This window comes from Luteitalea sp. (genome assembly GCF_022842525.1).
Taxonomy (GTDB): Bacteria; Acidobacteriota; Vicinamibacteria; order Vicinamibacterales; family Vicinamibacteraceae; genus Luteitalea.
In genome coordinates this window covers 1-42,832 of the sequence record NZ_JALHPM010000038.1, presented here as the reverse complement: position 1 = coordinate 42,832, position 42,832 = coordinate 1, and the positions used below count along the sequence as shown (strand labels likewise).

Below are 42,832 nucleotides of genomic sequence, written 5' to 3'. Positions count from 1 at the left end.
CCCCATCGATCCTCGTCGAACCCGGCGCCGCGCCGGCGCCATCGGGGCTGACGGGCAGCCGCGAGCCCGGCCCGCCGCCCCCAGCGCCATCTGCGGCCGGCGGCGGCGCACCCTCGAGTCCTGCGCCAGGAGGGCCAGACGACGAGGCGCGGGTCCAGGCCACACTCGAGCGGTGGGCGAAGGCCTACGGCGCACGGGATGCCCGTGGCGTCGAGGACGTTCAACCGGGTCTGGGGGACACGCTGGAGAAGCAGTTCGCCGCGTTGCGGACGGTGGACGTGGCGCTGAGTGGATGCCGGGTCGCCGTGCAGGACACTCGAGCAACGGCCACCTGCCAGGAGCAGTTCTCGGCCGAGATGAAGGTGGGCGGTCAGCGCACCAGCGACACGCGGCGCCGGCAGTTCTCGCTCGAGAAAAGCGCGACAGGCGCCTGGCGCATCACCAGCGCCCGCATCGTCCGCTGACGGCCGGGGCGTCGGCCGGCTCGGCGAGCCGGCCCTCCCACGTGAGGTCTTGCGGCTGCCGATTCCCGGTGTCCGTTCTTCCGGTTTCCGGTTTCCGGTTTGAGGCTCAGAACGTGTAGTCGAACCCCACGGTGGCGGTGATCCGGCTGCGAAGGCCGGCGTCGGTGACCGGCAACAGGACGTGTGCCGAGAGCAGGGCACGCGACCCCAGGTTGATCTTGGCGCCGAAGGCCGCAAGGCCGAGAGTCAGCGAGCCCTGACGGGCCTGGAACTCGCGGAACGACGGCGACTCGAGGGCAGGGCTGACGACCGGCTGCCCCTGCGGTGTGTAGGTGAAGACGCGCTGCCCGACCTCCAGTCGACCGACGTTGCGGAGCGTGCGCCCCATGAACTCGCCGAGCAACGTCAGGCGATCGGTGGCGGCGTACTCGATGCCGCCGTTGAAGTGCATCTCGTCGGGTGGGGTGTCGCTCGGCAGCAGCGCGCTGGCCAGGTCCGCATCGTGGCCGATGTACGTGCTGATGTCCGTGCGGCCACTGAAGGTGTAGCCGACGTTGACGTGCTGGGCGAAGCGATCGGTGCCGGTCGAGACCACCAGGGCCAGACGACTCTGGATCGCGCCGGTGCCGAGCAGGTTCTCGGCATCCCCGGTCGGCAGGCGCAAGTCGAGCGTCGCCGCGAGGCCCTGCGCACCGCGCTGGCGGAGGTTGTACTTCGTGCGCAGCACCACGTCGCCGATGCCGCTGGCGCTGCGCGCCTCGGTGAAGGTCCGCCGCGACACGTCGGCGCCCGTCTGGAAGGTGTGCACGAGGGGCTGGAAGGCGGTGCCGAGGCGCACGATCTCGGCGTCCGCCGTCGCTTCGAGGTCCACGCGCATCACCGGGATGGCGATGCCGACATCCCAGCGGGACGTGACGCCGTAGGTGGCGAAGAACGCCGCCGTGTCGGTCGAGGCCCTGATCGAGGTCCTGACGGTGATGATGTCGGACTCGAAGCCGGGGTTGAGCAGGTTGCCGTCGCCGGTCGCCTGCAGGCCGACCTGCGCCGGGCAGCAGTCGTTGTGTGGCAGCAGGAACTGGATCGACCCGTTGTCGAGCGACTCGCCCTCGAACCGATCGAAGGACGTGTGCTGATACGAGGCCCCGGCCGAGAAGCGCCCGCGGCCGACGGTCAGCGACCGTTCGCCGAACGACGGGCCGAAGCTGCGCGTGCTGCGCGCCGGCAGCCCTGTGGTCTCGTCGGTCGTGAACGAGAACGCGCCGCTGGAGTTGCCGATCGGAAAGGTGGCGAACTGGGTCGCCAGCAGCCGGTTGAAGTTGAGCACGACCTCGGCGGCGTCGATCTGGAAGGCGCGTCCTGACCGGGGGTCGGTGCCCACATAGAGTTCATTGAGTGGCGTGAAGTGCGCATCGTGCGGCACGGGCGTGCCGGCGTCGAGGCGAATGCCATTCAGGATGAGATTCGGCAACAGCCCGGCGACGCCGCTGGGCGTCTGGGCGCGCGCCGGCAGACTGCCGGCCCAGACGCCGGCCACGACCAACGCCACCGCCATTCGCTTCGACATGGCACTCCCTCCGTTGCTGTCCACAACGATGGGCGCGCCCGGCACGAACGTCAGCTCGTCATTTGAACGCCTCTTCTGACGGGGCCTTCGGCACTCGGCTTCGCTGACGGGCCTTCGGCCTTCTGCCCTCGACATTCAGCATTCGGCATCTCGGCATTGCTGAACACACGAAAGGCGGGACCCTCGGTTCGAGAGTCCCGCCCGTGGTGCTGAATCGACGGCCGGCTGGGACAGCCGGCCCTACCCCTACTCGACGACCTCGCCGCGCTCGCGATCGAGGAGATCGTCGGCATCCGACAGGTAGTCGAGGTCGCGCTCCAGCTCCGCGTCCTCGGGGGACGGCGGCGGTGGCGGCGGCGGCGCATCCGACGGGATGTGCACGTTGGAGTACGCGTAGAAGCCCGTACCGGCCGGGATCAGGCGCCCCATCGTGACGTTCTCCTTCAGGCCGCGCAGCGTGTCGATGCGCCCGGAGATGGACGCCTCGGTGAGCACGCGCGTGGTCTCCTGGAAGGAGGCCGCCGAGATGAACGAGTCGGTCGAGAGCGACGCCTTGGTGATGCCGAGCAGCATCGGGCGGCCCTTCGCGGGGACGCCACCGGACGTCACCACGCGCTCGTTCTCCTCGATGAACCGGAACCGGTCCACCACGTCGTCGATCAGGAACTCGGTGTCGCCGACATCCTCGATCTTCACCCACCGCATCATCTGACGGACGATGGTCTCGATGTGCTTGTCGTTGATGTTGACGCCCTGCAGACGGTAGACCTCCTGGATCTCGTTGACCAGGTACCGCTGCAGTTCCTTCTCGCCGAGCACCGCCAGGATGTCGTGCGGGTTGCTCGGGCCATCCATCAGCTGCTCGCCGGCCCGGACGCGATCGCCGTCCTGGACGTTGACGTGCACGCCGCGCGGCAGGCTGTACTCGCGCGGCTCGCCACCCTCTTCCTCGGGCACGATCATGATCTTGCGCTGGCCCTTGACGATGCCGCCGATCTTGACGATGCCGTCGATCTCGCTGATGACGGCGGCCGCCTCGCGGGGCTTGCGGGCCTCGAACAGTTCGACCACGCGCGGCAGACCGCCCGTGATGTCCTTGGTCTTGGTCGTCTCGCGCGGAATCTTCGCGAGCACCGCGCCCGGGGTGACCGCATCTCCGTCCTCCACCATGAGGTGGGCGTGCGACGGGATGTGGTACTTCCGGAGCACCTTGCCCTCGAGGTTGCGAATCTCGACGAGCGGCTGCTTCTTCTCGTCGATGCCCTCGATGATGATCCGGCGCGACATGCCGGTGACCTCGTCCACCTCCTCGTGGACGGTGACGTCGGCGATGATGTCCTTGAACTTCACCGTGCCCGCCTCCTCCGTCAGGATGGAGAACGTGAACGGATCCCATTCGAGGAGAACCTGACCCGGCTCGACCTTCTGGCCATCGGTGACGCGCAGGCGCGCGCCGTAGATGACCTGGTAGTGCTCGACGTCGCGGCCCTTGGCGTCGCGGACGATCAGGTTGCCGTTGCGGTTCATCACGACCTGGTCGCGGATGCCGCCCTCGACGCCCGTCTCGACCGACGAGATGTTCTCGAACCGGACCGTGCCGGCGTGACGCGATTCCTGAGTCGACTGCTCGGAAATCCGTGACGCCGTGCCGCCGATGTGGAACGTGCGCATCGTGAGCTGAGTACCCGGCTCGCCGATGGACTGTGCCGCCACCACACCGACCGCCAGACCCATCTCCACCATGCGTCCGGTCGCGAGGTCGCGGCCGTAGCACTTGGCGCACACGCCACGCCGGCTGGCGCAGGTGAGCACGGAGCGGATCTTGACCATCTCGATGCCCGCCTCCTGGACGACCGTAGCGAGATCCTCGGTGATCTCCTCGCTGGCGCCCACGAGCACGTCGCGCGTGATGGGGTCGATGACGTCCTCGAGCGTGACGCGGCCGATGATGCGGTCGCGCAGCGGCTCGATGGTCTCGCCCGCCTCGACGATCGGCTTGGCCTCGATGCCGTCCATCGTGCCGCAATCGGGCTCGTGGATGATGACATCCTGCGCCACGTCGACCAGACGACGCGTCAGGTAGCCCGAGTCGGCGGTCTTGAGCGCCGTGTCGGCCAGGCCCTTGCGTGCGCCGTGCGTCGAGATGAAGTACTGCAGCACCGTCAGCCCTTCACGGAAGTTCGACGTGATGGGCGTCTCGATGATCTCGCCCGACGGCTTGGCCATCAGGCCACGCATGCCGGCGAGCTGGCGGATCTGCTGCTTCGAACCACGGGCGCCCGAGTCCGCCATGATGTAGACGGGGTTGAACGACTGGCCCGAGCGGTCGCGCTCTTCCATCTCGCCGAACATCTTGTCGGCGATCTTCTCGGTCGCTTCCGACCAGAGGGCGATGACCTTGTTGTAGCGCTCACCGTTGGTGATGGCGCCTTCCTGGTACTGCTGCTCGACCTTGATCACTTCCGTCTTGGCGTGGTCGACCAGCTCGGTCTTGACCGACGGGATGATCAGGTCGTTGATGCCGATCGACAGGCCCGACCGCGTGGCGTAGGTGAAGCCCAGCGTCTTGAGGCTGTCGAGCATCTGGACGGTCTTCTCGAGCCCGAAGTGCAGGTAGCAGTACTGCACCGCCTGCTGCAGCCCCTTCTTCTTGAGCAGGCCGTTGATGAACGGCATCTCCTCGGGCAGCGAGCTGTTCCAGATGACGCGACCGACGGTCGTGTTGATGATGCGGCGCTCGACGGCCTGCAGCGGCGTGTGCAGCACGGCCTGGTCGTCGCGGGCGACGGTCAGGTCGATCAGGTTGCCGGTCAGCCGCAGCCGGATCGGCGTCAGCGTCTCGAGTTCCCCGTTCTCCAGCGCCAGCACCACGTCGTCGAGGTTGGCAAACAGGCGGCCTTCGCCGATCGCCCCGGCCTTCGACTTCGTGAGGTAGTAGCAGCCGAGCACGATGTCCTGCGACGGCACGGCAATCGGTGCCCCGTTGGCCGGCGACAGGATGTTGTTGCTCGACAGCATCAGCACCGAGGCTTCGATCTGCGCCTCGGGCGACAGCGGGATGTGCACCGCCATCTGGTCGCCGTCGAAGTCGGCGTTGAACGCCGTGCAGACGAGCGGGTGGATGCGAATGGCCTTGCCTTCGACCAGCACCGGCTCGAAGGCCTGGATGCCGAGACGGTGCAGCGTCGGGGCGCGGTTCAGGAGCACCGGATGCTCCTTGATGCACTCCTCGAGCACGTCCCACACCTCGGAGCGCTGCTCCTCCACCATCTCCTTGGCCTGCTTGATGGTGGCGACCAGCCCGCGCTCTTCGAGCTTGTTGTAGATGAACGGCTTGAAGAGCTCGAGCGCCATCTTCTTCGGCAGGCCGCACTGGTGGAGCTTCAGCTCCGGCCCGACGACGATGACCGAACGGCCCGAGTAGTCGACGCGCTTGCCGAGCAGGTTCTGGCGGAACCGGCCCTGCTTGCCCTTGAGCGTGTCCGACAGCGACTTGAGCGGGCGGTTGTTGGCCCCGCGCAGCACGCGGCCGCGACGCCCGTTGTCGAACAGCGCATCGACCGCTTCCTGAAGCATGCGCTTCTCGTTGCGGATGATGACGTCGGGCGCCTTGAGCTCCATCAGCTTCTTCAACCGGTTGTTGCGGTTGATGACGCGGCGATAGAGGTCGTTGAGGTCGGAGGTCGCGAAGCGGCCACCGTCGAGCGGCACGAGCGGACGCAGCTCGGGCGGAATGACCGGGATGACGTCCAGGATCATCCACTCCGGCCGGTTGCTGCTCTTGCGGAAGGCGTCGACCACCTTGAGGCGCTTGGCGTACTTCTGGCGCTTCTGGATCGACTGCTCGACCTTCATCTTCTCGCGCAGCTCGACCGCGAGCGTGGCGATGTCGACGTTGCGGAGCAGGCTCTTGATCGCCTCGGCGCCCATCTGCGCCGTGAACGCCGTGAAGCCGTACTCCTCGCGGGCCTTGCGGTACTGGTCCTCGTTGAGCAGCTCGTTCTGCTTCATGTCCGTGTCGCCCGGCTCGATGACGACATAGGCCTCGAAGTACAGCACGCGCTCGAGGTCACGGAGCGAGATGTCGAGCAGGTGCCCGATGCGGCTCGGCAGGCCCTTGAAGAACCACACGTGGCTCACCGGCGTGGCGAGCTCGATGTGGCCCATGCGCTCGCGGCGCACCCGGGCCTGGGTCACTTCCACGCCGCACTTGTCGCAGATCACGCCGCGGTGCTTCATGCGCTTGTACTTGCCGCAGAGGCACTCCCAGTCGGTGACCGGGCCGAAGATGCGGGCACAGAACAGGCCATCACGCTCCGGCTTGAACGTCCGGTAGTTGATGGTCTCGGGCTTGGTGACCTCACCGTACGACCACTGGCGGATCTTGTCTGGCGACGCCAGGCTGATCCGGATCGAGTCGAAGTCCGCGGTGAGCGTCCCCTTGGTCGAGAAGTCTGGTCTCATGTTGCGTTAAACCCCCTGCCCCACGGGTTCGGCCGGCACCGGTTCGTCGGTGCCCAGCGGTGCGAGCCGCGGCGCCCGCAGCTTCACGAGTTCCACGTCGAGGCACAGTGCCTGGAGCTCTCGGATCAGCACGTTGAACGACTCGGGCAGGCCAGGCGTGAAGCTGGCATCGCCCTTGACGATGGCCTCGTAGATCTTGGCGCGGCCGGTCACGTCGTCGGACTTGGCCGTCAGCAGCTCCTGCAGGATGTGCGCGGCGCCATACGCCTCGAGCGCCCACACCTCCATCTCGCCGAAGCGCTGGCCGCCGAACTGCGCCTTGCCGCCCAGCGGCTGCTGGGTGATCAGCGAGTACGGTCCAATCGACCGCGCGTGGATCTTGTCGTCCACGAGGTGGGACAGCTTGAGCATGTAGATGTACCCGACGGTCACCTTCTGCTCGAACTTGACCCCGGTCATGCCGTCGAACAGGTCGGTCTTGCCCTGATCGGGCAGCCCGGCCAGGTTCAGGTACTGGCGGATCTCGTCTTCCTTGGCCCCGTCGAACACCGGCGTCGCGAAGTGGACGCCGTTCTTCAGCGTGGACGTGAACGCCGCGACCTCGGCCGGCGTGTCGAGCGCCTTGACGCGGTCCGACGTCGGGAACACGACGGCCAGACGCGCCTTGACGTCCTCGTTGCTGCGCTGGTCCTTGACCATCTGGTCGAGCTGCTCGCCGATGCCGTGCGCCGCCCAGCCCAGGTGCGTCTCGAGGATTTGCCCGACGTTCATGCGCGACGGCACGCCGAGCGGGTTCAGCACGATCTCCACCGGACGTCCGTCCGGCAGGTACGGCATGTCCTCTTCCGGCAGGATGCGCGCGATGACGCCCTTGTTGCCGTGACGACCGGCCATCTTGTCGCCCACCGACAGCTTGCGCTTCATGGCGACGTAGACCTTGACCAGCTTGATCACGCCCGGCGGCAGTTCGTCGCCGCGACGGATCTTCTCCTTCTTCTCCTCGAAGACCTCGCGCGTGACCTCGACCTGACGGTCGGTGCGCTCCTCGATCTCGCGCAGCGCGTCCTCGAGGCGGACGTCGTTGGCCTCGATGCGCGACCGCACCAGCGACAGGAACGGCACGTCGTGCATCAGCTCGCGCGTCAGCACCGTGCCCTTCTTCACCAGTCGCTGCTGGCCGTGCTGGTCGAACAGGTCGGTGCGGAGCGTCTGGCCGTCCAGCAACGCGATGACGCGCTTCTTCACCTCGTCGTGAAGAATGCGGATCTCGTCCTGGAGGTTCTTCTCCATCATCTCGAGCTCTTCGGCCTCGATGGCCTTGGCCCGATCGTCCTTCTCGATGCCCTTGCGCGAGAAGATCTTGACGCCGACGATGATGCCCTCGATGCCCGGCGGGCAGGTCAGCGAGGCATCCTTCACGTCGCCGGCCTTCTCGCCGAAGATCGCCCGCAGCAGCTTCTCTTCCGGCGTCAGCTGGGTCTCACCCTTCGGCGTCACCTTGCCGACGAGGATGTCGCCCGGCTTGACGTAGGCGCCGATGCGGATGATGCCGCTCTCGTCGAGGTCGCGCAGGTAGTTCTCGCCGACATTGGGGATGTCGCGCGTGATCTCCTCGGGCCCGAGCTTGGTGTCGCGGGCCTCGATCTCGAACTCCTCGATGTGGATGGAGGTGTAGTAGTCCTCCTTGACCAGCTTCTCGGAGACGAGGATGGCGTCCTCGAAGTTGTAGCCGCGCCACGGCATGAACGCGACCAGCACGTTGCGGCCGAGCGCCAGCTCGCCCATCTCCGTGCACGGTCCGTCGGCCAGCACCTGCCCCTTGAGCACCTTCTCGCCGACGCGGACGATCGGCCGCTGGTTGATGCAGGTGTTCTGGTTCGAGCGCTTGAACTTGATCAGGTTGTAGATGTCGGCGCCCATCTCGCTCGACACCTGGTCGCCATCGACACGGACGACGATGCGCTGGCTGTCGACGTAGTCGACGATGCCGGCACGACGCGCCAGCGTCACGGCGCCCGAATCGCGCGCCGTGATGTACTCCATGCCCGTGCCCACGTACGGGGCCTTGGCGCGGAGCAGCGGCACGGCCTGGCGCTGCATGTTGCTGCCCATCAGCGCCCGGTTGGCGTCGTCGTTCTCGAGGAACGGGATCAGCGAGGCCGCCACCGAGACGAGCTGCTTGGGCGAGACGTCGATGAAGTGCAGCGTCTCGCGCGGCGCCAGGATGAAGTTGCCGGCCTGGCGGGCGTTGACGCGCTCGTTGACGAACTGCGCATCCTCACCGACCTCGGCATTGGCCTGGGCGATGATGTACTGGTCTTCCTCCCACGCCGAGAGGTAGAACGGGTGCGGTTCGTACTCGACCTCCGGATGCGCCTGGCGGGCCGTCTCGGCCTCCTGGACGCGCACCACGGCCCCGGCCTCGAGCTTGCCCGCGCCGGTCGTGATCTTCACGTAATCGACGACGTACCCGTTCTCGACCTTGCGGTACGGCGACTCGATGAAGCCGAACTCGTTGATCCGCGCATACGACGACAGCGACGAGATCAGGCCGATGTTCGGGCCTTCCGGCGTCTCGATCGGGCAGATGCGCCCGTAGTGCGTCGGGTGGACGTCGCGGACCTCGAAGCCGGCACGCTCGCGCGACAGACCGCCTGGCCCGAGGGCCGAGAGACGCCGCTTGTGCGTGATCTCGGACAGCGGGTTGGTCTGGTCCATGAACTGCGACAGCTGCGAGCTGCCGAAGAACTCGCGGATCGCCGCCATGACCGGCTTGGCGTTGATCAGGTCGTGCGGCATGGCGGTGGCCATTTCCTGGTACACCGACATCTTTTCCTTGATCGCACGCTCCATCCGGACCAGGCCGATGCGGAACTGGTTCTCGAGCAGCTCGCCGACCGAGCGCACGCGCCGGTTGCCGAGGTGATCGATGTCGTCCACGTTGGCCGGGTTGCGGCGCAGCTTCAGCAGGTACTTGATGACCTCGTAGAAGTCCTGCGGGTGCAGCACCTTCTCGTCGAGCGGCGTCTGCAGCTTCAGCTTGGTGTTGAGCTTGAGGCGGCCGACCCGCGAGAAGTCGTACTTCTGCGGGTTGAAGAACATGCTCTCGAAGAGCGACCGCGAGCTCTCCAGCGTCGGGGGGTCTCCCGGACGCAGGCGGCGGTAGATCTCGATGAGCGCTTCCTCGTGGGTGCGGATCGGGTCCTTCTTCAGGGTCGCCGACAGCACCGGCCCGACTTCGTCCTTCTCCGGGAAGAAGATGTCGATGCGCTCGATGCCCTTCTCCTGGGCCATCGCCAGCACGCGAGCCGACAGCTCCTCGTTGGCCTCGAGCAGCACTTCGCCCGACGACGGATCGACGACGTCGGCGGCCGAGTACGGCATCTCGCCTTCGAGGTGGCTGTACTCCACCGGCACTTCGGTGATGCCGGCGTGCCGCAGCGCCTTGATCAGCGCCTTGGTGATGCGCTTGCCGCGCGTCATCGCCAGTTCGCTGCCCGGGATGGTCATGTCCTCGCCGGCGCGCCAGTCCACCGGACTGTCGTTGACGGTCCACAGGACGCGGTCACCCTTCAGGTGCAGCGAGTCGATGGTGTAGAAGGCGCGCAGCATCTCGTCGGCGTTGCGCAGGCCGAGGGCGCGCAGGAACACCGTGCCGAGGAACTTGCGCTTGCGGTCGATGCGCACGTACAGCAGGTTCTTGCTGTCGTACTCGAACTCGACCCACGAGCCGCGATACGGGATCAGCTGGCCGATGAACAGGGTCTTGTCTTCCGTGTGGAAGAACGCGCCCGGCGATCGGTGCAGCTGCGAGACGATGACCCGCTCGGTCCCGTTGATGATGAAGGTGCCGTGGTCGGTCATCAGCGGAATGTCGCCGAAGTAGACCTCCTGCTCCTTGATGTCGCGAATGGTCTTGGCGCCCGTCTCGGGGTCCTTGTTCCAGACCACCAGGCGGATCGTCACCTTGAGGGGGATGGCATAGGTCATCCCGCGCTCGAGACACTCGTTGATGTCGTACTTGAGGTTGAGCGCCATGCGGCGCCCGCCGATCTCGTGGACCAGACCACGAGCCTCGTCACCCCAGCCGCACTCGTCCCAGTTGCCGATCGAGTACTCGATGAACTCCAGCGAGGAGTTCTCGCGGAAGTCCGAGATCGGGAAGACCGACTTGAAGACGGCCTGCAGACCGACGTCCTCGCGCTCGGCCGGCAGCGTGTACATCTGCAGGAACCGATCGTAGGACTTCTTCTGAATCTCGATCAGGTTGGGAATCGGAACGGTCGTCCGAATCTTGGAAAAATCGATGCGCTCGCGGTAGACGTTCTTGGCCAGGCTGCTGCTCATACTTCTCGATTCCCCCGGGTCAGGTTCCGCCATGAACCACCCGTCGCACGAGGTCTTCGGAGCCGAAAATCACACAAACGGCGAAAGCCGCGCGGCCCTGACGGGCTCGACCTGGCGGGGTCGAGCCCATCCGATGGGCACACGCGGCTCGCGAACAAGCCGGACCGTGCTACTTGATCTCGACCTTCGCGCCGGCCTCTTCGAACTTCTTCTTGATGGCCGCGGCCTCGTCCTTCGTCGCGCCTTCCTTGATCGGCTTGGGCGCGCCCTCGACGAGGTCCTTGGCTTCCTTCAGACCGAGCGAGGTGACCTCGCGGACGGCCTTGATCACGTTGATCTTGTTGGCGCCCACGTCGGTGAGGATGACGTTGAACTCCGTCTGCTCCTCGGCCGGGGCTGCCGCCGCACCCGCCGCCGGGCCGGCCACGGCCACCGGGGCCGCTGCCGCTGCCGACACGCCGAGCTCGGCTTCCAGCGTCTTGACGAGCTTCGAGAGCTCCATCACCGAGATGTTCTTGATGTACTCGACAACCTGATCCTGCGTCACGTCTGCCATTGTCCGAATCTCCTTACCGTCGACTATCAGCGCTCTGCGTCCGGCTTTCAGCTACCACGGTCTCCATCGCTGCTCGTTCCACGTCATCCGGGACAGCAGGTGCCTGATAGCTGACAGCGACCTCGTGACCGACCCACCTACTCGGCGGTCGGCTGTTCTTCGCCCTTCTTCTTCTCCACCTGCACCAGGACGTTCATCAGGTCCCGCGGCGCGGCACTCAGCACGCTCACGATCTGGACCATCGGGGCCTGCAGCAGGTACAGCAGCTTGGCGTACAGTTCCGGCTTCCCGGGCATGTTCGCCAGCTCGTTCACGGCGGGGCCTTCCACCACGTCGCCCTGCACCACCGCCGCCTTCAACACCAGCGACGGCGCGGTCTTGGCAAACGTCGTGAGCACCTTCGCGAGCGCCACCGGGTCGTCGCCGCTGAAGGCGACCGCCGTCGTGCCCGTGAAGTGCGGCGCCAGCGCCTCGAAGGGCGTGCCGGCCATCGCGCGACGCGCGAGGGTGTTCTTCACGACCTTGTAGGAGCCCTGCACTGCGCGCACCTGGCGACGCAGCTCGGTGACCTCGGGAACCTTGAGGCCCTTGTACTCCAGCAGGATCAGGCTCTCGGACTTCCCGAAGGATTCCGTCAGCCGTCCGAGTTCCAGTTGCTTGTCAGCACGAGATACAGCCATGGTCTCTCCCCTTACTTGACGAGCGCCTCGACATGCGAGGTGTCGATCGCCACGCCTGGACCCATGGTCGAGCTGACCGTCAGGCTCTTCAGATACTTGCCCTTGGCCGCCGCCGGCTTCGCCTTCATCACACTGTCGAAGAGGGCGTGCGCATTGGCCAGGAGGTTTTCGGCCGGGAACGACACCTTGCCGATCGGCGCGTGCACGATGCCGGTCTTGTCCACACGGAACTCGACCTTGCCCGCCTTGATCTCCTGCACGGCCTTGGTGATGTCGGTCGTCACCGTTCCGGTCTTCGGATTCGGCATGAGGCCGCGCGGACCGAGCACCTTGCCCAGCTTGCCCACCGCACGCATCATGTCGGGCGTGGCCACGACGGCATCGAAATCCGTCCAGCCGCCCGCGATCTTCTCGACGAGTTCCTCGCCACCGATGGCATCCGCCCCGGCCGCCTCGGCCTCGCGCTGCTTCTCGGGGTTGGCGATCACCAGCACGCGCTTGGTCTTGCCCAGGCCGTGCGGCAGCACCACGGTGCCGCGCACCATCTGGTCGGCGTGCTTCGGATCGACACCGAGGCGGATGGCCACCTCGACGGTTTCGTCGAACTTGGTGTACTTGAGCTTCTGGACGAGGGGAATGGCCTCATCCAGCACGTACGGGCGCTCTTCGACCTGGGCGCGCGCCGCCGCAAACTTCTTCCCGGGAGTGGGCATGTGTCCTCCGTGGTGCAGTCGGCCGCGCTGCGGCCTCCCACGTTGCGTGTAGATCCCGTCAATTTGAAATTGGAAATTTCAAATCACCGGAACACCACCTTCTAGCCGACGACGTCGAGGCCCATCGAGCGGGCCGTACCGGCCACGCTGCGCATGGCCGCCTCGAGCGACTCGCAGTTGAGGTCGGGCAACTTGATGCGCGCGATCTCCTCGACCTGCGCCTTGGTCACCGTCCCCACCTTGTTCTTGTTCGGCTCGGCCGAGCCCTTCGGCACGTTGGCCGCCCGCTTGAGCAGGATCGGCGCCGGGGGCGTCTTCAGCACGAAGGTGTACGACCGGTCGGCAAACACCGTCACCACCACGGGGATGATGAGGCCGTCCTGCCCGGCAGTCTTCGCGTTGAAGTTCTTGCAGAAGTCCATGATGTTGACGCCCTGCGGACCGAGCGCGGTCCCGACGGGCGGCGCCGGCGTTGCCTTGCCGGCGGCGATCTGGAGCTTCACGAGTGCTTGAACTTTCTTGGCCATGTCTCTTCGAACCTGCTGTGCCTGAAACCCGCGTGCGACCGGCGCGGAACGCCGGCCCTCCCGAGGCGCTCTGCCTAGAGCTTCTCCACCTGAAGGAAGTCGAGCTCCACCGGCGTCGACCGCCCGAAGATCGTCACCATGACCTTCAGCGTGCTGCGCTCGGTATTGACCTCGTCCACCGTGCCGTTGAAGTTGGTGAACGGACCTTCGTTGATACGAACCTGGTCGCCCTTCTCGAAGGAGTACTTCGGCTTGGGCTTCTCCGCGCTCTCGCGCACCTGCAGGAGGATGTTCTCCACCTCTTCCCGGGTGAGCGGCGTGGGCTTGGCGCCCGCCCCGACGAACCCGGTGACCTTCGGCGTGTTCTTCACCACGTGCCACGCGTCGTCGGTCATCAGCATCTCGACGAACAGGTAGCCCGGGAAGATGCGCTTGGGCGCTTCGTACTTCTTCCCGTTGCGCATCTCGACGACGACTTCCTGGGGCACCAGCACTTCGCCGAACTTGTCCTCGAGCCCGTAGGCCTGGACCCGCTGCTCGAGCGACTCCTTGACCTTCTTCTCGAAGCCCGAGTAGGTGTGCACGATGTACCAGTTGAGCACCGGGCCCGCCGCCGCCCCTTCATGCATCCCGCTGATGCCCTCGCTCATGCCGCCCCCCCGAGTCGTCGGAAGATCCACTCGACGACCTTGTTGAAGGCGGCATCGATCGCAAACAGGTACAACCCCATGATCAGCGAGAAGGCGATCACGACGATGGTCGTGGCCTGCACCTCGCGCTGCGTCGGCCACGAGACCCGCCCGACCTCTTCACGCACCTTCGTCAGGAAGTCCTTGGCACGCGGCCACCAGCCGAGCGGGCCAGCGGGAGCCACCACGGGCGTCTCGGCCTCGCGACGGCCAACCTGAGCGTCCTTGACGTTATCCACCATCGCGGTCTTCACGGTGCGGTTTCCTTCAGTGCCGACGCCCGGACGCGTGTCGCGACTGTCGCGACCCGTGCCCCGGGCGCCCGCCGGCGGGTGTGGCAGGCCAGGAGGGAATCGAACCCCCAACCCCCGGTTTTGGAGACCGGTGCTCTGCCAATTGAGCTACTGGCCTGTACGGGTCCTGCCTCTGCCTACTTGCTTTCCTTGTGATCGGTGTGCGACTTGCAGAAGCGGCAGAACTTCTTCATGTTCAGGCGCTCGGTCGTCTTCTTCTTGTTGCGCGTCGTGCTGTAGTTCCGACGCTTGCACTCGCCGCACGCGAGCTGAACGATGTCTCTCATGACGAACTCTCGTGTCTCAGGGCTCAGGACTCAGGGCTCAAGCGCGAGACTTGAGACCTGCGACGTGAGACGTACCTGCTGTTAGGCCAGAATCTCGGTGATGGTGCCCGCACCCACCGTGCGCCCACCCTCACGGATGGCGAACCGCAGGCCCTTCTCCAGCGCCACCGGGCCGATGAGCTCGATCTCCATCGCCACGTTGTCGCCCGGCATCACCATCTCCACGCCCTCGGGCAGCTTGGCCACACCCGTGACGTCGGTCGTCCGGATGTAGAACTGCGGCCGATAGCCGTTGAAGAACGGCGTGTGCCGCCCGCCCTCTTCCTTGGTCAGGACGTACACTTCGCCCTTGAACTTGGTGTGCGGCAGAATCGACCCGCTCTTGGCCAGCACCTGGCCGCGCTCGACCGATTCCTTGTCGATGCCCCGCAGCAGCGCCCCGATGTTGTCGCCGGCCTGCCCTTCATCGAGCAGCTTCTTGAACATCTCGACGCCGGTCACCACCGTCTTGCGCGTCGGACCGAAGCCCACGATCTCGATTTCCTCGCCGACCTTGACCTTGCCACGCTCGACGCGGCCCGTCACCACCGTGCCGCGGCCCGAGATCGAGAACACGTCCTCGACCGGCATCAGGAACGGCTTGTCGATCTGGCGCTCCGGCATCGGGATGTACTGATCCACGGCCTCCATCAGCGCGTCGATCGTCTTCTCCCATTCCGGGTCGCCCTCGAGCGCCTTGAGCGCCGAGCCGCGCACAATCGGAATCTCGTCGCCCGGGAACCCGTAGCTCGAGAGCAGCTCCCGCACCTCGAGCTCGACCAGGTCCAGCAGCTCCGCGTCGTCGACCGCGTCCACCTTGTTCAGGAACACCACCAGGTACGGCACGCCCACCTGCCGTGCCAGCAGGATGTGCTCGCGCGTCTGCGGCATCGGGCCGTCGGTGGCCGCCACGACCAGGATGCCGCCGTCCATCTGCGCCGCACCCGTGATCATGTTCTTCACGTAGTCGGCGTGCCCCGGGCAGTCCACGTGCGCGTAGTGCCGGTTGGCCGTCTCGTACTCCACGTGCGCCGTCGCGATCGTGATGCCGCGCTCCCGCTCTTCCGGCGCGTTGTCGATCGAATCGAACGACCGGAACGACACCTTCGGGTTGTGCTTGTGCAACACCTTGGTGATCGCTGCCGTCGTCGTCGTCTTGCCGTGGTCGATGTGGCCGATCGTCCCGATGTTGACGTGCGGCTTCGAACGATCGAACTTTTCTTTACCCATAACCTTGTACGCTCTCTCCGCTACACCCGGCGCCACCGCCTGGTTGCGCGTGCTCCACCGTCTTCGCCCGGGCGTGCCATCCCGCCCGCCGCGGCTCGCTGCGCGAGCGCCGATGGGCATCCTTCGCCTCGAGGCCTGACATCCGACGCGCACCGCCTCGGCGGCTTGCCAGCCGAAGCTCACGCTCAGGATGCCCGGCGTGAGCGAAGGATGGAGCCGATGACCGGGATTGAACCGGTGACCTCGTCCTTACCAAGGACGCGCTCTGCCAACTGAGCTACATCGGCCTTCGCTACACGCTCACTTCGTTCGCAGCTTCGGCCGACCGGGTCGAAGCCACCGAACATTCCCTGCGCTCGCGGCTTCGGCCAGACAGGTCGGAGCCTCTGAACGCTCACTTCGTATGCAGGCCCGGCGAGCAACGCGAGCGGGGTGGGCGAAGGCTGGAGCGGGAGACGGGGATCGAACCCGCGACCAACAGCTTGGAAGGCTGTGACTCTACCACTGAGTTACTCCCGCCTTCGCACCACGCTCTTCACTGCCACGTCGACCCGATGCCTGCCACGCCCGCATCCTGCCTCACACCCGGGGTCACTCCCGGTCCCACGTGCCCAACCCGCGTCGTTCGCGTCACCACGCCTGCATGACCATCCGGAGACCCCCAGGCCGCCGGGCTCGCCAGCCGTGGTCCGCCGTCGCGCAAGGCGCTGGCGGACGAAGGCTGGTGGCGAGGGAAGGATTCGAACCTTCGAAGGCGCTTGGCCGACAGATTTACAGTCTGCTGCGTTTGACCGCTCCGCAACCTCGCCGAACGACTGATCGGGCCGGAGCCCGCGTGGGACTCGGCTTCGGACGCCGTCAGGCGCCCGCAGACACACCAGGTCCGACCGTTTCCCTGCGCTACTTCTGGAGCTGGCGAAGGGATTTGAACCCCCGACCGGCTGATTACAAATCAGCTGCTCTACCGGACTGAGCTACGCCAGCCGGACAAAGGAGGAAAGTGTAGCACACGCGTTCGAGACGCTACAAGCACGAGGCCTGTCCCCCGGCCACGGCACCTGCCCGCACGTCATGCGTGTGTCCTGCACACGACCGCCGCCTCCCGGCAACCCGTGAGTCTAGCCTGAATGCCCGCGACCAGGCAACTCCCCTGCCATGCGCTGCCGCAACGCCTCGTACAGCACCACGCCGGTCGCCACCGACACGTTCAGGCTGCTGACATGGCCCCGCATGGGCAACGCCGCGATGAAATCGCAGTGCTCCCGCACCAGCCGGCGCAGCCCCTCGCCCTCGGCCCCCACCACGAGCGCCGTCGGCGGCCGGAAGTCGATCCGGTCGTAGGGCTGCGCGCCCTCCGCGTCCAGGCCGACGACCCAGACGCCGAGCGACTTGAGCGTCTCGATGGCCCGGACCACGTTGACCACGTCCACGATCCGCACGTGCGCCAGCGCTCCCGCCGAGGCGCGGGCCGCAGCCGGCCCGAGCGCCGCTGCGTGCCGCTCCTGCCGAACCACGGCCGTGGCACCGACGGCGTCCGAGGTCCGGAGAATCGCGCCCACGTTGTGCGGGTCCTCGACCCCATCCAATACGACGATCAGCGGTGTGGCCTCGACCGACACCACCTGCTCGAGCGTCCAGCGCCTCGGCGCCTCGGCAAGCGTGGCCATCACCCCCTGGTGGCGCTCCCCGCCGGCGAGACGGTCGAGTTCCTGGGCGTCGACCCTCCGGACCGGCACGCCCTCCGACTCGGCCAGCCGCACGATCTCCTGCACCCGCGCGTCGGCCCGGGCCCCGACCCGGACCTCCCGCACCCCGCCTGCCCGCAGGGCCTCCCGCACCGGATGCACGCCGACGATCACGATGGGCGCCACGCTCACACTCCCAGGATCGCCGCAGCGCAGATGGCCGCGCGCTCGCGACAGCCGACGATGGGGGGCAGGCCGAGGTCGCGCGGGACGTCGGCGCCGGCCTCGATGGCCGGCACGAGCAGATCCAGTTCGGGGCCGCTGTCCGCGCCGGTGAGGGCGAGACGAATCGGATGGAACAGGGCTCGCCCCTTCTGGCCCGTCCGCTGCCGCACCTGCTGCGCCGCCTCCCGGAAGGACTCGCGCGTCAGCCGGGGACGCGCACTGAGCTCCTGGGCAAAGGCGATGACCACGGCACGCCCGGCCTCGGCCGCCTCGGCCGCCTCGCTCGCCAGATGCTCGACCACGGCCGCCGGTCGCGGGGCCTCGAACACGGGGCGCAACCGTTCGGGCGCATCGGCCAGCTGATCCACCGTGCCGGCGATCAGCGGGACGCACGTGCGCAGGAACGTCTGGACCGCCGGTGCCGCTCCGCTGCCCGCCGCAAGGTGGCCGGCCGCCACCAGATGTGGCTCCAGCAGCCCAGCGAGGCGCCCCGGGTCCGCCTCCTTGAGGTAGTGCCGGTTCATCCAGGCCAGCTTGTCCGGGTCGAAGACGCCGGCGCTGCGGGTCACGTCCTCGACGCGAAACCGGCGCGCGAGTTCGTCGAGCGGCACGATCTCCTCGTCGTGGCCCGGCGACCACCCGAGCAGGGCGAGGTAGTTGCGCAGCGCTTCGGGCAGGATGCCGCGCGCGCGGAAATCCCCCACGCTCGAGGCGCCGTGCCGCTTGGACAAGGGCGCGTGGTCGGGGCCGAGGACGAGCGACAGGTGCGCGAACTGCGGCGGGTCGACGCCGAGGGCGCGATACAGCAGACACTGTCTCGGCGTGTTCGGCACATGGTCCTCGCCACGCACCACCAGCGAGATCGCCATCGCCACATCGTCGACCACCACGGCGAAGTTGTAGGCGGGCAGCCCACTCTGCCGCAGCAGGACGAAGTCGCCGATCATCGCGATGTCGGTGGTGATGGGGCCACGCACGAGGTCGGTGAAGGTGACGGCCGCCTCGTCCGGCACGCGGAAGCGAATCGCCGCAGCCTCCCCGGCATCGACCCGGGCCTGGGCGGTGGCGGGATCGAGACCGCGACAGGTGCCGGCGTACTGCGGCGTGCGGCTCTCGCGCAGCGCGGCCTCGCGAGCCGCATCGAGGTCGGCCGGGGTGCAGAAGCAGTAGTACGCCTGCCCGGACGCGCGCAGCCGCTCGGCCTGGGTGCGATAGACCGTCAGGCGTTCGGTCTGGCGGTAGGGCCCGAAGGCGCCGCCCGTGTCTGGACCTTCGTCCCAGTCGAGCCCCAGCCAGCGGAGGTCCTCCAGAATGCCGTCGGCAGACGCCACCGTGGAGCGGGCCTCGTCGGTGTCCTCGAGCCGCAGCACGAACGTCCCGCCCTGTCCGCGGGCGAGCAGCCAGTTGAAGAGGGCCGTTCTGGCATTGCCGACATGGAGATGCCCCGTCGGACTCGGAGCGAAGCGGACGCGCATCAGGACATTATCGGGGATCGTCAGCGCTCCAGCAGCGCCACGGCGTGGACGATCATCGCGTCTTCGAGGGCCGCGGTGCCCTCGGGCGTCTTGCCCTTCACGCTGATGCGGTCCGGCGTGGTGTCGAGCGCGCCGGCGAGGGATGCGCGCAAGGCGTCCGCGATCCGGCCGATCTTCGGGCGGTGGCAGATGACGACCAGGTCGAGGTTGCCCAGGCGCCACCCGGCAGCGTGCACGCGTGCGAACGCGTCGCGCAGCAGGGCGAGGCTGTCGGCATCCTTCCAGGCCGGATCGGTATCGGGGAACAGCCCGCCGACATCGCCGAGGCCGGCGGCGCCGAGCACGGCGTCCGTGATCGCATGACACACCGCGTCGCCGTCCGAATGGCCGGCCAGCCCGGCCTGGTCGGGCACGTGGACGCCGCCGACGACGAGCCGTCGACCGTCGGCGAACCGGTGCGAGTCGTAGCCCAGCCCGATTCGCATGGTGGCGGCACCGTGAGCGCCGTCGTTCCCGAGGGCACGGCGCGCGCGCACGAGGTCGTCTTCGGTCGTGATCTTGACGTTGTCGGGATGCCCGTCCACGACCTCGACACGATGGCCGAGATGTTCGGCGAGCGAGGCCTCGTCGGTGACGTCCACCGCGGACGTCATCACGGGCAGCAGGGCGTCGAGCACGTCCCGCCGAAACCCCTGGGGCGTCTGCGCCAGCGCGAGTTCGTCACGCGGGATCGTGCCGTCGATCCATCGCTGGCCGTCTTCGCAGGCGATGTGCTTCACGGTGTCGTGCACGCGCGCCGCGGCGATGGCCGCGCCCCCGTGCGCCGCGGCGTCGATGACGCGGCCGATGATGCCGTCGGTGACGAACGGTCGTGCCGCGTCATGCACGAGGACTACGTGCGCGTCGTGCGGCACGGCACGCAATCCGGCCGCCACGGAATCCTGCCGTCGCTCGCCCCCCGCCACGACGGCGATCAGCTTGCTGCCAGCGGCCGCCGCGGCCAGTACGCGTGCCGCCTCGAGGTCTGCAGCGGGCACCACGGCCACCACGCCGCGAACGCGCGATGACGCCGCGCACGCCGCGACACTCCGCTCGAAGATGGTCCGGTCGCCCAGCGACAGCCACTGCTTGGCCACGGCTCCGCCGAGCCGACGCCCCTGCCCACCGGCGGCCACCACGACATCCACGATCACGAAGTCCGCCCCATGCGAGTGGTAAGGTACACCGCCATGCGGAGCGCAGCACGCCTGGGCCTGAACTTGCTGCTCTGGCTCGTGGTGTTCGGTGCGGCCCTCTCGACACTGCGCAGCCTGCGCGAGGTGGATCCCCGTGGCCGGGCCTCGTGGGGCGCGGCGGCCATCGCGTTCGACGCGACGCCACGTGATGCCACGCTCTTTCTGCCGGCCTGCGACATCGATGCGGTCGTCTTGCACCCGTCAGGCGCCGCTGACGGCCGCATCGACGCCGAGTTCTTCGTCGCCGCCCCCGACGGCTCCGCGCAACGCGTCGGCACCACGAGCGTCGTGGCGGTAACTGGCGCACCGATCGCCATCCCCCTTGGCAACGTGACGCCGCCCTGGCGCGCTCCCCTGGTGGTCAGGCTCAGAGACGCCGGTGGCATCCTGTCGCTCGACGCACGACGTCCGATGACACTGGTGCCCAGGTTTGCCACGCGGCTCGGCAGCCTTGGCTGTGCGCTCGACGGGGGCGCGACGACGCCGGGCCTGCTGCTCGTGCTGACGGTGATGTGGATGTCGGCCTTCACCATCATGATCGCCGGGGTGTGGCTGGCTCGCGCCCTCGGGGTGGCGCAGCCGGCGCTCGGCGTGCGGGGCGCAACCGCACTGGCCGTGATGGCCGCAGGCGCGACGCTCGTCGCCTACACGCTCGTCGTGCCACCGTTCGAGCCGCCCGACGAACTTGCCCATCTGCAGTACGCGCGCTTCGTCGCCACGACTGGCTCGCTGCCCAGCGAGGTGCCGGCGCACGACTCCGAGTGGCGAGCCTCGTCGTACGAGTTCGTGCAGCAGCCGCTGTACTACCTCGGCGCTGCCGCCCTGCTGAAGGCCACGGGGCTCGAGGCTCCGGGCCCCGCCGTGACGCTCAATCCACGCTCGCGGCTGCACGCGGGCGGGACCGAGCCCTCGATCTTCTGGCACGCAGGTCCGCCGCAACCGGCGACGGGCCATCGAGCCCTGCGGGTGCTGCGTCTCGCGTCCCTGCTCATGGCGCTGGCCACGACCTGGATCATCGCGAGGCTGCTCACGACCGTGACCAGCGACCCGCTGGTCGTCGCCACGGTCGCCGGCGGCCTCGGCCTCATCCCCCAGTGGTGCGCCGTGATGGGCGCGGTCTCGACCGATCCGCCCGCCACGCTGCTGGCCGCGGCAGCGACCCTCGCGATCGCACGCGTGACGCGCGGGCGTGGCACCACCGGCCTGCTCCTGCTGACCGGCCTGCTGATTGGCGCCGCCTATGCCGTCAAGGCCACGGCCGTCTTCCTCGCCCCCATGGCCATCCTGGCGTGCCTCCTGGCGGCGCGCCGCGCCGGGCAGGAGCGCACGGGTGCGTCGACTGGCGGCGAACCGGTCGCCATCCTCGCCGCGGCGCTCCGTCCCGTGCTGCTCGTCGGTGCGGGTATCGTCCTCGCGGCCGCATGGCTCCACGTGCGCGCCTGGATGGTGTTCGGCGATCCGTCGGCACACGCCTTCAAGCGGGCCGTCCTCGAGGCCGGCGGCTTCGTGCCGACGGCGGGACCGATGCCGTGGACGCCGGAGTTCTGGGCACAGATGCGCGTGATGGTGTTCGAGCCGTTCTGGGCGCGGTTCGGCTCGCTCGGCGCCGGCCCGTTTCCCGGCAGCAAGGTCTGGCTGCCGTACGCTGCCGCGTCAGTGCTGCTGGTGGCCCTGGCCACGTGGAGCACCCTGGCTGCAGCGGCCTCCCTCTGGCGTGCTCGCCATCGCGACCCGGCCGCGCCGGATACCAGCGGCGTCATGCTGGTGTGCGCGCTCGGCGTGGTGCTCGGGCTGGCCGCGTGGGGACTGGTCAATCTGGTGCCGCGCGCCGACATGGTCGTGCACTGGACGCCCCGACACATCCTGCCGCTCACCGCGCCGGCCGCCGTGCTCGTCGGCGCCGGCCTCGAGCGGCTGCGCACGACGACTGGCGTCGTACAGCGCCTCGGTGCCGCCGCGACGGGCCTGACCGTCGTGGTGCTCGCCCTCGCGTGGCTCGGGGTGCTGCGAGCCACGGTGCTGATGTTTCACTTCGGGTACTAGAGAATTTCAGAATTTCAGAATTTCATCGCCACCTCCGCGCTGCGAGGTTGGCCGTGGTAGAGAAATCGTGAAATCGTGAAATCGCCAGGCCTAGACCCCGCCGGCGTACTCGGCCAGACGATCGCGCGTGATGGCCAGGGCGCGGTCGCCGTGGGCAGGAGGCATCACGGCCGGCACGAACAGCACGACCAGCACGTCGGTCGTCTCCGGCGTGGTCATCGTGCGCGACGAATCGGACGTCGGGTTGCCGAAGGGCCCGACCGCATCGGCAAGCGTCAGGCGCCCCTCGACGTTGACGCGGTCCTTGCGAATGCCGTCATACCCCTCCCCGGTGCGTCCGAGCCGCAGCGTGATCGGCGGCTGCACCTTGCCGAGGTCGTAGAGGCCGAAGGAGACCTGCGTCTCGGCCGAGCACCAGTTGATGATGTCCACGAGGCCGTTGACGCGCGGGAGCGGGTCGCCCTTGCGCACGCGGCGCAGCAGGGCCTCGCTCGACGGCCGCGTCCGCGTCGGGTCGATGCCGCACCGCTTGTACATCGCGCGCGTCGCCATGGTCGCCTCCTCCAGACCGGTCGCCTCGCGCAGAGCGGCGGCCGCCGCGGCCAGAGGCGCATCGAGCCGTGGGTCGTGGGCGAGCACCGTGACGCCACGACGGACCAGCACCCCAGGGACGACGATGTCGGCGACGTCCGGGGAGACGGCGAGGATCACGAGGGGCCACCCTGCAACTGCTCGACGCCGGCGCGAACCTGCGCCTGCACGATCCCGGCTAGCTCGCGCGCCTGGGCGGTCTGGTAGCCCTCGGTCGACACCGGCGGGTGCACCCGCACGCGCACGTGCCCGGGGCACGTCATCAGCCGGCCCTTGCGCATCACGTGCCTGGTGCCCTCGACCGAGACCGGCACGATGGGCAGCCCGGCCTCGATGGCCAGCAGGACGATGCCGCCCCTGAAGCGCGCCACGCGGCCGTCGGCACTGCGCGTGCCTTCGGGGAACACGAGCAGCGACACCTTCTGACGCATCAGCTCCTTGATCTGGAGCATCGTCGAGTTGCCCGGGTTGCTGCGATCGACCAGCACGTGACCGCTGCGGCGCAGGTGCCAGCCGAGGAAGGGGACGCTGCCGAGCGAGGCCTTGGCGAGGATGCGCACCTGATACGGCAGGTGCCAGAACAGCACGGGGATGTCGTAGATGCTCTGGTGATTGGCCAGGAACAGGTAGGGCGTGTCGCGCGGCAGATCGTCGAGGCCGCTGATGTCGACCGAGACGCGCGTGGTCTTGAGAATCAGCCAGGCCCAGGCCCGGGCGCAGGCGTGCGCGAGGTGGCCCTGGCGGTCGACGAGCACCGACAGCAGGGACAGCGTCCCGAGGACGATCGTGTAGAGCGTGATGGCGGGGATCAGGAAGAAGACCGTCCGCCACCAGTGGAACGGGGGCACTGCCATCCGGCGGCGTCAGGTCTGCTGGACGGCGCGGGGCCGTCGGAAGGAGGCCGTCTGCGAGCTCGGCGGAGTGGCCGCCGGCGCCGGACTCTCGCCCTCGACCGGGGGCGGCATCCGCTGGGGATCGCCGGCCGGTTCGATGTAGCGCCCGAAGATCATCTTGCCCGCCGTGGTCTGGAGCACGCTCGTGACCACCACGTCGATGTTCTTGCTGATCATCTTGCGGCCGTTGTCCACCACCACCATCGTTCCATCGTCGAGGTAGGCGACGCCCTGGTTGTACTCGCGGCCTTCCTTGAGGATGAAGACCTTCATGTACTCGCCGGGCAGGACGACGGGCTTGAGGGAGTTGGCGAGCTCGTTGATGTTGAGCACGTGCACGCCGCGCAGTTCGGCCACCTTGTTGAGATTGAAGTCGTTGGTGACGATCTTGCCCTCGAGCGAGCGCGCCAGTTCGATCAGCTTGAGATCGACCTCCTTGACGTCGGGGAAGTCGACATCCGAGATGACCACGTCGAGATTGGTCATCTTCTGGATCTTCTGCAGGATGTCGAGACCGCGACGGCCGCGGTTGCGCTTCATCGCGTCGGAGGAGTCGGCGACGAACTGCAGTTCCTTGAGGACGAACTGCGGAATGACCAGGGTGCCGTCGAGGAAGCCGGTTTCGCAGATGTCGGCGATGCGGCCGTCGATGATGACGCTGGTGTCGAGAATCTTGAAGTGCTTCTTGGGCGCCGTGGCCCGGAACAGACTGATGAGCCTGGCCGGTTCCAGCCACTCGCCCTTGCGACCACCGACGACCAGGCCGAGGTAGGTCAGCGCGAGCAGCGTGACCGTGTGGAGGAAGGCGACGCGACTGTCGTTGGTGTTGGCCCAGAACAGCGTGGTCGTGATCGTCTTGGCGATGCTGAGGCCGAAGGTGCCACCGATCACGGCCCCGAGAATCGACGACACGGCGGTGTCGCGCAGCTGCGTCTCGAAGACCACGACGAGACCGGCCAGGCCCGCCCCGAACAGGACGTTGACCAGGGCCATCTCGTGGACCGGCCTGACCAGCGAGGCCGAATACGCGACCGCGGCCACGAACAGGACGCGGGCAAACACGAACCAGGTCATGTACGACCCCGAATAGGAAAGCTCAACGAGACCGAAGGACGCGGGCCGGGATGATGGTGGGGCGAAACAGCCACGCGACGCCAGCCGACATCATACGCCCATCAATCCCAACCGATCACCTCGTCCAGCGCCTCGGCCACGGTGCGGACGCCAACCACCTCGCATCCGGCGCCGGCATCGTCGGGGCCGACGTTGCCCGACGGCACCACGCAGCGGGTGAACCCCATCTGGGCCGCCTCGCGCACCCGGAGCAGGGACTGCCCGGTGGCCCGCACCTCGCCGGCCAGCCCCACCTCGCCGAAGATCGCGGTGCCCGGGCGGACCGCCCGGTTGCGCAGGCTGGACACCACGGCCGCGACGATGCCGAGGTCGGCGGCCCGTTCCTCCACGGTGAAGCCGCCCGCCACGTTGACGAAGACGTCCTCGCCGGCCAGATTCAGCCCGGCCCGCTTCTCGAGCACCGCCAGCAACAGGGCGAGGCGCTGCTGATCCACGCCGTTGGTCATCCGGCGGGCGCTGCCGTACACACTGCTCGAGACCAGGGCCTGGACCTCGACCAGGATGGGCCGGGAGCCCTCCATGCAACACAGCACGGCCGACCCGGGCGCCCCGACCTGCCGCTCGGCCAGGAACAGGGCCGAGGGGTTGGCCACGGGCTGCAGGCCGGTGCCCGTCATCTCGAAGACCCCGAGTTCACTGACCGCCCCGAAGCGATTCTTCACCGCGCGGATGACCCGATGGGTGTGGTGCCGCTCGCCCTCGAAGTACAGCACCGTGTCGACCACGTGCTCGAGGACCTTGGGGCCAGCAAGGCCGCCGTCCTTGGTCACGTGGCCGACGAGCACGGTCGGCAGGTTCTGCCCCTTGGCGGCGAACAGCAGCTGCGTGGCCGTCTCGCGAATCTGCCCCACCGTGCCCGGCGCCGACGTCAGCTTGGTCGAGTACACGGTCTGGATCGAGTCGACGATGAGCAGGGCCGGTCGGAGGCGCTGGACTTCCTCGAGGATGCGCTCGGTGCAGGTCTCGGCCAGCAGGTACAGCGGCGCGTTGCCGACGCCGAGCCGCTCGCCACGCCCCTTGACCTGGTGTTCGGACTCCTCGCCCGAGCAGTACAGGACCGGGCCGGTCCGCTGCGCGAACTCCGCCGCCGCCTGCAGCAGCAGCGTGCTCTTGCCGATGCCGGGTTCACCGCCGAGCAGGACGAGACTGCCGGGCACCAGCCCGCCGCCGAGCACGCGGTCGAACTCGCCGATGCCCGTGGAGATGCGCTCGGCCTGCACCATGTCGACGTCGGCGTAGAGCCGCGCCTGCCCGCCCGCCGCGCCGAGGCTCGGGCGCGCTCCTCCGGCCGGCATCGGCGGCGCGGCCGCTTCCTCGGCAAAGGTGTTCCACGCGCCGCAGTCGGGGCATCGCCCCAGCCACTTGGGCGCTTGCGCGCCGCAGTTGGTACACGCAAAGACCGTCTTGGGAGCGCGCATCTGGCAATTTGAAAGTTGAAATCCGAAATTGGCAAGGGCTCGGCGGCATCGCCGCCTTCGCCCTCGAGAGTCAGGACCGCTTCGCTTCCGGCGGCCGGCTGGCAGATCGCGCGATGGTCGATACGACCTGCGCGATCTCCCGGGCCTCTGGCCCGAGCGACGCCCACTCCTCCTCGCGCAGGTGGCCGCTCTCCCGCGCCAGGCGCACCCAGTACTGCAGTTCCCGCGCCTCCTTGGTCGCAATCGCGACCTTGGAGGCGAAGTCCGCGCGCGACTGAGCAGCGGTCGCTTCCTCCAGGTTCGCTCCTACGGACGTCGCCGCGCGAATCAACTGGCGCAGGACGACATCCCCGACCATGCGCGCGTACACCGCATCCCGCCGCAGCGTGGCCACTCGAAGTGCCAATCGAAACGCCCGTTCGTGGATCTCGCGACGCATGCCCGGCTGTTCTGCATGAACGGGGCCACGCGCACGACCGCGGAGAACCAGAGGGTGGCCCTGAGGACGCTGCAGAAACTGCGGCGGCGCGGGCAATGTGACATTGGAAATTTGAACGCTCTCGAGGCGCGGCTGCGCCGCCTCGCGGCCTGTCTCGAGCGGCAAGGCCGACAGGCCAGCCGCCGGTAATTTCACATGTCACATTTCGAATTGCCACCGCCGTACTCGCGCCCGATCCGGGCGCCGAGGCGACACAGCAGTTCCCACGGAATGGCGCCGATGGTCGCGGCCACCTCGCGGACGTCGAGCCGTTCCTCGCCCTGGCGCCCGAGCAGGACGACCTCGTCGCCAGGCGAGACGTCGAGGCCGGTGACGTCCACCGAGATCATGTCCATCGAAACCCGGCCGACGATCGGGACGCGTCGCCCCCGCACCAGCACCACGCCGCGGTTGCCGAGGCGCCAGTCGAGGCCGTCGGCGTAGCCCGCCGGCACCACGGCGACCGTGCGCGGACCGTCCGGACGATACGTCTGCCCGTACCCGACGGCTTCTCCGTCTCGCACCCCCTTGACCGCGACGACGCGGGAGTGCAGCGACAGCGCCGGCTCGAGCGCCAAGGTCGTCATCAGCGGCGGCGGTACGACGCCGTAGAGCAGCAGGCCGGGCCGGACGGCATCGAACCACACGCGCTCGTCGCGCAGCAACGCCGCGCTGTTGGCCGCGTGCGCGTGTGTCGTGCGCAGGCCCAGGGCCGCCGCAGTCTCGCGGGCCTCGGCGAAGTGCTGCTGCTGCAGGGCGAAGTGCTCGCTCTCGGGTTCGTCGGCCGTGGCAAAGTGCGTATACAGCGCATCGACCCGCAGCGCTGGAGCGTCCAGGATGGCGGGCAGCGTCTGCCGCAGGTTGTCGTGCCGCAGGCCGAGCCGGTTCATGCCGGTGTCGATCTTGACGTGGCAGCCGAGCACGGTGTCGCGCGCGGCCGCGGCGTCGGCGAGGGCGCGGCCAGCCCACGGCGACGAGATCGTCGGCGTCAGCCGATGCGAGAAGATGCCGTCGAGATCGGAGACCCCGAGTGCGCCGAAGACGAGAATCGGCGCGGTGACGCCCGCGTCCCGCAGGGCCACGCCCTCGTCGACGTCGGCACAGGCCAGCATCGCCACGCCTTCGGCCTCGAGGGCATGCGCGACCGCCGCCGCGCCATGTCCGTAGGCGTTGGCCTTGACGACGGCGATGATGCCGGGCGCGGGATGGCCCGACGCCAGGGCGCCGTCCTCGAGCAGGCCGCGGATCGCCCGCACGTTGCCTCGCAGCGCGTCGAGGTCGACGCGTGCCACCGTGTGTCGCACGTCAGTAGTCGCTGGCGCCGCCGCGCTCGAGGTTCTCGAAGCGCGTGTAGTCGCTGATGAACGCGAGCTTCACCGTGCCCACCGGGCCGTTGCGCTGCTTCGCGATGATGATCTCGGCCTCGCCGGTGTCCTCGTCCTCGGGGCCCTTGTAGCGGTCCTCGCGGTAGATGAACATCACGACGTCGGCGTCCTGCTCGAGGGCGCCCGATTCACGCAGGTCCGACAACTGCGGCCGATGGTCGGCGCGCGCGTCGGGGGCCCGCGACAGCTGCGACAGGATGAGGATCGGTACGTGCAGTTCCTTGGCCAGCGCCTTCAGCGAGCGCGAGATGCTGGTCAGTTCCTGCTGCCGGTTCTCGAAGCGGCCGCGCCCCTGCATCAGCTGCACGTAGTCGATGACCAGCATGTCGAGGCCGTGCTCGGCCTTGAGGCGCCTCGCCTTGGCGCGCATCTCGAGGACACCGATGGAGGCGCTGTCGTCGAGGAAGATCTTGGCCATCGACAGCTTCTCGGCCGCCTGGGCGATGGCCGGCAGATCGCGCTCGAGCAGCATGCCCTGCCGGAGGCGCTGCGAGTCGACGCGCGCCTCGGAGGTGAGCATGCGCATGAAGAGCTGCTCCTTCGACATCTCGAGGCTGAAGACGCCGACCACCTTGCCGTGCTCGAGGGCGGCATTCTGCGCCATGTTGATGACGAAGGACGTCTTGCCCATCGACGGGCGCGCCGCGATGATCACCAGGTCGGTCGGCTGCATGCCCGACGTCTTGTGATCGAGGTCGTAGAACCCGGTGGGCACGCCGGTCACCAGGCTCTTGAACTGCTGCAGCTTCTCGACGGTGTCGAGGGCCGAGTTGACCAGATCCGACAGCGGCGTGAAGCCCTCGCCGATGCGGGCGTCGGCGATGCTGAAGATGCTGCGCTCGGCCTCGTCGAGGATCTCGCTGGCGTCGCGATCCGCGTCGTAGGCGTCCGAGGCAATCTTGCTGGCCTCGGTGATGAGGCGACGCAGCGTCGACTTCTCCTTGACGATCTGCGCGTAGTGCTCGACGTTGGTCGTGCGCGGCACGCCGTCGACCAGGCGCGTGATGTAGGCCGGTCCGCCGACCTTGTCGAGCGCGTTGGCGCGCGACAGCGACTCGGCCAGCGTCACCAGGTCGATGGCGGCGCCCCGCTCGCTCAACTGGATCATGTGCTCGAGGAGCAGCTGATGCGCCTCCCGGTAGAAGTCGTCGGGCTGCAGCACCTCGACTGCCGCATTGATCGTGTCGTTGCGCAGCAGGATGGCGCCGAGCACGGAGCGCTCCGCGTCGAGGTTGTGGGGCAGCGTGCGTTCGTTCATCGAGGGACCCGGGGACGGGAGACAGAGTGTAGCGAACAAACGAAGAGCCCGTCACCGGTCTGACCGGTGACGGGCTCGATGTCCTCGGGTAGGGCCGGCTCTCCGAGCCGGCCGTGACGGCCCGCTCGGAGAGCGGGCCCTACCCCACCCACCTACGCCTGGGCGGCGGGAGCCTCGGGCGCGCCTTCGGCGGCCACGTGCACCTTGACCTCGGCGGTCACCTCGCGGTGCAGACGCACCGGCACGGTGTACTCGCCAACGGCCTTGATCGGGTCGGCGAGCTGGATCTTGCGGCGATCCACCTCGAAGCCCTGCGCCGCGAGCGCCTCGGCGATGTCGGCCGAGGTGACCGAGCCGAACAGCTGGTTCGTGTCGCTCGCCCGCCGCGTGAACGACACCTCGGTCTGCGCGAAGCGCGTCGCGAGGGCCTGGGCCACCGCACGCTCCTCGGCCGCCTTGGCCGCCGCGGCCTTCTTCTCGTGCTCGATCTGCTTCTTGTTGCCGGCGGTGACGGCCAGGGCCAGCTTGCGCGGCAACAGGTAGTTGCGCGCGTACCCCGGAGCCACCTTCACCACGTCGCCACGCTCACCGAGGTGCTCGACGTGCTCCTTCAGGATCACTTCGATCATCGTCTTGCTCCTCAGTCCGTCGCGTAGGGGAGCAGCGCCAGGAAGCGCGCCCGCTTGATGGCGACCTGCAGCTTGCGCTGGTACTTCGCGCTGGTGCCGGTCAGGCGACGCGGCTGAATCTTGCCGCGCTCCGGAACGAACTGCGAGAGCATCCGCACGTCCTTGTAATCGACGTAGTCGATCTTCTCCGTGCGGAACTTGCAGACGCGCTTGCGACGGAAGCCGCCGCGACGTCCACCGCCAGCACCGCCGCTGCGCTCGCCGCGCGGACCACCACTGCGGCCGCCGCGGCCGCCGCGGTCCTCACCCTGATTCGGGTTGTCGATGCTCATCTCATATCCTCCCCGTCATCCTGGTTGTCGAGCGCCGCCTGCTTGGCCATCAGTTCCTCTGGCGTGGGCTCGGGCGGCAGGCCACGCGCCACGCGGCGGCGACGGGTCTCGTCGTCGCGACGCTGCTTGGCCCGGGCCGCCTTCTGGAGTTCCTCGTCGACGCGGACGATGAGGTGGCGGATGATCGTGTCGTTGACCTTCAGGCGGCGATCGAGCTCCTTGACGAGCTCACCCTCGCAGCTGAAGAGCAGCACGACGTAGTGCCCTTCCTTGTGCCGGCCGATCTGGTAGGCGAGCCGACGACGGCCCCACACGTCCGTCTTGTCGATGGTGCCGTCCGCCTTGGTGACGATGCCCTCGACCAGAGTCTGCAGCTCGGTGAGCTGATCCTCGGTCGCCTCGGGCGAGGCGATGTAAACGAGTTCGTACTGCTTCTGTGCTGCCATTCGGCCTCCTTCTGGCCTGAACGGCCACCGCGGGATCCCTTCGACTCGGACCGACACCTGAAGGTGTCGGTCCTCGCTCAGGGCTCCCCCCGTGGTGGCAAGGAGGTGGAGTCGCGCCCACCCGGAGGCGGCGCGTTGAAGACCTGCATGGTCTTCTCGATGCCGTCGCGCGCGAAGCACTCGACGGCATCAGCGGCCTTGACGACCGCTTCGTCCACGACGGGCCGGAGATCCGGCGGTATCGCAGACAGGACGTGATCGGCCAGGTCGCGACGCGGGTCCCCGCGTCCCACCCCGATGCGGAGCCGAGCGTACTGCTCCGTGCCGAGCACGCCGTTGATCGACTTGAGGCCGTTGTGGCCTCCCGCCGACCCGGCTGGCCGTGCCCGCAGGTGACCCGCAGGCAGTGCCACCTCGTCGACGACCACCAGCAGGTCCTCGACGGGGATCTTGAAGAACCGCAGCAGGTCGCCGACGGCGGCCCCACTGCGATTCATGAACGTCAGGGGCTTGGCCAGCAGCAGTCCGCCCGCCACGCCCCGCACCCGCGCCATCAGGGCGTCGGCCGGGGCGGTCTCGAACGAGACCCCATGCCGCGCCGCCAGGACGTCCATCGTCATGAAGCCGACGTTGTGCAGCGTGTCCCGGTACTTCGGGCCGGGATTGCCGAGCCCCACAATCAGTTTCATGGCAATTCGAAATTTGAAATTTCAAATTTCCAATTGCGCGTTCCTACTTGTCCTTGGCGTCCGGCTTGCCCTTCTTGGCGACTTCGGGCTCCGCCGTCGTGGCCGCCGCCGCATCGTCGCTGCCGACGCGCGCCGTGACGACGTGGACGAGCATCATGTCGGCGGGGCTGATCGGGGTCCACTTCTGGTCCTTCGCCACGTCGCGCACGTACGCACTGTCACCGATCATGAAGTTGGTCACGTCGATGTCGATGTGCTCCGGGATCTCGGCCGGCAGGCTCTCGATCTCGATCTCGCGGTGCACGAAGTCGAGCACGCCGCCCTGCACCTTGACGCCACGCGGCTCGCCGTGGAGCCGGACCGCCACCTTGACCTGCACCTTCCGGGAGAGGTCGACGCGGTAGAAGTCGGCGTGCAGCAACTGCTGCGTGACCGGCTGCAGCAGGTAGTCCTTGACGATGACCTTGGTGCTGGCGCCGCCGACCTGGAGATCGATCAGCGTGTTCAGGCCCGACTCCGAGTGCAGCAGGCGCGACAGCTCCTTCGGGCTGACGGCCACCGCCTGCGGCTCCTGGCCGCCACCGTAGACCACGGCGGGAATCTTGCCGGCCACGCGCAGACGGCGGGCCTCGTTCTTGCCGCGGGTCTCGCGGAGTACGGCTTCGAGTGTGGCTTCCATGATCCTTGTGTCCTTCCTACTCTCAGGCCCGGCCCAGGCCGGGCCCTACCATCGGCAACTGCAGAAGCGCAGAATTGCGGATTTCCAACCGACCTACACGAACAGTGAGGAGACCGAGGTCTCCTCGTGGATGCTGCGAATCGCCTGGCCCAGCAAGCGGGCGACCGACAGGCATTCGATCTTCGACGACGAGGCGCAGGCGTCGCTCTGCGGGATGGTGTTGGTCACCACCAGCTTCTCGATCGGCGACTGCTCGATGCGCTCGATCGCCGGCCCCGACAGCACGCCGTGCACCGCGCAGGCGATGATCCGCTCGGCGCCGTTGGCCTTCAGGGCCTGCGCCGCCTTCACGATGGTGCCGGCCGTGTCGATGATGTCGTCCTGCAGCACGCACGTGCGGCCACGGACATCACCAATCACGTTCATCACCTCGGCGGCCCCGGTCTCCGCACTCCGCCGCTTGTCGATGATCGCCAGATCGGCGCCGACGCGCTTGGCGTAGGCCCGGGCGCGCTCCGCACCCCCGGCATCGGGCGAGACCATCGTCACGTTGGGAAACTTCTGGCGCGCCAGGTAGTCGATGATGACCGGCGCGGCAAACAGATGATCCACCGGGATGTCGAAGAACGCCTGGATCTGCGCCTTGTGCAGGTCCATGGTGAGGACGCGGTTCGCCCCCGCCGCACTCAGCAGGTTGGCCACCAGCTTGGCCGAGATCGGCACGCGGGGCTTGTCCTTGCGGTCCTGCCGCGCGTACCCGTAGTACGGAATCACCGCGGTGATGCGCGACGCCGACGAGCGCCGGAACGCATCGATCATCACGCAGAGTTCCATGATGTTCGCGTCCACCGGACGCGACGTCGGCTGCACGATGAAGACATCCGTCCCGCGGATGTTCTCGTCGATCTGGAACGACACCTCGGTGTCGGGAAACCGTTGAAGGCGGGCCTGCCCCGGCGCCACGCACAGGAAATCCGCGATCTCCTGGGCCAGCTCGGGATGGGCACTCCCAGAGAACACCTTCAAATTCGATCGTGCCATCGCCGTCCGTCGAAACCCTGCCCCACCCTCACCACTCCCGCGACCAGCCGGCACGCGCCGCGCGCGCACAGATTGGCTGGGGCGGAAGGATTCGAACCTTCGAATGCGGGATTCAAAGTCCCGTGCCTTACCGCTTGGCGACGCCCCAGTGTCGGCCAAAGACGCGCCGGCATCGCCCCCGCCGGCGTCTGCGCCACTTCGTCCCCCCGCGCCTGACCCGTTGCCGGGCCCGTCTCGTGGGCCGAAGCCCCCCGCGCGATGTCTCGCCGGGGTGCGCAAACCGATAGCGTACACGAGGGCGTCGAACTCGACAAGGTTGACCGCATGGATGGCACGACGTGCCGAGCTAGGCGAGGCGCCGACAGGCGGTCGCGCGGGCGTGGGCCGCGCGCGACAACAGGCGGGTCCGCCAGACGACGGTCCCGTTCCGCCAGGACGCTTCGAGCCCGGACACATCCGCGTCGGGGGCGAAGAGCCCGAAGCATGCCGATCCGCTGCCGGACATCGCCGCCAGCCGGGCGCCCGCAGACCTGACGCGCGACACGATCGCCGCAATCTCCGGATGGCGCCGCGCGACCGGTGCCTCGAGGTCGTTGCCGCAGCCGTCCAGGTGCACCGTGTCGTCGGCGGCCGGCTCGAGCACGGCCGCGTCGGACGGCTCGGTCCCACTCGTGGCCCCCGCGTCGGCGTCGTACCAGCCATAGGCGTCCCTGGTCGACACGCCGAACGGCGGACGCACCAGGATCACCGTCGCGTCGGGCGCGTCGGGCAGCGACGTCAGCTCGTCACCCACGCCCACGCCGCGCATCGTGCCGCCCCAGGCGAAGAAGGCCACGTCGGCGCCGAGCGGGCGAATGACGTCGGCCAGCGCGGCCGGGTCCAACTCGCGCCCCTGCGCGGCAGCGACCAGGCGAGCGGCCGCGGCGGCGTCGGCACTGCCGCCGCCGAGCCCGGCCTCTGCCGGCACGTGCTTGTCGATGCGCAGTTCCCACCCGTCGAGCGTCGTCTCCAGCGCCAACGCCATCGCCGCGGCGCCCTTCCAGGCCAGATTGCGGGTGTCGGTCGGCACGCCGGGCGCGCAGCAGGTCAACGCGAAGGGCCCGGGCCGCGACTGCAGCGTCAGCGTGTCGGCCAGGGCAATCGACTGCAGCACCGTCTCCAGCAGGTGATAGCCGTCGGCGCGCCGGCCGCGCATGCGCAGATCGAGGTTGACCTTGGCCGGGGCCTGCGTGGTCCAGATCACGTCAGCGTTCCGTGAGACCGCGGCTGCGGCGCAGGTCGGCCAGCGTGAGTGCGCGTGCCTCGCTCGGAATGGCCACGTCGAGCGCGCCCTCGGGCAGGGCGGCCATGGCCTCGGGGCCCTCGAGGGCCAGCACCGCGTCGGTGCGCCCCACCGCAGTCCCCGCGGCCGGGCGCAGCCGGATGGCCGACGGCCACCCGGCGTCGGTCCGCGTGTACTCGATGCGCCAGCGCGCATCCTGGGCCGCCATGAGGACCGGCGTGCCACCCGCGGCGGTCCGCAACCAGAGGGTGCGCCCGCCATCGAGGTCGAGACGCGTCCACGCGTCGCCGAACGTGGCGCCACCGGTCACGGTCCACGTCGCCACACCGCATCCGGAGACGATGGCCAGCAGGTCGGCGGGATCGAGCGAGACACCGACGACGGCGTCGAGGAGTTCGGCGGCGGAGGTGCCGTGGGCGACGGCGGTGTCGCGCGGCAGGAGCAGGACGGCCTCCCCCGGCCGCGCCGTCAGGATGAAGACCGGCGCGCCGAACGGCGCGAGGCCTTCGAGGCGCAGGGCGTCACGCGCGACGCCGATCTGCAGCGTGCCGCGCACCCGCTCGCCATCGATGCGCCCCGAGAGGCGCAGGTCCGCGGTGACCGCCGCGTGGATCTGGCAGGACGCCCGCGCGGCCTGCTCGGCTGCGGCGACATCGGCCAGCGGCGTGCCGGCCCCGACAGGCAGATCGAGGCGCACCTTCGGCGCACACCCGCTCCCGGCCACGAGCACGCTCGTCAGCAGGAGCACGCCGACACCAGCGCGGCGGCTACCGTTGGCGCGCACGGTCGATCTTCGACTTGATGGCGGTCGGGTCGATGGACTCGCCGTCGCCGGCCAGGGCGCGTTCCCACGCCGCGATCGCCGCCGGACCGTCCTTGAGCGCGACGAGCACGTCGCCGAGGTGGTCCTGAATCACGGAATTCGATCGCAGCAGGTCAGCGGCGCGCTGCAGATACCGGCGCGCCTCGGGCAGCTTGCCCTGCTTGTAGTAGGCCCAGCCCAGGCTGTCCAGATACGACCCGTTGTCGGGCTCGACCTCCAGCGCCTGTTCGATCAGCTGCACGGCCTCGTCCATCGGCCCGCCGTCCTCGACCAGCATGTACCCCAGGTAGTTCAACGTCGGGGCATGCGCCGGATCGATGGCCAGCGCCTTGCGGAACGCGCCTTTGGCATCCGGGCGCCGCGAGAACCGCTCGAGGATGGCCCCGCGCTGGAACCAATACGCGACCTGATCGCCGAACGCCTTCTCGGCGTCGGCCAGCACGGCCATCGCCTGCGGCTCGCGGCGGGCATCGGCCAGCGTCGTCGCGAGCGCCAGCGTGATGGTCGGATCGTCGGGCCGCGCCTGCCGTTCGGCTTCGAGGAGCGCGATCGCCTCGTCGGGACGATTGGCCCCGAGATACGCCTGTGCGAGCAGGCGCCCCACCTGCAGGTCGCCGGGGCGCGCGCGTCGGGCCTCCTGCCCCACCGCGATGGCGCGGTCGAACCGCCGCGCCATGACGAGGGTCTGCATCAGGTAGGCGTCCATCATCGCGTCCGGGCGGTCTGCGCGCGACTTCTCCAGCACGGCGATCGCCGCATCGGGTTGGCCGAGCGCCATGTGCGCACTCGCCAGCCGCATCGTCACGCCCATGGCCGACTGCGGGTTGCCGATGCCGCCCTTCTGGACGATCGGCCCCAGGATCTCGACCACCCTGGCGTGCTCGCCCCGATCCGCGTAGACCTGCGAGAGGACGACGGGCCCACGCACGTCGGCGGGGGCGATGGCCATCATGGCGCGCGCGGTCTCCTCGGCCGCCTCGCCGTCGCCGAGTTCACGCTGGGTCTGCGCCAGCAGGTAGCGTGCCTGCAGTTCGGTCGGGCGCGCCTGGATCACCTGCTCCAGCACGGTGCGGGCGTCGGCGGCGCGGTCGGCGCTGAGGAGGGCCGTGGCCTGACGCACGCGGAGTTCGACGGCGTTGGGATTCTCCTGCGCCGCGAGGTCGTAGGCGTCGGCGGCCTGGCTCCACCGACGGGCCCGCTCGAGGAGCTCGGCCTGCTGCAGGCGCGCCCGGAAGAACCGCGGCTCGGTCTCGAGCACCTGGCCGAGCACCGCGAGTCCCTCGTCGCGCTGCCCGGTGCGGTCGAGCGCCTGCGCGAGCAGCACGCCGGCTTCGAGGGCGCCGCTCTCCTGGGCGTACACGCTGCGCAACACGGTGACGGCCTCGGCCGGGCGTTCGACCTGGAGGTACAGGCGGCCGAGGACCACGGGCAGGTTCAGGTCGTAGCCACGCCCGCCCGCGGCCTTCTCGAGATGGCCGATGGCGGCCTCGATCGCGGCCCGGTCGCGCGTCGGGGCCGTCTCGCCCTGCATCACCGACGCGGGCACGCCGAGCATGCCCAGCATCCAGTGCGCATCGGCATTGTCGGGGTCCAGCGCGAGGGCCCGTTCGGCCGTCCGTGTCGCATCGGCCGTGCGATCCTGCCGCGCATACAACTGGGCCAGTTCCGTGAGGATGCCGGGCGAGGTGTCCAGCGTGGCGGCACGTTCGAGGGCCGCGATGGCGCCGGGGGCATCGCCAGCACTCTCGAGGCGTCGCGCCTCGAGGAACGCCTGATAGGCCTCGGCGCGAACGGAGGGGCGCGCGGTCGGCGCCGGCGAAGGTCCGGGCTGGACCGCCAGCGTCAAGGCCATCAGGGCATGGGAGAGCATGTCTCGATTATCGGGGTGTCGCGCACTGCGGTCTACCCTGGACGTCCTGCGCGGCTCGTCGCTCCCCCGCCGAGACGCGCTGGCGAGGCCGGGCTGGGTTTATAGTCGCGGCCGTGCGCGTCTTGATCGTCCGGTTGCGCCTGATCGGGGATGTGGTGTTCACCACGCCAGTCATCGGCGCGCTCCGGCGCGCGTGGCCGCAGGCGCACCTGGCGTACCTCATCGAGCCGGCAGCGGCTCCCGTCGTCCGCCATCATCCGGACCTGAACGAGGTCATCGTGGCCCCGCGGACCCGCGGCTGGCGGCGTCTGCGTGACGACCTGCGGCTCGGGGGGCGATTGCGGCGAGAGAGGTACGACGTGGTGCTCGACCTGCACAGCGGGCCGCGCGCCTCATGGCTGACCTGGCTCACCGGGGCGCCCCGGCGCATCGGTTTCGACGTCCAGGGGCGGCACTGGCCCTACACGGACATCGTCGCGCGGCCGCGCGACCTCCGTCCGCGGCACTCGGTCGAGAACCAATGGGATCTGCTGGCGCCGCTGCTGCCCGACCTCGGCCCTCCCAGCCCGGCCGGCGACCCGGTCCGGATGGTGCCCGCGCCCGAGGCCGAGGCCCGTGTCGACGCCTGGCTGGCACGCGAGGGGCTCGACGCGACCCACGACCTGGTCGTGGTGCACGTCAGCGCGGGCAATGCGTTCCGGCGCTGGCCGCTGCTCTCTTTTGTCGAGCTGGCCCTCCGGCTTGCGACTGGCGGGCCCAAACGTCGTATCATCCTGACGTCCGGCCCGTCGGAGGCAGCCGCCGCTGCCGACGTCGTCCGGCTGGCGCGCGAGCGCCGGCCAGAGTCCCCAGAGGCTGTTCGCACCTGGGACGACATGTCGTTGGACGAGTTGCAGACCCTGGTTGGTCGGGCGCGTCTCTACATCGGCGGAGACAGCGGGCCGTTGCACGTGGCCGCCACGACCAGGACGCCGATCGTGGGACTGTATGGCCCCACGTTGCCCGTGCGGTCCGCGCCCTGGCGCGACCCGCAGCTGTGGAGCGCAGCCGTGGATGTCGGGGCCCTGCCCTGCCGGCCGTGCGAACAACGCGTCTGTGCCCCCGGAGATTTCCGGTGCCTGACGCACATCACCGTTGACGCGGTCGTCGCGGAGGCCGAGCGGGCGCTAGCGCCCCAGCCGCCGCCCCACCGGGCCGACTGAGAAGGATGTCGAGCACGACGTGACCGCGCCGGCACTGCGAACCGCACGCATGGACCGCCTCGAGACGCTCTCGCTGTCGGTCCTCTTGTGCTTTGTCGCCGCGCTGCAGCTGTCGGTTGCCGCCTCGGGCGTCCTGCTGGCCCTCACCCTCCTCTGCTGGGGCGCCCTCCTCGTCATGCGCGAGGAGCAACTCGAGGTCCCGGGCTTCTTCTGGCCACTCGCCGCCTACGCAGGCGTCACCCTCATTTCGACGACGGCATCGGTGGACCCGGCCGTGAGCCTCGTCGACTCCAAGCAACTGGTGTTGTTCCTGATCGTGCCGCTGGTCTACCGGCTGGCGCGTGGCCACCGGGCCCACCTGTTCGCGTCGGTCATCATCGCGGTCGGTGCGGCCAGTGCCCTCGTCGGGCTCTTCCAGTACGGCTTCCTCCACTTCGACAACCTCGGTCGCCGGCCCCAGGGTGCGCTCACGCACTACATGACGTACTCGGGCGCGCTGATGATCGTGGCCTGCGTCGCCGGGGCGCGCCTGCTCTTCGGCGGGCGCGACCGGGTGTGGCCGCTGCTCGTGCTGCCGGCCGTGCTCGTCGCCCTCGGCCTCACCTTCACCCGCAGCGCCTGGGTGGGCGTGTGCCTCGGCCTGGCCGTCCTGCTGGCCCTGCGCGATCGCCGACTCGTGTCGGCGGTGCCGCTGGCCCTGGCTCTGGCCGTCGTCCTGGCACCGGCCAGCATCACCGATCGCGTCTACTCGATCTTCGACATGAAGGACCCGACCAATCGCGATCGCGTCGCGATGCTCAAGTCGGGCGCCGCGATGGTCGAGGATCACCCGCTGACGGGCGTCGGCCCCGATCAGGTCAAGGCGGTCTACCAGCAGTACCGCGTGCCCGAGTCGGTGCAGCCGCTCAACGTGCACCTGCACAACGTGCCGATGCAGATTGCCGCCGAGCGCGGGCTGCCGGCGCTGCTGGTCTGGCTGTGGTTCGTCGGCACGGTCGCCCGCGACCTGTTCCGCCGCGTGCAGTACCGCACCGGGGTGACGCGTGCCCTCGCCGCCGGGGCGCTCGCCTCGCTGACGGCCATGCTCGGCGCCGGTCTGTTCGAGTACAACTTCGGCGACTCCGAGTTCCTCATGCTGCTGCTGGTGGTGCTCACCCTGCCATTCGCCGCAGAGCGCCCGGAGTCGGTCCCCCGGCCTCTGTGAGTCCCCTCGGCCACGCTCGCGCTCACGCCCTGATCACCGGATTCGCCGGACGGCGCGTCCTGGTCGTCGGCGATGTGATGCTCGATCACTTCCTCTTCGGTCGCGTGCAGCGACTGTCGCCCGAAGCCCCCGTGCCCATCGTCGAGTACGACCACGACGACTATCGGCCCGGGGGCGCCGCCAACGTCGCGATGAACCTCGCGGCGCTTGGGGCAGCGGTCTCACTCGTGGGGGTGGTGGGCGGGGACGAGTCCGCCGATCGGCTCCGGGAACTCCTGGCCCGCGGCGACGTCGACGCGTCCGACCTCGTGATCGACGAGGATCGGCGCACGACCCGGAAGCTGCGCATCGTCACGCAGCGGCAGCAGCAGGTGGCGCGTGTCGATTTCGAGCACGATGCCGACATCGCCGGCGCCGTCGCGGCGCGCGTGGCCGCGGCCATCGCGTCACGCGCCGACGCGGCCGACGTGGTGCTCGTCTCCGACTACCTCAAGGGCGTGGTGACCAGCGACACGATGGCCGCCGTGCTCGCGGCGGCTGCACCACGCCACACGCCGGTGCTGGTCGACCCGAAGATCCCGCACCTGGATCTGTATCGGGGCGTGACGTTGATCACCCCGAATCAGGTCGAAGCCGAGACGGCGACGCACTCACGCATCCGCACGGATGACGAAGCGCGCGACGCGGCGCGTCGCCTGCAGGAACGCCTGCGATGCACGTCGGTCGTGATCACGCGTGGCGAGCACGGCATGTGGGTGCTCGATGGCACCACCTCGCCGGCCACCGAGGCCAACTTCGCGGCCACGGCGCTGGAGGTCTCGGACGTGACCGGGGCCGGCGACACGGTGATCAGCACGATTGCGCTGGCCCTCGCGGCGACGGCGTCGCTCGTGGAAGCCGCGCAGCTCTCCACGATCGCCGCTGGCGTCGCCGTCAGCCGCTTCGGGGCGGTGGCCGTGACCCGAGACGAACTCGCCGCGCGGCTCGCCACGTAGGCGTCGACGTCTGCCGACCTGAAGGTCGGCAGCTACAGTCGGCGGCGGAGCCGGCCTCCACCGCCACATGTCGCCACTACCGCCCCTCCTGACGTCCTGAAGGCTGTCTCCAGCGGAAGATCGGCTGTAGGCGTCGACCTTCAGGTCGACGCGCCTTCAGGCGATCAGTGCCGGAAGTGGCGGCGGCCCGTGAAGACCATGGCCAGGCCATGCTCGTTGGCCGCATCGATCACTTCCTGATCGCGCATCGACCCACCCGGCTGCACGATCGCCGTCGCGCCGGCCGCGGCAATCGCATCCAGACCGTCCCGGAACGGGAAGAACGCGTCCGAGGCGACGACCGAGCCCTTCAGCGCGCCCTCACCGGCCTTCATGATGGCCACCTTCACGGAGTCCACGCGGCTCATCTGCCCCGCGCCCACGCCGAGCGTGCGGTCGGCCGACGCAAACAGGATGGTGTTGGACTTCACGTGGGCGCACACGCGCCAGGCGAAGCGCAACGCCTGCCACTCCTCCGCCGTCGGCTGTCGCTGCGTCACGACCGTCAGGGCACTGGCGGCCCCCCACGGCTCGCCCGCCTCGGGCACGCGATCGCGCTGCTGCACCAGCGAGGCGCCGAGAATCGAGCGCCACTCGAGCGACGCGGCCGCGGCCAGCGCCGCGAAGTCGGCCGTCACGACGCGCAGGTTGGCCTTGCGCGCGAGGATGGCGCGGGCGGCATCCTCGACCTCGGGGGCCACCACCGCTTCGATGAAGGTGGAGACGATGGCCTCGGCCGTCGCCACGTCGAGCGGGCGATTGAGGCCGATGATGCCGCCGAAGGCCGACACCGGATCGGCATCGCGGGCACGGACGTAGGCATCGGCCGCATCCGATCCCGTGGCCACCCCACACGGGTTGGTGTGCTTGATCACGCTGGCGGCGGGCTCGGAGAACTCGAGCACGATGCGCGCGGCGGCGTCGAGATCGAGCAGGTTCGTGAAGCTCAGTTCCTTGCCCTGATGAATGGTGACGTTGCCGAAGCCGGTCGGCTCGTCGGCGTACCACGCGGCCGGCTGATGCGGGTTCTCGCCGTAGCGCAGCGTGCGGATGCGCGTGTGCGTGCGCGTCACCACCTCGGGGAAGACCTCACGTGCGTCGGCAGGAATGCGCGTGCCGCCGTCCTCGCTCATCGTCACCTGCGCGAGTTCGGCGGCAATCATCTGGTCGTAGGCGCCGGTGTGGGCAAACGCCTTGCGCGCGAGGTCGAAGCGCAGCGCCTGCGGCACGGCGGCCGCGCCACCGGCGAGCGCCTCGAGCACCGTCGGATAGTCGGCCGGGTCCACCAGCACGAGCACGTCGCGGAAGTTCTTGGCCGCGGCGCGCACCATGCCGGGCCCGCCGATGTCGATCTGCTCGATCAGCCCCGGCACCGTGGTCTCCGGATTGGCGGCCGCCTTGGCAAACGGATACAGATTGACGACCACGAGATCGATCAGCGGGATGCCGTGCTCGGCAAGTGAGGCGAGATGGTCAGGCTTGTCGCGGCGCGCCAGGATGCCGCCGTGCACGCGCGGATGCAGCGTCTTGACGCGTCCGTCGAGCATCTCCGGAAAGCCGGTGACCTCCGACACCTGCGTCACCGCGAGGCCATCGGCCTCGAGGGACTTGGCGGTGCCGCCAGTGGACAGCAGGTGGTAACCGAGGTCCGCAAGGCCGCGCGCAAAGGGCGCGAGGCCGGTCTTGTCGGACACACTGATCAGGGCGTAGGAAGGCATAGGGTTGGAAAGTAGGTGTTTACGTGGCTTGACACTGCTGAGCCGGCGTCGCTATCCTTGCCGGCGCCGGAAACCAGATGAACGAAAACGTGCAGGTTTCTGGTGTCACCGTACGCCCGGGCCCCCTGGCGCCCGTGCATACCTTCTGTCGGTCCACGCCGGCAGCGCGCAAGGCAGGTCAGCACCATGGAACGCATCATCGGCAAGGTC

The 42,832-nt window shown here is 68.8% G+C and carries 35 protein-coding genes, 6 tRNA genes and 1 pseudogene; 5 read left to right on the top strand and 37 right to left on the bottom strand.

Going from position 1 to position 42,832, the window contains the following annotated elements; translation table 11 throughout:
• On the top strand, window positions 1-464 hold a 464-nt coding region (locus tag Q0C41_RS10370), incomplete at its 5' end, for a hypothetical protein (RefSeq protein WP_291983480.1).
• Between the two features lie 106 nt (window positions 465-570).
• Here Q0C41_RS10370 and Q0C41_RS10365 read toward each other — a convergent pair.
• The 19 genes and pseudogenes from Q0C41_RS10365 to ispD all read right to left on the bottom strand — a co-directional run bounded on the left by Q0C41_RS10365 (window position 571) and on the right by ispD (window position 20,431).
• Window positions 571-2,028 carry a hypothetical protein gene (locus tag Q0C41_RS10365; RefSeq protein WP_291983478.1) on the bottom strand — a complete coding sequence of 486 codons (1,458 nt, stop codon included), beginning with the start codon at window positions 2,026-2,028 and terminating at the stop codon, window positions 571-573.
• 399 nt (window positions 2,029-2,427) lie between these two features.
• Window positions 2,428-6,492: pseudogene (gene rpoC / locus Q0C41_RS10360) on the bottom strand (DNA-directed RNA polymerase subunit beta'); the annotation flags it as partial.
• Window positions 6,493-6,498: 6 nt separating this feature from the next.
• Entirely contained in the window at window positions 6,499-10,839 is a 4,341-nt protein-coding gene (rpoB, locus tag Q0C41_RS10355; RefSeq protein WP_291983475.1) for a DNA-directed RNA polymerase subunit beta, read from the bottom strand.
• Between the two features lie 169 nt (window positions 10,840-11,008).
• Window positions 11,009-11,386: a 50S ribosomal protein L7/L12 gene (rplL, locus tag Q0C41_RS10350; RefSeq protein ID WP_367079193.1), complete on the bottom strand. Its 378-nt coding sequence runs from the start codon at window positions 11,384-11,386 to the stop codon at window positions 11,009-11,011.
• Between the two features lie 146 nt (window positions 11,387-11,532).
• Window positions 11,533-12,075: a 50S ribosomal protein L10 gene (gene rplJ / locus Q0C41_RS10345; RefSeq protein ID WP_291983471.1), complete on the bottom strand. Its 543-nt coding sequence runs from the start codon at window positions 12,073-12,075 to the stop codon at window positions 11,533-11,535.
• Window positions 12,076-12,086: 11 nt separating this feature from the next.
• Window positions 12,087-12,788 carry a 50S ribosomal protein L1 gene (gene rplA, locus Q0C41_RS10340; protein WP_291983469.1) on the bottom strand — a complete coding sequence of 234 codons (702 nt, stop codon included), beginning with the start codon at window positions 12,786-12,788 and terminating at the stop codon, window positions 12,087-12,089.
• A gap of 101 nt (window positions 12,789-12,889) precedes the next feature.
• Entirely contained in the window at window positions 12,890-13,315 is a 426-nt protein-coding gene (rplK, locus tag Q0C41_RS10335) for a 50S ribosomal protein L11 (RefSeq protein ID WP_110173175.1), read from the bottom strand.
• Window positions 13,316-13,389: 74 nt separating this feature from the next.
• Window positions 13,390-13,965 carry a transcription termination/antitermination protein NusG gene (gene nusG, locus Q0C41_RS10330; protein WP_291983465.1) on the bottom strand — a complete coding sequence of 192 codons (576 nt, stop codon included), beginning with the start codon at window positions 13,963-13,965 and terminating at the stop codon, window positions 13,390-13,392.
• Window positions 13,962-14,258 carry a preprotein translocase subunit SecE gene (gene secE, locus Q0C41_RS10325; RefSeq protein WP_291983464.1) on the bottom strand — a complete coding sequence of 99 codons (297 nt, stop codon included), beginning with the start codon at window positions 14,256-14,258 and terminating at the stop codon, window positions 13,962-13,964. Before secE ends, nusG begins: the two co-directional genes overlap by 4 nt.
• 81 nt (window positions 14,259-14,339) lie before the next feature.
• Window positions 14,340-14,415: transfer RNA gene (locus Q0C41_RS10320), tRNA-Trp, on the bottom strand.
• A gap of 19 nt (window positions 14,416-14,434) precedes the next feature.
• Window positions 14,435-14,584 (bottom strand): 50S ribosomal protein L33, encoded by a 150-nt coding sequence (gene rpmG, locus Q0C41_RS10315; RefSeq protein WP_110173177.1) that lies wholly within the window; start codon window positions 14,582-14,584, stop codon window positions 14,435-14,437.
• A gap of 81 nt (window positions 14,585-14,665) precedes the next feature.
• Window positions 14,666-15,853: an elongation factor Tu gene (tuf, locus tag Q0C41_RS10310; protein WP_291983462.1), complete on the bottom strand. Its 1,188-nt coding sequence runs from the start codon at window positions 15,851-15,853 to the stop codon at window positions 14,666-14,668.
• A 211-nt stretch (window positions 15,854-16,064) separates the two neighbouring features.
• A tRNA-Thr gene (locus tag Q0C41_RS10305) sits at window positions 16,065-16,140 on the bottom strand.
• 157 nt (window positions 16,141-16,297) lie between these two features.
• A tRNA-Gly gene (locus Q0C41_RS10300) sits at window positions 16,298-16,372 on the bottom strand.
• A 203-nt stretch (window positions 16,373-16,575) separates the two neighbouring features.
• A tRNA-Tyr gene (locus Q0C41_RS10295) sits at window positions 16,576-16,662 on the bottom strand.
• Window positions 16,663-16,760: 98 nt separating this feature from the next.
• Window positions 16,761-16,837, bottom strand: a tRNA-Thr gene (locus tag Q0C41_RS10290).
• Window positions 16,838-16,971: 134 nt separating this feature from the next.
• Window positions 16,972-17,724, bottom strand: a complete 753-nt coding sequence (rlmB, locus tag Q0C41_RS10285) for a 23S rRNA (guanosine(2251)-2'-O)-methyltransferase RlmB (RefSeq protein ID WP_291983460.1) — start codon at window positions 17,722-17,724, stop codon at window positions 16,972-16,974.
• 2 nt (window positions 17,725-17,726) lie between these two features.
• Window positions 17,727-19,238, bottom strand: a complete 1,512-nt coding sequence (gene gltX, locus Q0C41_RS10280) for a glutamate--tRNA ligase (RefSeq protein ID WP_291983458.1) — start codon at window positions 19,236-19,238, stop codon at window positions 17,727-17,729.
• 20 nt (window positions 19,239-19,258) lie between these two features.
• Entirely contained in the window at window positions 19,259-20,431 is a 1,173-nt protein-coding gene (gene ispD, locus Q0C41_RS10275) for a 2-C-methyl-D-erythritol 4-phosphate cytidylyltransferase (protein ID WP_291983457.1), read from the bottom strand.
• Between the two features lie 36 nt (window positions 20,432-20,467).
• On the opposite strand from ispD, the gene Q0C41_RS10270 reads away from it, so the two are divergent.
• Window positions 20,468-22,516, top strand: coding sequence for a hypothetical protein (locus Q0C41_RS10270; RefSeq protein WP_291983455.1), 2,049 nt, complete (start codon window positions 20,468-20,470; stop codon window positions 22,514-22,516).
• A 90-nt stretch (window positions 22,517-22,606) separates the two neighbouring features.
• On the opposite strand, the gene Q0C41_RS10265 is transcribed toward Q0C41_RS10270, so the two are convergent.
• The 17 genes from Q0C41_RS10265 to Q0C41_RS10185 all read right to left on the bottom strand — a co-directional run bounded on the left by Q0C41_RS10265 (window position 22,607) and on the right by Q0C41_RS10185 (window position 37,464).
• Window positions 22,607-23,227, bottom strand: a complete 621-nt coding sequence (locus Q0C41_RS10265; protein WP_291983453.1) for a phenylalanine--tRNA ligase beta subunit-related protein — start codon at window positions 23,225-23,227, stop codon at window positions 22,607-22,609.
• The gene (locus Q0C41_RS10260; RefSeq protein ID WP_291983452.1) at window positions 23,224-23,961 is read right to left on the bottom strand and encodes a 1-acyl-sn-glycerol-3-phosphate acyltransferase; all 738 of its coding nucleotides are present in this window, start codon (window positions 23,959-23,961) and stop codon (window positions 23,224-23,226) included. The genes Q0C41_RS10265 and Q0C41_RS10260 overlap by 4 nt, the downstream gene beginning before the upstream one ends.
• Window positions 23,962-23,970: 9 nt before the next feature.
• Complete coding sequence (locus tag Q0C41_RS10255) at window positions 23,971-25,074, bottom strand: PIN domain-containing protein (protein WP_291983450.1); 1,104 nt, start codon at window positions 25,072-25,074, stop codon at window positions 23,971-23,973.
• Window positions 25,075-25,175: 101 nt separating this feature from the next.
• Complete coding sequence (gene radA / locus Q0C41_RS10250) at window positions 25,176-26,552, bottom strand: DNA repair protein RadA (protein ID WP_291983449.1); 1,377 nt, start codon at window positions 26,550-26,552, stop codon at window positions 25,176-25,178.
• A 70-nt stretch (window positions 26,553-26,622) separates the two neighbouring features.
• The gene (locus Q0C41_RS10245; protein ID WP_291983448.1) at window positions 26,623-27,156 is read right to left on the bottom strand and encodes a four helix bundle protein; all 534 of its coding nucleotides are present in this window, start codon (window positions 27,154-27,156) and stop codon (window positions 26,623-26,625) included.
• A gap of 26 nt (window positions 27,157-27,182) precedes the next feature.
• Entirely contained in the window at window positions 27,183-28,334 is a 1,152-nt protein-coding gene (gene alr / locus Q0C41_RS10240; protein ID WP_291983447.1) for an alanine racemase, read from the bottom strand.
• A gap of 1 nt (window position 28,335) precedes the next feature.
• Complete coding sequence (gene dnaB, locus Q0C41_RS10235) at window positions 28,336-29,673, bottom strand: replicative DNA helicase (protein ID WP_291983446.1); 1,338 nt, start codon at window positions 29,671-29,673, stop codon at window positions 28,336-28,338.
• A 152-nt stretch (window positions 29,674-29,825) separates the two neighbouring features.
• Window positions 29,826-30,299: a 50S ribosomal protein L9 gene (gene rplI / locus Q0C41_RS10230; protein WP_367079194.1), complete on the bottom strand. Its 474-nt coding sequence runs from the start codon at window positions 30,297-30,299 to the stop codon at window positions 29,826-29,828.
• Between the two features lie 14 nt (window positions 30,300-30,313).
• Window positions 30,314-30,634 carry a 30S ribosomal protein S18 gene (rpsR, locus tag Q0C41_RS10225; protein ID WP_367079192.1) on the bottom strand — a complete coding sequence of 107 codons (321 nt, stop codon included), beginning with the start codon at window positions 30,632-30,634 and terminating at the stop codon, window positions 30,314-30,316.
• Window positions 30,631-31,080 (bottom strand): 30S ribosomal protein S6, encoded by a 450-nt coding sequence (gene rpsF, locus Q0C41_RS10220; protein WP_291983444.1) that lies wholly within the window; start codon window positions 31,078-31,080, stop codon window positions 30,631-30,633. Before rpsF ends, rpsR begins: the two co-directional genes overlap by 4 nt.
• 77 nt (window positions 31,081-31,157) lie before the next feature.
• Window positions 31,158-31,769 carry an aminoacyl-tRNA hydrolase gene (gene pth / locus Q0C41_RS10215; protein ID WP_291983443.1) on the bottom strand — a complete coding sequence of 204 codons (612 nt, stop codon included), beginning with the start codon at window positions 31,767-31,769 and terminating at the stop codon, window positions 31,158-31,160.
• A gap of 43 nt (window positions 31,770-31,812) precedes the next feature.
• Window positions 31,813-32,448 carry a 50S ribosomal protein L25 gene (locus Q0C41_RS10210; RefSeq protein ID WP_291983442.1) on the bottom strand — a complete coding sequence of 212 codons (636 nt, stop codon included), beginning with the start codon at window positions 32,446-32,448 and terminating at the stop codon, window positions 31,813-31,815.
• A gap of 93 nt (window positions 32,449-32,541) precedes the next feature.
• A complete protein-coding gene (locus Q0C41_RS10205; RefSeq protein ID WP_291983441.1) occupies window positions 32,542-33,489 on the bottom strand; it encodes a ribose-phosphate pyrophosphokinase in 948 nt (315 codons plus the stop codon).
• 73 nt (window positions 33,490-33,562) lie between these two features.
• Window positions 33,563-33,637: transfer RNA gene (locus Q0C41_RS10200), tRNA-Gln, on the bottom strand.
• A gap of 198 nt (window positions 33,638-33,835) precedes the next feature.
• Window positions 33,836-34,732: a 4-(cytidine 5'-diphospho)-2-C-methyl-D-erythritol kinase gene (gene ispE, locus Q0C41_RS10195; protein WP_291983440.1), complete on the bottom strand. Its 897-nt coding sequence runs from the start codon at window positions 34,730-34,732 to the stop codon at window positions 33,836-33,838.
• A 1-nt stretch (window position 34,733) separates the two neighbouring features.
• Window positions 34,734-35,555: a hypothetical protein gene (locus Q0C41_RS10190; RefSeq protein WP_291983439.1), complete on the bottom strand. Its 822-nt coding sequence runs from the start codon at window positions 35,553-35,555 to the stop codon at window positions 34,734-34,736.
• Window positions 35,539-37,464: a tetratricopeptide repeat protein gene (locus tag Q0C41_RS10185; protein WP_291983438.1), complete on the bottom strand. Its 1,926-nt coding sequence runs from the start codon at window positions 37,462-37,464 to the stop codon at window positions 35,539-35,541. Before Q0C41_RS10185 ends, Q0C41_RS10190 begins: the two co-directional genes overlap by 17 nt.
• A gap of 113 nt (window positions 37,465-37,577) precedes the next feature.
• Here Q0C41_RS10185 and Q0C41_RS10180 point away from each other — a divergent pair, with 113 nt between their 5' ends.
• The 3 genes from Q0C41_RS10180 to Q0C41_RS10170 are packed head-to-tail and all read left to right on the top strand — an operon-like array spanning window position 37,578 to window position 40,865.
• A complete protein-coding gene (locus tag Q0C41_RS10180; protein ID WP_291983437.1) occupies window positions 37,578-38,666 on the top strand; it encodes a glycosyltransferase family 9 protein in 1,089 nt (362 codons plus the stop codon).
• A gap of 19 nt (window positions 38,667-38,685) precedes the next feature.
• A complete protein-coding gene (locus Q0C41_RS10175; protein ID WP_291983436.1) occupies window positions 38,686-39,870 on the top strand; it encodes an O-antigen ligase family protein in 1,185 nt (394 codons plus the stop codon).
• The gene (locus Q0C41_RS10170; protein WP_291983435.1) at window positions 39,867-40,865 is read left to right on the top strand and encodes a bifunctional heptose 7-phosphate kinase/heptose 1-phosphate adenyltransferase; all 999 of its coding nucleotides are present in this window, start codon (window positions 39,867-39,869) and stop codon (window positions 40,863-40,865) included. Before Q0C41_RS10175 ends, Q0C41_RS10170 begins: the two co-directional genes overlap by 4 nt.
• Before the next feature lie 164 nt (window positions 40,866-41,029).
• Here the strand turns inward: Q0C41_RS10170 and purH are convergent, their stop codons facing one another.
• On the bottom strand, window positions 41,030-42,622 hold the full coding sequence (purH, locus tag Q0C41_RS10165) for a bifunctional phosphoribosylaminoimidazolecarboxamide formyltransferase/IMP cyclohydrolase (protein ID WP_291983434.1): 1,593 nt from the start codon (window positions 42,620-42,622) through the stop codon (window positions 41,030-41,032).
• Between the last annotated feature and the right edge of the window lie 210 nt (window positions 42,623-42,832).

Bases quoted from the DNA above. Each gene is read 5' to 3' on its own strand.
- rpoB (WP_291983475.1), bottom strand. From the start codon at position 10,839: ATGAGCAGCAGCCTGGCCAAGAACGTCTACCGCGAGCGCATCGATTTT.
- radA (WP_291983449.1), bottom strand. From the start codon at position 26,552: ATGCGCGCTCCCAAGACGGTCTTTGCGTGTACCAACTGCGGCGCGCAA.
- Q0C41_RS10270 (WP_291983455.1), top strand. From the start codon at position 20,468: ATGCGGAGCGCAGCACGCCTGGGCCTGAACTTGCTGCTCTGGCTCGTG.
- rplK (WP_110173175.1), bottom strand. From the start codon at position 13,315: ATGGCCAAGAAAGTTCAAGCACTCGTGAAGCTCCAGATCGCCGCCGGC.
- rpmG (WP_110173177.1), bottom strand. From the start codon at position 14,584: ATGAGAGACATCGTTCAGCTCGCGTGCGGCGAGTGCAAGCGTCGGAAC.
- Q0C41_RS10210 (WP_291983442.1), bottom strand. From the start codon at position 32,448: ATGGAAGCCACACTCGAAGCCGTACTCCGCGAGACCCGCGGCAAGAAC.
- purH (WP_291983434.1), bottom strand. From the start codon at position 42,622: ATGCCTTCCTACGCCCTGATCAGTGTGTCCGACAAGACCGGCCTCGCG.
- Q0C41_RS10205 (WP_291983441.1), bottom strand. From the start codon at position 33,489: ATGGCACGATCGAATTTGAAGGTGTTCTCTGGGAGTGCCCATCCCGAG.
- Q0C41_RS10255 (WP_291983450.1), bottom strand. From the start codon at position 25,074: ATGACCTGGTTCGTGTTTGCCCGCGTCCTGTTCGTGGCCGCGGTCGCG.
- Q0C41_RS10260 (WP_291983452.1), bottom strand. From the start codon at position 23,961: ATGGCAGTGCCCCCGTTCCACTGGTGGCGGACGGTCTTCTTCCTGATC.
- gltX (WP_291983458.1), bottom strand. From the start codon at position 19,238: ATGCGCGTCCGCTTCGCTCCGAGTCCGACGGGGCATCTCCATGTCGGC.
- tuf (WP_291983462.1), bottom strand. From the start codon at position 15,853: ATGGGTAAAGAAAAGTTCGATCGTTCGAAGCCGCACGTCAACATCGGG.
- Q0C41_RS10185 (WP_291983438.1), bottom strand. From the start codon at position 37,464: ATGCTCTCCCATGCCCTGATGGCCTTGACGCTGGCGGTCCAGCCCGGA.
- pth (WP_291983443.1), bottom strand. From the start codon at position 31,769: ATGAAACTGATTGTGGGGCTCGGCAATCCCGGCCCGAAGTACCGGGAC.
- rplA (WP_291983469.1), bottom strand. From the start codon at position 12,788: ATGCCCACTCCCGGGAAGAAGTTTGCGGCGGCGCGCGCCCAGGTCGAA.
- rpsR (WP_367079192.1), bottom strand. From the start codon at position 30,634: ATGAGCATCGACAACCCGAATCAGGGTGAGGACCGCGGCGGCCGCGGC.
- dnaB (WP_291983446.1), bottom strand. From the start codon at position 29,673: ATGAACGAACGCACGCTGCCCCACAACCTCGACGCGGAGCGCTCCGTG.
- Q0C41_RS10365 (WP_291983478.1), bottom strand. From the start codon at position 2,028: ATGTCGAAGCGAATGGCGGTGGCGTTGGTCGTGGCCGGCGTCTGGGCC.
- nusG (WP_291983465.1), bottom strand. From the start codon at position 13,965: ATGAGCGAGGGCATCAGCGGGATGCATGAAGGGGCGGCGGCGGGCCCG.
- rplJ (WP_291983471.1), bottom strand. From the start codon at position 12,075: ATGGCTGTATCTCGTGCTGACAAGCAACTGGAACTCGGACGGCTGACG.
- rpsF (WP_291983444.1), bottom strand. From the start codon at position 31,080: ATGGCAGCACAGAAGCAGTACGAACTCGTTTACATCGCCTCGCCCGAG.